General features: G+C 71.3%; 57 protein-coding genes (1 of these 57 running past the window's edge). 29 read left to right on the top strand and 28 right to left on the bottom strand.

Translation table 11 applies throughout. From position 1 onward, the window contains the following. Nucleotides 1-246 precede the first annotated feature (246 nt). From ACWDLG_RS06425 to ligD, 6 genes are all read left to right on the top strand, one after another. Nucleotides 247-1,194: a metal ABC transporter substrate-binding protein gene (locus tag ACWDLG_RS06425; protein ID WP_449917558.1), complete on the top strand. Its 948-nt coding sequence runs from the start codon at nt 247-249 to the stop codon at nt 1,192-1,194. Beyond that, nucleotides 1,182-1,964 carry a metal ABC transporter ATP-binding protein gene (locus ACWDLG_RS06430; RefSeq protein ID WP_449916634.1) on the top strand — a complete coding sequence of 261 codons (783 nt, stop codon included), beginning with the start codon at nt 1,182-1,184 and terminating at the stop codon, nt 1,962-1,964. Before ACWDLG_RS06425 ends, ACWDLG_RS06430 begins: the two co-directional genes overlap by 13 nt. Then, nucleotides 1,961-2,797: a metal ABC transporter permease gene (locus ACWDLG_RS06435; protein ID WP_449916636.1), complete on the top strand. Its 837-nt coding sequence runs from the start codon at nt 1,961-1,963 to the stop codon at nt 2,795-2,797. The genes ACWDLG_RS06430 and ACWDLG_RS06435 overlap by 4 nt, the downstream gene beginning before the upstream one ends. Then, nucleotides 2,794-3,183, top strand: coding sequence for a Fur family transcriptional regulator (locus tag ACWDLG_RS06440; protein WP_354906547.1), 390 nt, complete (start codon nt 2,794-2,796; stop codon nt 3,181-3,183). Before ACWDLG_RS06435 ends, ACWDLG_RS06440 begins: the two co-directional genes overlap by 4 nt. Before the next feature lie 117 nt (nt 3,184-3,300). Then, entirely contained in the window at nt 3,301-3,849 is a 549-nt protein-coding gene (locus ACWDLG_RS06445; protein ID WP_449916639.1) for a CGNR zinc finger domain-containing protein, read from the top strand. A gap of 7 nt (nt 3,850-3,856) precedes the next feature. After that, nucleotides 3,857-4,807, top strand: a complete 951-nt coding sequence (ligD, locus tag ACWDLG_RS06450; protein WP_449916642.1) for a non-homologous end-joining DNA ligase — start codon at nt 3,857-3,859, stop codon at nt 4,805-4,807. Between the two features lie 138 nt (nt 4,808-4,945). On the opposite strand, the gene ACWDLG_RS06455 is transcribed toward ligD, so the two are convergent. Continuing rightward, nucleotides 4,946-5,734 (bottom strand): isoprenyl transferase, encoded by a 789-nt coding sequence (locus tag ACWDLG_RS06455; protein ID WP_449916644.1) that lies wholly within the window; start codon nt 5,732-5,734, stop codon nt 4,946-4,948. Further along, on the bottom strand, nt 5,731-6,468 hold the full coding sequence (recO, locus tag ACWDLG_RS06460) for a DNA repair protein RecO (protein ID WP_354906551.1): 738 nt from the start codon (nt 6,466-6,468) through the stop codon (nt 5,731-5,733). The genes ACWDLG_RS06455 and recO overlap by 4 nt, the downstream gene beginning before the upstream one ends. Nucleotides 6,469-6,586: 118 nt before the next feature. Between recO and ACWDLG_RS06465 the strand changes: the two genes are divergently transcribed. The 6 genes from ACWDLG_RS06465 (at nt 6,587) to rocD (ending at nt 13,185) form a co-directional block, all read left to right on the top strand. Next, the gene (locus ACWDLG_RS06465; protein ID WP_449916647.1) at nt 6,587-8,098 is read left to right on the top strand and encodes a CDP-alcohol phosphatidyltransferase family protein; all 1,512 of its coding nucleotides are present in this window, start codon (nt 6,587-6,589) and stop codon (nt 8,096-8,098) included. Next, nucleotides 8,095-8,799 (top strand): DUF5941 domain-containing protein, encoded by a 705-nt coding sequence (locus tag ACWDLG_RS06470; protein ID WP_449916649.1) that lies wholly within the window; start codon nt 8,095-8,097, stop codon nt 8,797-8,799. The genes ACWDLG_RS06465 and ACWDLG_RS06470 overlap by 4 nt, the downstream gene beginning before the upstream one ends. 239 nt (nt 8,800-9,038) lie before the next feature. Further along, nucleotides 9,039-10,400, top strand: coding sequence for a glycoside hydrolase family 16 protein (locus ACWDLG_RS06475; protein ID WP_449916651.1), 1,362 nt, complete (start codon nt 9,039-9,041; stop codon nt 10,398-10,400). Between the two features lie 213 nt (nt 10,401-10,613). Then, nucleotides 10,614-11,126, top strand: coding sequence for an Lrp/AsnC family transcriptional regulator (locus tag ACWDLG_RS06480; RefSeq protein ID WP_449916654.1), 513 nt, complete (start codon nt 10,614-10,616; stop codon nt 11,124-11,126). A gap of 50 nt (nt 11,127-11,176) precedes the next feature. Beyond that, nucleotides 11,177-11,974: a dimethylargininase gene (gene ddaH / locus ACWDLG_RS06485; RefSeq protein ID WP_354906555.1), complete on the top strand. Its 798-nt coding sequence runs from the start codon at nt 11,177-11,179 to the stop codon at nt 11,972-11,974. Nucleotides 11,975-11,976: 2 nt separating this feature from the next. Continuing rightward, entirely contained in the window at nt 11,977-13,185 is a 1,209-nt protein-coding gene (gene rocD / locus ACWDLG_RS06490) for an ornithine--oxo-acid transaminase (RefSeq protein ID WP_354906556.1), read from the top strand. A 52-nt stretch (nt 13,186-13,237) separates the two neighbouring features. Here rocD and ACWDLG_RS06495 read toward each other — a convergent pair whose 3' ends face one another. The 4 genes from ACWDLG_RS06495 to ACWDLG_RS06510 form a co-directional block, all read right to left on the bottom strand. After that, nucleotides 13,238-14,503: a CU044_5270 family protein gene (locus ACWDLG_RS06495; protein WP_449916657.1), complete on the bottom strand. Its 1,266-nt coding sequence runs from the start codon at nt 14,501-14,503 to the stop codon at nt 13,238-13,240. Further along, on the bottom strand, nt 14,493-15,071 hold the full coding sequence (locus ACWDLG_RS06500) for an RNA polymerase sigma factor (RefSeq protein ID WP_449917561.1): 579 nt from the start codon (nt 15,069-15,071) through the stop codon (nt 14,493-14,495). The genes ACWDLG_RS06495 and ACWDLG_RS06500 overlap by 11 nt, the downstream gene beginning before the upstream one ends. Nucleotides 15,072-15,137: 66 nt before the next feature. Beyond that, complete coding sequence (locus tag ACWDLG_RS06505) at nt 15,138-15,839, bottom strand: class I SAM-dependent methyltransferase (protein ID WP_449916658.1); 702 nt, start codon at nt 15,837-15,839, stop codon at nt 15,138-15,140. Beyond that, nucleotides 15,829-17,340: an alkaline phosphatase D family protein gene (locus tag ACWDLG_RS06510; RefSeq protein ID WP_449916660.1), complete on the bottom strand. Its 1,512-nt coding sequence runs from the start codon at nt 17,338-17,340 to the stop codon at nt 15,829-15,831. Before ACWDLG_RS06510 ends, ACWDLG_RS06505 begins: the two co-directional genes overlap by 11 nt. 200 nt (nt 17,341-17,540) lie before the next feature. Between ACWDLG_RS06510 and ACWDLG_RS06515 the strand changes: the two genes are divergently transcribed. Both ACWDLG_RS06515 and ACWDLG_RS06520 read left to right on the top strand, forming a co-directional pair. Further along, nucleotides 17,541-18,818, top strand: coding sequence for a Glu/Leu/Phe/Val family dehydrogenase (locus ACWDLG_RS06515; protein ID WP_449916662.1), 1,278 nt, complete (start codon nt 17,541-17,543; stop codon nt 18,816-18,818). 59 nt (nt 18,819-18,877) lie between these two features. Further along, nucleotides 18,878-19,357 carry a cupin domain-containing protein gene (locus ACWDLG_RS06520; protein ID WP_354906561.1) on the top strand — a complete coding sequence of 160 codons (480 nt, stop codon included), beginning with the start codon at nt 18,878-18,880 and terminating at the stop codon, nt 19,355-19,357. A gap of 11 nt (nt 19,358-19,368) precedes the next feature. On the opposite strand, the gene ACWDLG_RS06525 is transcribed toward ACWDLG_RS06520, so the two are convergent. Further along, complete coding sequence (locus tag ACWDLG_RS06525; protein ID WP_354906562.1) at nt 19,369-19,740, bottom strand: VOC family protein; 372 nt, start codon at nt 19,738-19,740, stop codon at nt 19,369-19,371. Between the two features lie 164 nt (nt 19,741-19,904). Here ACWDLG_RS06525 and ACWDLG_RS06530 point away from each other — a divergent pair, with 164 nt between their 5' ends. Continuing rightward, entirely contained in the window at nt 19,905-20,804 is a 900-nt protein-coding gene (locus ACWDLG_RS06530; RefSeq protein ID WP_449916666.1) for a trypsin-like serine peptidase, read from the top strand. Between the two features lie 125 nt (nt 20,805-20,929). On the opposite strand, the gene ACWDLG_RS06535 is transcribed toward ACWDLG_RS06530, so the two are convergent. From ACWDLG_RS06535 to ACWDLG_RS06545, 3 genes are read right to left on the bottom strand one after another with little or no spacing between them, the layout of a single operon-like run. Continuing rightward, nucleotides 20,930-21,841 (bottom strand): Gfo/Idh/MocA family protein, encoded by a 912-nt coding sequence (locus ACWDLG_RS06535; protein WP_449916669.1) that lies wholly within the window; start codon nt 21,839-21,841, stop codon nt 20,930-20,932. Nucleotides 21,842-21,885: 44 nt separating this feature from the next. Next, a complete protein-coding gene (locus ACWDLG_RS06540) occupies nt 21,886-22,797 on the bottom strand; it encodes an NAD-dependent epimerase/dehydratase family protein (RefSeq protein WP_449916672.1) in 912 nt (303 codons plus the stop codon). A 48-nt stretch (nt 22,798-22,845) separates the two neighbouring features. After that, nucleotides 22,846-23,196, bottom strand: a complete 351-nt coding sequence (locus ACWDLG_RS06545; protein WP_354906566.1) for a YrdB family protein — start codon at nt 23,194-23,196, stop codon at nt 22,846-22,848. Between the two features lie 113 nt (nt 23,197-23,309). Here ACWDLG_RS06545 and ACWDLG_RS06550 point away from each other — a divergent pair, with 113 nt between their 5' ends. Then, nucleotides 23,310-24,008: a TetR/AcrR family transcriptional regulator gene (locus ACWDLG_RS06550; RefSeq protein WP_449916674.1), complete on the top strand. Its 699-nt coding sequence runs from the start codon at nt 23,310-23,312 to the stop codon at nt 24,006-24,008. Between the two features lie 74 nt (nt 24,009-24,082). Here ACWDLG_RS06550 and leuA read toward each other — a convergent pair whose 3' ends face one another. Both leuA and ddaH (ACWDLG_RS06560) read right to left on the bottom strand, forming a co-directional pair. Then, entirely contained in the window at nt 24,083-25,789 is a 1,707-nt protein-coding gene (gene leuA, locus ACWDLG_RS06555; RefSeq protein WP_449916676.1) for a 2-isopropylmalate synthase, read from the bottom strand. A 153-nt stretch (nt 25,790-25,942) separates the two neighbouring features. Beyond that, nucleotides 25,943-26,701, bottom strand: a complete 759-nt coding sequence (ddaH, locus tag ACWDLG_RS06560; RefSeq protein ID WP_449916679.1) for a dimethylargininase — start codon at nt 26,699-26,701, stop codon at nt 25,943-25,945. 38 nt (nt 26,702-26,739) lie between these two features. On the opposite strand from ddaH (ACWDLG_RS06560), the gene ACWDLG_RS06565 reads away from it, so the two are divergent. From ACWDLG_RS06565 to ACWDLG_RS06585, 5 genes are all read left to right on the top strand, one after another. After that, nucleotides 26,740-26,985, top strand: a complete 246-nt coding sequence (locus ACWDLG_RS06565) for a DUF2630 family protein (RefSeq protein ID WP_354906570.1) — start codon at nt 26,740-26,742, stop codon at nt 26,983-26,985. Between the two features lie 64 nt (nt 26,986-27,049). Next, a complete protein-coding gene (locus tag ACWDLG_RS06570; RefSeq protein ID WP_449916682.1) occupies nt 27,050-28,036 on the top strand; it encodes a GNAT family N-acetyltransferase in 987 nt (328 codons plus the stop codon). A gap of 143 nt (nt 28,037-28,179) precedes the next feature. Further along, nucleotides 28,180-29,493, top strand: coding sequence for an MFS transporter (locus ACWDLG_RS06575; protein WP_449916685.1), 1,314 nt, complete (start codon nt 28,180-28,182; stop codon nt 29,491-29,493). A 76-nt stretch (nt 29,494-29,569) separates the two neighbouring features. Next, complete coding sequence (locus tag ACWDLG_RS06580; RefSeq protein WP_354906573.1) at nt 29,570-30,232, top strand: response regulator transcription factor; 663 nt, start codon at nt 29,570-29,572, stop codon at nt 30,230-30,232. Further along, nucleotides 30,229-31,572: a sensor histidine kinase gene (locus tag ACWDLG_RS06585; protein WP_449916689.1), complete on the top strand. Its 1,344-nt coding sequence runs from the start codon at nt 30,229-30,231 to the stop codon at nt 31,570-31,572. Before ACWDLG_RS06580 ends, ACWDLG_RS06585 begins: the two co-directional genes overlap by 4 nt. On the opposite strand, the gene ACWDLG_RS06590 is transcribed toward ACWDLG_RS06585, so the two are convergent. Beyond that, on the bottom strand, nt 31,551-32,474 hold the full coding sequence (locus tag ACWDLG_RS06590; RefSeq protein WP_449916692.1) for a TAXI family TRAP transporter solute-binding subunit: 924 nt from the start codon (nt 32,472-32,474) through the stop codon (nt 31,551-31,553). The two genes, ACWDLG_RS06585 and ACWDLG_RS06590, sit on opposite strands and share 22 nt — an antisense overlap. Nucleotides 32,475-32,658: 184 nt before the next feature. On the opposite strand from ACWDLG_RS06590, the gene ACWDLG_RS06595 reads away from it, so the two are divergent. Further along, a complete protein-coding gene (locus ACWDLG_RS06595; RefSeq protein ID WP_449916695.1) occupies nt 32,659-34,188 on the top strand; it encodes an endonuclease/exonuclease/phosphatase family protein in 1,530 nt (509 codons plus the stop codon). 248 nt (nt 34,189-34,436) lie between these two features. Here the strand turns inward: ACWDLG_RS06595 and ACWDLG_RS06600 are convergent, their stop codons facing one another. Further along, nucleotides 34,437-34,916 carry a MarR family winged helix-turn-helix transcriptional regulator gene (locus ACWDLG_RS06600; protein WP_449916697.1) on the bottom strand — a complete coding sequence of 160 codons (480 nt, stop codon included), beginning with the start codon at nt 34,914-34,916 and terminating at the stop codon, nt 34,437-34,439. 100 nt (nt 34,917-35,016) lie between these two features. Here ACWDLG_RS06600 and ACWDLG_RS06605 point away from each other — a divergent pair, with 100 nt between their 5' ends. Continuing rightward, the gene (locus ACWDLG_RS06605) at nt 35,017-36,240 is read left to right on the top strand and encodes an MFS transporter (protein ID WP_449916700.1); all 1,224 of its coding nucleotides are present in this window, start codon (nt 35,017-35,019) and stop codon (nt 36,238-36,240) included. A 178-nt stretch (nt 36,241-36,418) separates the two neighbouring features. Here ACWDLG_RS06605 and ACWDLG_RS06610 read toward each other — a convergent pair whose 3' ends face one another. Further along, nucleotides 36,419-37,771: an erythromycin esterase family protein gene (locus ACWDLG_RS06610; protein ID WP_449916703.1), complete on the bottom strand. Its 1,353-nt coding sequence runs from the start codon at nt 37,769-37,771 to the stop codon at nt 36,419-36,421. A gap of 361 nt (nt 37,772-38,132) precedes the next feature. On the opposite strand from ACWDLG_RS06610, the gene ACWDLG_RS06615 reads away from it, so the two are divergent. Beyond that, entirely contained in the window at nt 38,133-38,591 is a 459-nt protein-coding gene (locus tag ACWDLG_RS06615) for a hypothetical protein (protein WP_354906580.1), read from the top strand. Between the two features lie 535 nt (nt 38,592-39,126). Here the strand turns inward: ACWDLG_RS06615 and era are convergent. From era to ACWDLG_RS06655, 8 genes are all read right to left on the bottom strand, one after another. Continuing rightward, complete coding sequence (gene era, locus ACWDLG_RS06620) at nt 39,127-40,029, bottom strand: GTPase Era (RefSeq protein ID WP_354906581.1); 903 nt, start codon at nt 40,027-40,029, stop codon at nt 39,127-39,129. 14 nt (nt 40,030-40,043) lie between these two features. Continuing rightward, nucleotides 40,044-40,526 carry an NUDIX domain-containing protein gene (locus ACWDLG_RS06625; protein ID WP_449916706.1) on the bottom strand — a complete coding sequence of 161 codons (483 nt, stop codon included), beginning with the start codon at nt 40,524-40,526 and terminating at the stop codon, nt 40,044-40,046. 1 nt (nt 40,527) lies between these two features. Continuing rightward, entirely contained in the window at nt 40,528-40,848 is a 321-nt protein-coding gene (locus ACWDLG_RS06630; RefSeq protein WP_449916709.1) for a cytidine deaminase, read from the bottom strand. Nucleotides 40,849-40,857: 9 nt separating this feature from the next. Then, the gene (locus ACWDLG_RS06635; RefSeq protein WP_449916712.1) at nt 40,858-41,511 is read right to left on the bottom strand and encodes a hypothetical protein; all 654 of its coding nucleotides are present in this window, start codon (nt 41,509-41,511) and stop codon (nt 40,858-40,860) included. Between the two features lie 463 nt (nt 41,512-41,974). Next, nucleotides 41,975-43,267 carry a hemolysin family protein gene (locus ACWDLG_RS06640; RefSeq protein WP_449916715.1) on the bottom strand — a complete coding sequence of 431 codons (1,293 nt, stop codon included), beginning with the start codon at nt 43,265-43,267 and terminating at the stop codon, nt 41,975-41,977. After that, nucleotides 43,264-43,740, bottom strand: coding sequence for an rRNA maturation RNase YbeY (gene ybeY / locus ACWDLG_RS06645; protein WP_354906586.1), 477 nt, complete (start codon nt 43,738-43,740; stop codon nt 43,264-43,266). The genes ACWDLG_RS06640 and ybeY overlap by 4 nt, the downstream gene beginning before the upstream one ends. After that, complete coding sequence (locus ACWDLG_RS06650; protein ID WP_354906587.1) at nt 43,737-44,771, bottom strand: PhoH family protein; 1,035 nt, start codon at nt 44,769-44,771, stop codon at nt 43,737-43,739. Before ACWDLG_RS06650 ends, ybeY begins: the two co-directional genes overlap by 4 nt. Nucleotides 44,772-44,861: 90 nt before the next feature. Beyond that, complete coding sequence (locus tag ACWDLG_RS06655; protein WP_449916719.1) at nt 44,862-45,206, bottom strand: histidine triad nucleotide-binding protein; 345 nt, start codon at nt 45,204-45,206, stop codon at nt 44,862-44,864. Between the two features lie 300 nt (nt 45,207-45,506). On the opposite strand from ACWDLG_RS06655, the gene ACWDLG_RS06660 reads away from it, so the two are divergent. Continuing rightward, on the top strand, nt 45,507-45,986 hold the full coding sequence (locus tag ACWDLG_RS06660; RefSeq protein WP_183660508.1) for a SigE family RNA polymerase sigma factor: 480 nt from the start codon (nt 45,507-45,509) through the stop codon (nt 45,984-45,986). Then, nucleotides 45,983-46,603, top strand: coding sequence for a hypothetical protein (locus ACWDLG_RS06665; protein ID WP_449916721.1), 621 nt, complete (start codon nt 45,983-45,985; stop codon nt 46,601-46,603). The genes ACWDLG_RS06660 and ACWDLG_RS06665 overlap by 4 nt, the downstream gene beginning before the upstream one ends. A gap of 2 nt (nt 46,604-46,605) precedes the next feature. Here the strand turns inward: ACWDLG_RS06665 and ACWDLG_RS06670 are convergent, their stop codons facing one another. The 3 genes from ACWDLG_RS06670 to hrcA all read right to left on the bottom strand — a co-directional run bounded on the left by ACWDLG_RS06670 (nt 46,606) and on the right by hrcA (nt 49,616). Then, a complete protein-coding gene (locus tag ACWDLG_RS06670; protein ID WP_449916723.1) occupies nt 46,606-47,337 on the bottom strand; it encodes a 16S rRNA (uracil(1498)-N(3))-methyltransferase in 732 nt (243 codons plus the stop codon). Nucleotides 47,338-47,463: 126 nt separating this feature from the next. Continuing rightward, entirely contained in the window at nt 47,464-48,600 is a 1,137-nt protein-coding gene (gene dnaJ / locus ACWDLG_RS06675) for a molecular chaperone DnaJ (RefSeq protein ID WP_449916724.1), read from the bottom strand. A gap of 11 nt (nt 48,601-48,611) precedes the next feature. Further along, nucleotides 48,612-49,616: a heat-inducible transcriptional repressor HrcA gene (hrcA, locus tag ACWDLG_RS06680; RefSeq protein WP_449916726.1), complete on the bottom strand. Its 1,005-nt coding sequence runs from the start codon at nt 49,614-49,616 to the stop codon at nt 48,612-48,614. Nucleotides 49,617-49,859: 243 nt separating this feature from the next. On the opposite strand from hrcA, the gene ACWDLG_RS06685 reads away from it, so the two are divergent. Together ACWDLG_RS06685 and ACWDLG_RS06690 are read left to right on the top strand one after the other, a co-directional pair. Continuing rightward, nucleotides 49,860-50,666: a DUF3097 domain-containing protein gene (locus ACWDLG_RS06685; protein ID WP_354906593.1), complete on the top strand. Its 807-nt coding sequence runs from the start codon at nt 49,860-49,862 to the stop codon at nt 50,664-50,666. Further along, entirely contained in the window at nt 50,663-51,499 is an 837-nt protein-coding gene (locus ACWDLG_RS06690; RefSeq protein WP_449916727.1) for a DUF4870 domain-containing protein, read from the top strand. The genes ACWDLG_RS06685 and ACWDLG_RS06690 overlap by 4 nt, the downstream gene beginning before the upstream one ends. Nucleotides 51,500-51,800: 301 nt before the next feature. Here the strand turns inward: ACWDLG_RS06690 and hemW are convergent, their stop codons facing one another. Continuing rightward, entirely contained in the window at nt 51,801-53,021 is a 1,221-nt protein-coding gene (hemW, locus tag ACWDLG_RS06695) for a radical SAM family heme chaperone HemW (RefSeq protein ID WP_449916730.1), read from the bottom strand. Between the two features lie 126 nt (nt 53,022-53,147). Between hemW and ACWDLG_RS06700 the strand changes: the two genes are divergently transcribed. Further along, a complete protein-coding gene (locus ACWDLG_RS06700; RefSeq protein WP_354906596.1) occupies nt 53,148-54,395 on the top strand; it encodes a glycoside hydrolase family 18 protein in 1,248 nt (415 codons plus the stop codon). Nucleotides 54,396-54,904: 509 nt separating this feature from the next. Here ACWDLG_RS06700 and ACWDLG_RS06705 read toward each other — a convergent pair. Continuing rightward, a protein-coding gene (locus ACWDLG_RS06705; RefSeq protein WP_354906597.1) for a hypothetical protein crosses the window boundary here: on the bottom strand, nt 54,905-55,133 show its 3' portion. It continues 80 nt past the right edge of the window; the window shows 229 of its 309 coding nt (coding positions 81-309); its start codon lies off the right edge, out of view — the gene reads right to left on this strand; the stop codon is at nt 54,905-54,907.

The raw sequence follows: 55,133 nt of genomic DNA on the forward strand, positions 1-55,133 counted from the left end.
GTCCAGGAGTGGGTCCGGGTCCGGGGGCCAGGGGTGGGAGTGGGTTCAGGTCCAGGTCCAGGAGTGGGTCCGGGTCCGGGGGCCAGGGGTGGGAGTGGGTTCAGGTCCAGGTCCAGGAGTGGGTCCGGGTCCGGGGGCCAGGGGTGGGAGGGAATGCCGGCCGGGGCGCACGGCCTCCTGCCGACGGCCGGCACCCTGAAGAGATTTTGACAACCATTTTCATTCTGGTTCATACTGGGTGGTGTGATGCCCCTTAAGACCCGTTTCCTCACCTTGATCTCCGGCGGGATGCTGCTGGCCGCCACCGCCGCCTGCGGAGCGGGCGCCGCCGAGACCGAGCCCGTGGCCGCCGTCGAGGCCGGCGACAAGGCGAAGGTCGTGGCCAGCTTCTACCCCCTGCAGTGGCTGACCGAGCAGGTCGCCGGTCCGGACGCGACCGTCGCGACGCTGACCGCGCCCGGGGTCGAGCCGCACGACCTGGAGCTGACGCCGCAGCAGGTCGCCGAGATCGGCGGGGCCACGCTCACCGCCTACGTCAAGGGGCTGCAGCCCGCGGTGGACGAGGCGGTCGAGCAGAACGGGGCCGGCAAGGAGTTCGACGCGGCCGCCGCCGTACGGACCCTGCCGGCGAAGGAGGAGGCGGCCGAGGGCGCCGAGGGGCACGACCACGAGCACGAGATCTCCTACGACCCGCACCTGTGGCTCGACCCCAGCACGTTCGCGGGCGTGGCGACCAAGCTCGGCGAGCGGCTGGCCGCCGCCGACCCCGCGCACGCGCAGGCCTTCAAGGACCGCGCGGCCAAGACGGCCGCCGCCCTCACCGCGCTCGACCAGGAGTTCGCCAAGGGCCTGTCGACCTGCTCGGCCAGGTCGATCGTGACCGCGCACGAGGCCTTCGGCTACCTGGCCGACCGCTACCAGCTCAAGCAGGTCGGCCTGACCCTCGACCCCGAGTCGGAGCCGTCCCCCGCCCGCATCGCGGAGGTGGCCAAGGTGGCCAAGGCCGAGAAGGTCACTACCATCTTCACCGAGGCCCTCGTCAGCCCCAAGGTCGCCGAGGTCCTCGCTCATGAGGTGGGGGCGAAGACCGCGGTGCTCGACCCCCTGGAGAGCGCGCCGTCCAGCGGCGACTACCTGACGGCCATGCGCCAGAACCTCTCGACCCTGCGAACCGCACTGGGATGCACAGCGTGACAGCAGTCTTCGACATGACCGGCGGCCAGGTGACCCTGGACCGCCGGTCCGTGCTTCGCGGCGTCGATCTGACCATCGGCTCCGGCGAGGTCGTCGCCATCATGGGAGCCAACGGATCGGGCAAGTCCACCCTGGTCAAGGCCCTGCTCGGGCTCATCCCCCTGTCCGGGGGCCAGACCCTCCTGTACGGCAGGCCGCCCGCGCGCTTCCGCGAGTGGTGGCGCGTCGGCTACGTCCCGCAGCGGCTGCAGGTGGGCGGCGGCGTGCCGGCCACGGTCCGCGAGGTCGTCGCCTCGGGCAGGATCGCCCGCCAGCGTCGCCTGCGCCCCACCGACGCGGCCGACAGGCTCGCCGTCGAGCGGGCGCTGGAGTCGGTGTCGCTGGCCGACCGGGCGGGCGACTCGGTCCAGCAGCTGTCCGGCGGCCAGCAGCAGCGGGTGCTCATCGCCCGCGCCCTGGCCGGCGAGCCCGACCTGTACGTCATGGACGAGCCCAACGCCGGCGTCGACGCCGAGAGCCAGCGGCTGCTCGCCGGCACCCTCACCACGCTGGTGGCCCGCGGCAAGACGATCGTGCTGGTCATGCACGAGCTCGGCCCGCTCGAGCCGCTCATCACCCGCGGCGTGGTGGTCCGCGACGGCGTGATCGCCCACGACGGCGTGCCGCCGCGGCCGGAGGGCGACTGCGCCAAGCCGGGGCACGAGCACGTCCACCCGCACGCCGAGGAGCCCGTCACAGGGCCGCTGGCGGGATGGCGGGCAGAGGCGTGATCGAGCTGCTCCAGCTTCCCTTCATGCAGCGGGCGGTGGCCGCCGCGCTGCTGGTCGGGCTGTGCGCGCCGCTGGTCGGCACCTTCATCGTGCAGCGCCGCCTGGCCCTGCTCGGCGACGGCATCGGCCACGTGGCGCTCACCGGCGTCGCGCTCGGCTTCCTCACCGGCACCGCGCCCGTGCTGACCGCCGTCGCGGTGTCGGTCGTCGGCGCGGTGGCCATCGAGTTGGTGCGGGCGCGCGGCCGTACCAGCGGTGACGTGGCGCTGGCGCTGCTGTTCTACGGCGGCATCGCGGGCGGGGTGATGCTGATCTCCATCGCGCCCGGCGGCAGCAACGCCAAGCTGACCTCGTACCTGTTCGGCGCCATCGCCAGCGTGACCGCCCAGGACCTGTGGGTGATCGGCGCGCTGGCCGTCGCCGTGATCGCGGTGGTGGCCGTCTTCGGCAGGGAGCTGTTCGTGCTCTGCCAGGACGAGGAGGTGGCCAAGGCCAGCGGGCTGCCGGTGCGGTTCCTGAGCCTGCTCATCGCCGTCACCGCCGCGCTCACCGTCGTGATCGCCATGCGTGTCGTGGGGCTGCTGCTGGTCAGCGCGCTCATGGTGATCCCCGTGGCCACGAGCCAGCAGTTCACCAGGGGCTTCCGGGCCACCATGCTGCTGTCGATGGCCTTCGGCGTCCTCGCGGCCGTCGGCGGGCTGCTGGGTTCCACCTTCTCCGCCAAGGTGCCGCCGGGCGCCGCCATCGTTCTTCTCGCTCTCGCCGGCTTCGTGCTGGCCCTGGTGGTCGGTAGATTCGTACGGCGAGGCCGAACCCAGGAGAGCAATCCATGACCACTCGTCGCGATGCCGTTCATGACACCCTTCGCAGGAGCGAAGGTTTCCGCAGCGCGCAGGACGTCTACGCCGAGATGCGCTCCGACGGCGCCAAGATCGGCCTGACCACGGTCTACCGGGCGCTCCAGGCCCTGGCCGACGGCGGCAAGGTCGACGTGCTGCGCACCGACGACGGTGAGTCGGTCTACCGCGCCTGCGCCAGCGGCGACCACCACCACCATCTGGTCTGCCGCCGCTGTGGCCGCACGGTCGAGGTGGCCGGGCCCGACGTCGAGCGCTGGGCCGAGTCCGTCGGCGCCGAACACGGGTTCACCGAGGTCACCCACACCGTCGAGGTCTTCGGCACCTGCGCCGCCTGCTCGGCCGCCGCGCGCGCCTCCTGACACCCGGACGTGCCAGAGGGCACGAAACGGGTATGTGCACCGCAGGAAGGCCCCCGGCACTCCGCGTGGGAGATACGCTGTGCCCCCACGCTGGAGTAGGCCACGACAGGAGCTGACATGCCGTTTGGCCATGACATGGTGTATTCGCTCGCCACGGCCGTCGACCTGGTGAACACCTCACCGTCGACGGGTGGCGATGAACGGCTCGGCGATCTCGACGACCTGGCCGAGTTCGTCAGGGTGCGCCAGGTCAGCGGCATCCAGACCCTGACCCCACGCGACCTGGGGCAGGTCAGGATGCTGCGCGAGGATCTTCACCGCGTCTTCACCGCACCCGATCAGGCCACCGCGCTGCGGCTGCTCAACACGCTGCTGACGGACACGCGCATCACCCCGAGGCTGACCGAGCACGACGGTCACCCGGTCCACATGCACTACTTCGCGCCCGACGCCTCGCTGGCCGAGCACCTGGCGGCCGACTGCGGGATCGCGCTCGCGCACCTGCTGGTCGAGGGCGAGTGGGAGCGGCTGCGCACCTGCTCGGCGCCCGACTGCGACCACGTCTTCGTGGACGAGTCGCGCAACAGGTCACGCGTCTACTGCGACAGCCGCACCTGTGGCAACCGCATGCATGTCGCCGCATACCGGGCGCGGCGGCGGGCATGATGATCCGGTGACCACCGACGAGGTCAGAGACCAGGTCCCGCTGACCAATCTCGACCAGCCGCTGTTCGACGACGCGGGCGTGACCAAGCGCGACCTGGTCGACTACCTCGACACGATGCGTGACCGCATCCTGCCGGCGCTGCGCGCGCGGCCCCTGTCGGTGGTGCGGGTACGCCAGGGCCAGGCGCCCTTCATGCAGAAGAACGTGCCGTCCTACGCGCCCGCCTGGATCCGTACGGTCACCCTGTGGGCCGAGACGTCCCGCAGGGAGGTCTCCTACGCCCTGTGCGACGACCGCAGGACCCTGCTGTGGTTCGCCAACCAGCGCGCGGTGGAGTACCACCCGACGCTGGTGACCGCCGCCGCCTGGGAGCATCCCACCCACCTGGTCCTCGACCTCGACCCGCCCGCCGGCGACGACTTCCCGATGGTGGTACGCGCCGCCGGGCTGATCCGCCAGGCGCTGGCCGACGCGGGCCTGGCGGGCGCCGTCAAGACCAGCGGCGCGAAGGGGCTGCACGTCTTCGTCCCGCTGCGGGAGGGCCTGGCGATGGCCGACGTCGCCGCCGCCACCAGGGCCCTGGCCGCGCGGGCCGAGCGGATCGACCCCGGCCTCGCCACCACTGCCTTCATCAGGGAGGACCGGGAGGGCAAGGTGTTCCTCGACTCGACCAGGGCGGGCGGGGCGACGGTGGTGGCCGCCTACAGCCCGCGCGTGCGCCCCGGCGCGCCCGTGTCGTTCCCCGTGGCGTGGGACGACCTCGACCGGGTCGCACCCGCCGACTTCACCGTCCGCACCGCCGCCGGGCTGGTGGGCACCGGCGACCCCTGGGCCGAGCTCATGCCGCTGCCGCAGGACCTGCCCGCCGACCTCGTCGAGGAGGGGCACACCATCCCCGTCGCCAGGGTGCAGGCCATGCACGAGGGCAAGCGCAGGGCCCGCGCCCGCCGGGGCTGACGGGCACCGCCTCAGCCCGCCTCAGCCCGGTGGCAGCCGAAGCCCGACAGCTCAGCCTCGGTGATGCGCGCGGGCAGGTCGAGCGGGTCGTGCTCGGGCACCTCGTCGACGCCGCGGAGCAGGCGCAGGTGCTCGACCCTAGCGCCTCGGCGGATCCACCTGGTTGGGGACGGCTCCGCCGTACCGCCGGTCGCGCTTGGCGTAGATCTCGCACGCCTCCCACAGGTCACGGCGGTCGAAGTCGGGCCAGAGCCGGTTGAGGAACACCATCTCGGCGTAGGCCGACTGCCACAGCAGGAAGTTGGAGAAGCGCTGCTCGCCCGAGGAGCGGACGAACAGGTCGACCTCGGGGATGTCCGGCTCGTCGAGGTAGCGGGCGAACACCTTCTCGCTCACCCGGCCCGGCTTGACCCGGCCCGCCGCGATGTCCTGGGCCAGCTTGACCGCGGCGTCGACGATCTCGGCCTGCCCGCCGTAGTTGACGCAGAACTGCAGCGTGAGCGTGCGGTTGTTCCTGGTCATCTCCTCGGCGTCCTGCAGTTCGGCGATGACGCTCTTCCACAGCCGGCCCGGCCGGCCGGCCCAGCGCACCCGCACGCCCATCGCGTGGAGCTCGTCGCGGCGGCGGCGGATCACGTCGCGGTTGAAGCCCATGAGGAAGCGGACCTCGTCGGGCGAGCGCTTCCAGTTCTCCGTGGAGAAGGCGTAGGCGCTGAGGTACGGGATGCCCAGCTCGAGCGCGCCCTCGATGACGTCGAACAGCGAGGCCTCGCCGGCCTTGTGCCCTTCCGTCCGCGGCAGGCCGCGCTGCTTGGCCCACCGGCCGTTGCCGTCCATGACGATGGCGACGTGCTTCGGCACCAGGTCCCGCGGGATCGGCGGGGGCACCGCACCCGACGGGTGCGGGGCAGGGGGACGGACGTTCACCGGGCTGGCTCCCTTTCTACGTGGCGGAGAGAACGAATGCCGTGTTCGAGATGCCACTGCAGGTAGGCGGCCACCAGCCCGCTGCACTCGGAGCGGTGGCGCGCCTCGGAGGCGTCGGCCGTGTCCCAGTCGCCGCGCAGCAGCGCCGTCATCAGGGTGAGGGTCTCTCCCGCGGGTACGGCGGCGCCGGCGGGACGGCATGACCCGCACACCGCGCCGCCGGCCACGATGGCGAACGCCCGCACCGACTCGCCGCCGCACCTGGCGCACTCCCGCAGCGCGGGCGCGTAACCGGCGACCGCGAGCGAGCGCAGGAAGTAGGCGTCGAGCACCAGCCTGGGCTCGTGGCTGCCGTCGGCCAGCGTGCGCAGCCCGCCGACCAGCAGCAGGAACTGCCTGAGCGCGGGCTCCTTCTCGCCCTGGGTGAGCCGGTCGGCCGTCTCCAGCATGGCGCTGCCTGCCGTGTAGCGAGGGTAGTCGTGGGCCAGCGCCTCGCCGTACGGATGGATGGTCTCCGCCTGCGTGATCACGTCGAGCGTGCGACCCACGTGCAGTTGGAGATCGACATGTGTGAAAGGCTCGAGGCGCGCGCCGAACCTGGAGGTGGTGCGGCGCACGCCCTTGGCGACGCCGCGCACCTTGCCCGTGCGCTTGGTGAGGAGGGTGACGATCCTGTCGGCTTCGCCCAGCTTCTGGGTCCGCAGGACGACGCCCTCGTCTCGGTAGAGACTCACTGGTCCAGTCTAGGGTGACCTTGGGGTGGACCGGCTTTACCCGAGTCTCACTAGACTTTGACACCTGCCCCTGTTTTACCTGTTGTTCTACCCCCCGCAACTGCCTCGAAAGGGTGACATGACCCGCGTGGTCCTGCTGGGCTCTTCGCCCGGCCCCGACACCGCTCCGACCGGCCTGAGGCTGGCCGCCCTCCCCGGCTCGCCCACCGTCGGCGAGCGACTGCGCGCCCAGGCGCTCTCGCTCGACCCGCAGCCGCTTCTCGTCCAGCGCGCCGATCTCGCCACCGCCCTGCGCGCCATCGCCCAGATCGCCGAGTCGGCCGAGGAGAACCTCCTCCTCCTGCCCGAGAACTCGGTCATCCACGACGAGCTGATCTACCAGATCACCAAGGCCAAGCGCGGCGCCATCACGCTCGTGGCCAAGGAGCCGCGCGCGGAGGACGAGAACGGCGAGCGGATCGCCTACGACGTGCCCATCGAGGAGGCGGCGCCCGAGATCGGCGGCAACAGCCTCGAAGGGCTCATGGTCCGCACCCGCGTGGGCAAGTCGCGCGTCATCTCGGTCGGCACCGCCCACCACGCCGTCACCCGGCCCAACGCGATCCTGCTCGGCCCGCTCCACCTCACCACGCGCAACCTGCCCGTGCTCGCCGAGGCCTGCCGCGAGCTGGCCGACCTGGCCCACCTGTTCGGCCCCGAGGACGACCTGGCCCAGCTGATCATCTTCGGCCTGGTCCGCAAGGGCGTCTCCGTCGGCATCCGCGGCCGCCGCGACCTGTTCTTCCGCCGCATCACCACCCAGGCCGAGGCCAACGAGGCCGCCACCGAGATGTCCGGCATGGACGAGGACCGTGCCAGGCTCAACAACGCGGTCAAGGGCGCCGACGGCTTCTTCACCACCTACTTCGTCAGCACCTACTCCCGCTTCATCGCCCGCTGGGCGGCGCGGCGCGGGCTGACGCCCAACCAGGTCACGCTGATCTCCATCTTCCTCGGCGTGGCCGCCGCTCTCTGCTTCGCCACCGGCCAGCGGCTCGGCATGGTCGCCGGCGGCGTGCTGATCTACTTCGCGTTCGTCTTCGACTGCGTCGACGGCCAGGTCGCCCGCTACGCCCGCAAGTTCGGCGTGCTCGGCGCCTGGCTCGACGCGACGTTCGACAGGTTCAAGGAGTACGTCGTCTTCGCCGGCCTGGCCGTCGGCTACGTCGTCGCAGGGCACGGCGACGACATCTGGATCCTGGCGCTGGCCGCGATCTCCCTGCAGTCGGTCAAGCACCTGCTCGACTTCTCCTTCGGCGCGGCCAACCGGCGCAAGGCGCCGTCCCCGCTGCCCACCACCCCGATGACCGCGCCCGACGACCGCGACCTGCGCAAGGCGCTGGAGCGGCGCAAGGTCGAGCGCAGCACCGGCATCCGCGGCGTGCTCAAGATGTGGACCAAGGCGGGCAAGTTCCGCTTCGTCTACTGGGCGCGCAAGATGGTCGTGTTCCCCATCGGCGAGCGGTTCGCGGCCATCGCGATCACCGCCGCCCTCTTCGACGCCCGGGTCACCTTCATCACCCTGCTGATCTGGGGAAGCGTCGCCTCCGCCTACACCGTCACTGGACGCGTCATGAGGTCCCTCGCATGATCACGCAGCCGCAGACCACCGCCACCTCCGCTCCCGACCCCGACGAGGAACGGCGCCGCATCCAGACCGCCAGGCTCCTGGCCTACCGCGATGACGGTCCGCTGGTCCACGCCCTCGCCTCGCGCCTGGGCAAGGGCCTGCCCCCGGTCCCCACGCTGCTGGTCGCGCTCCTGGCGACGATCGGCCTGGCCGTCGCGGGCCTGTCGCCGCTCGTCTCCGTCGCCGTCATGATCGTGCTCGTGCTGCCCACGGGGGCGCGCGACCACCTCGGCCGCCTCGACTGGCTCGTGCCGCCGCTGCTGCGCGGCACCGAGTTCCTCGTCGTCATCCTGGTCGGCCTGGCCTACGACGCGCCCAAGTGGCTGCTGTTCGTGCTGCTGTACGTGGTCGGCTACCACACCTACGACACCGTCTACCGCACCAGGCAGAGCATCTGGCCGCCCACGTGGGTCTTCATGGCCGGTCTCGGCTGGGAGGTCCGCCTGCTGATCATCGCGGTGGGCGCGGCTCTGGGCGTGCTGACCCCGGTGCTGTACGTGCTGACGGCCTACCTGTTCGTGCTGTTCGCGGTGGAGAGCGTGACGAGCTGGGTACGGCTCGACAAGGCCTCGGCGCAGGCCAGCGCCGACGCCGAGCAGGACCTGGAGGCCTCGCCCGAAGAGGTGCTGGAGCAGGCCACCGGCGAGGCCGAGAAGGCCTGACACCGGGGCTCCGGAGAGAGTCCCTGTCAGGTTTCCCAGTCCGGGGCCGTGTGAATGAACCGCGGCCCCGGCTGCGTGTACGGGGGTCCAGATCTCCTCGGCGAAGAGCGCTCTCCGAGCGCTAGCCCGCCCACCGACAGGGTGTCAATACGTGGTTGACAGCGCTGGAATACCATGGTCACATCAAGGCCAGAGAGCGCTCTCTCGTCCGTTGCCCCCTGCTCGCACGGAGAACCGCCATGCCCTCCACGTTCCTCACCCGCCTGGCCGCGACGGTGGCCGGGATCCTGGCGGCGGGCGCCCTCGTGGCCGCCGTGCCGCCGACCCCCACCGGCTGGAGCCTGGTGTGGGCCGACGACTTCGACGGCCCCGCCGGGTCCCCGCCGTCCTCCGGCAACTGGATCATCGACACCGGGCACTCCTACCCCGGCGGCCCCGCCAACTGGGGCACCGGGGAGATCCAGAACTACACCGCCGATCCGGCGAACGTCCGCCTCGACGGCGCGGGCAACCTGCGCATCACCCCGATCGGCAGCGGGCAGAACTGGACCTCGGCCCGCGTCGAGACCCGCCGCGCCGACTTCAAGCCCGCCGCCGGCCGCATCCTGCGGATCGAGGGCCGGATCCAGATGCCCGACGTCACGGGCGACGCCGCGCTCGGCTACTGGCCCGCCTTCTGGGCGCTCGGCTCGCCGTACCGGGGGAACTACTGGAACTGGCCGGGCATCGGCGAGTTCGACATCATGGAGAACGTCAACGGGATCAACGCGGTCTGGGGCGTGCTGCACTGCGGCGTCAACCCGGGCGGGCCCTGCAACGAGACCTCCGGGCTCGGCGCCAGCCGGGCGTGTCCCGGCTCCACCTGCCAGTCGGCCTTCCACACCTACCGCTTCGAGTGGGACCGCAGCGTCTCCCCCAACCAGCTGCGCTGGTACGTCGACGGCCAGCGGTTCCACAGCGTCAGCCAGGCCCAGTTCGACGCGGGCACCTGGAACGCCATGACCGGCCACGCCGGCTACTTCCTCCTGCTGAACGTGGCCATGGGCGGCGCCTTCCCGAACGCGCTGGCCGGGCCGACGCCCACCGCGGCGACCGTGTCGGGCCGGCCGATGGTCGTCGACTACGTGGCCGTCTGGCAGAGCGGCGGCGGCACCCAGCCCACCGACCCGCCCACCGAGCCGCCGGGCGGGGTCGACGCCCGCTCCACCATCCAGGCCGAGCGCTTCCAGGCCCAGTCGGGCACCATCGTCGAGGCGACCACCGACACGGGCGGCGGCCAGAACGTCGGCGCGATCGCCAACGGCGACTGGCTCCGCTTCGACGGCGTGAACTTCGGCAGCACGCCCGCCCGGCAGTTCGTCGCGCGCGTCGCCTCAGGCGCGGCGGGCGGGGTGAGCGGTCTGGTCCAGGTACGGCTCGGCAGCCCCACCGCGGCCCCCGTCGGCGACTTCGCGATCGCGAGCACCGGCGGCTGGCAGAGCTGGCGCACCGTTCCCGCCAACATCGCGCCGACCACCGGCACGCACACGGTCTACCTGACCTTCGCCAGCGGCCAGCCGGCCGACTTCGTCAACGTCAACTGGTTCACGTTCGCCACCTAGCGTCGCGGCGCCGCGCCGTCGTAGGCCACGGCGGGGGCGATGCGCGTGACCTCTCCTCGTTCGGCGGGCTGGTCCTTGAAGCGCATCAGGCCTCCAACGCGGTTCGCGTGGTTTCGACGCTGAACGCTGATCTCGCGCCTGTGCCGGAGACGCGGGCGTGCCCTGCCTGCGCCGAGCCGCTGGCTGTACAGGACAGGCTGTATACAGGGGGACGTGGAACTGGATCGGTTGGATCGGGACATCATCGGGGCGCTGGTCGACGATGCCCGAGCGACATATGCACAAATCGGACAGCGCATCGGTCTGTCGGCGTCGGCGGTGAAGCGCAGGGTGGACCGCCTGCGCGAGGCGGGCGCGATCACCGGGTTCAGCGCCCGCATCGCCCCGCAGGCGCTCGGCTGGACCACCGAGGCCTACGTTGAGCTGTTCTGCCAGGGCAAGACCTCCCCCGCCGCGATCGGCCTGGCGATCGCCCGCCACCCCGAGGTGGTCTCGGCCTGCACGATCACCGGCGAGGCCGACGCGCTGCTGCACATCAGGGCCACTGACGTGCGGCACGTGGAGCGGGTGATCGAGCGGATCGCGGCCGAGCCGTTCGTCGTGCGGACCAAGAGCTCGATCGTGCTGTCGCGGCTGGTGGACGAGGCGCAACGGATCGGCGCCGGAATGCCACAAGACGCAACAAACCCGCCCCAACACGCAATATCGGGCGCTTGGCCTGCGTAAACACTGTTCCTAGGCTGCTGCCGTCCCCCTCGACGAGTTGGAGCCGCAGCATGCCCAAGCACTTCCTGATGTGCCGACCTGACTTCTTCGCGGTGGAGTACGCGATCAATCCGTGGATGGATCCGGACGCGGGTGCCGACCGCGCCGTCGCCATCAGGCAATGGGAGGGGTTGAAGGCGGCCTACGAGGAGCTCGGTCACCGGGTCAGCCTGATCGACCCGATCGACGGCCTGCCCGACATGGTGTTCGCCGCCAACGGCGCGCTCGTGGCGGGCGGCAGGGTCTACGGTGCCCGCTTCGCCTTCCCGGAGCGGGCCGCCGAGGGCCCGGCCTACCTGAGCTGGTTCGCCGAGCGTGGCTACCCGACGTACGAGCCTGCCCACGTGAACGAGGGCGAGGGCGACTTCCTCGCCATGGACGAGGTGATCCTGGCGGGCACCGGCTTCCGCACCTCGCGCGAGGCGCACAGCGAGGCGCAGGAGTTCCTGGGCCGCCCCGTCGTCTCGCTCCAGCTGGTCGACCCGCGCTTCTACCACCTCGACACCGCGCTGTTCCCGCTGCACGGGCGGAATATCGCCTACTACCCCGGAGCGTTCTCCGAGGGGAGCCGGCGCGTCCTGCGGCGGATGTTCCCGGACGCGGTGATCGCGGGTGCCGACGACGCCGAGGTGCTCGGTCTCAACGCCGTCAGCGACGGCACCAACGTCGTGATCAACGTGGAGGCGCACGACCTCCAGCTGGACCTCAAGCGGCGTGGATACGAGGTGATCCCCGTCGACCTCAGCGAGCTGCGCAAGGCGGGCGGCGGTCCCAAGTGCTGCACACTGGAAATCAGGGGGGAGAACTGACAATGACCACCAGTGCGGAACACATCGAGGTAAGCGAGCGCCGTAGCGCGCACAACTACCACCCGCTGCCCGTCGTGATCCACGAGGCGCACGGCGCCTGGGTGACCGACGTCGAAGGCAAGCGATACCTGGACTTCCTGTCCGGCTATTCGAGCCTCAACTTCGGCCACGGCAACCCGAAGATCATCGAGGCGGCGCAGGAGCAGCTCAGGAACCTCACCCTGACCAGCAGGGCGTTCTACCACGACCAGTTCGCCACGTTCTGCGCCGGGCTCGGCGACCTGACCGGCAAGGACATGGTCCTGCCGATGAACACCGGCGCCGAGGCCGTCGAGACCGCGATCAAGGTGGCACGCAAGTGGGGCTACAAGGTCAAGGGGGTGGCGCGGGACCAGGCCAACATCATCGTGATGGAGGACAACTTCCACGGCCGCACCACCACGATCGTCAGCTTCTCCACCGACGACGACGCACACGCGGACTTCGGCCCGTACACCCCCGGCTTCAAGATCGTGAAGTACGGCTCGGCCGAGGCGATCCGCGAGGCGATCGACGCCCACACGGTGGCGGTGCTGGTCGAGCCGATCCAGGGCGAGGCGGGCGTGCTCGTGCCGCCGGACGGCTACCTGACCCAGGTACGCGAGCTGTGCACGGAGCACAACATCCTGATGATCGCCGACGAGATCCAGTCGGGTCTCGGCCGGACGGGCACCACCTTCGCCTGTGACCACGAGGGCGTCGTGCCCGACATCTACGTGCTCGGCAAGGCCCTCGGCGGCGGCGTGGTCCCCGTCTCGGCCATCGCGGCCGACGAGAACGTGCTCGGGGTCATCCAGCCCGGGCAGCACGGCTCCACGTTCGGCGGGAACCCGCTGGCCTGCGCGGTCGCCAACGCGGTGATCGAGCTGCTCAACACCGGCGAGTTCCAGGCCAGGGCGGCCAGGCTGGGCGAGATCCTGCACGGTCGCCTGCGCGAGCTGATCGGCAACGGCGTGGTGACCGTGCGCGGGCGCGGGCTGTGGGCGGGCGTCGACATCGACCCCTCGCTCGCCACGGGCCGCGCGGTGTCCAAGGCGCTGCTGGAGCGCGGCATTCTGGCCAAGGACACCCACGGCTCCACGATCAGGCTCGCCCCGCCGATCGTGATCTCCGAGGAGGACCTGCACCACGCCGTCGACCAGCTGGCCGACGCGATCGCCGCGCTCAGGTAGCCACCCCCGGTACGGCTCGCGCCCCGCGCGGCGCGAGCCGTACCGACGGTGGTCAGCGGTCGGCGCTCGGCATCATCGTCACGGTCACGGTCGGGACGGGTGCCTGCGGCGCCGACTCGGCGGGCACGTCCTGCGGCCTGGGCGGCGCGCCGCTGTCCTGGGCCGCGGAGGGCGCGTCCCGATCCGGTACGGGCGTCACGGTCACCGTCGGCTCACCGGGCGCGGGCGCCGTCGACTCGGCGGACCCGGGCAGTGTCGGCTCGGCGGAGACGGGCGCCGTCGGCTCGGCGGAGAATCGCGGGTCGGCCTTCGTCGTCGGCCGGCCCACGTCCTCGCAGCTGCTGTCGTGCGCGGCGGAGGCGCTCTCCGCCGGGAGCGCGTCGACGACGGAGACACTGGTCTGCGCGGTCAGCGCGAGCACCGAGCCGACCGGCGCCCCCGCGCTCTTCGCGTCCACGACCGTCCCGCGCTCCCCCATGAACATGAAGGTCGTGGGGTCGAAGACGAGCTGTTCGAGCATGCCGCCCTGCGCCTTGCTGCCGAGCGCGGTGCCCTTGCGGCCCGCGCCGTCCTCCACTCCCTCGGCGACCTCCACCCCGGGCAGCGCCTTGGCGGCGTTGAACAGCGCCTCGCGTTGCGGCCGTGGCAGATACGTCTCCCTGATCAGGTCGCCCACCACGCCGAAGGCGTTGTTGTTGGTCACCTTGCCGCGCTTCTCCAGGTAGGCGCGCATGCCGTCCGCGTCGGCCGGGAGCGTGGCGAGATAGGCGTGGTCGGAGCGGGCCTCCCCCATCCTGTCGGGGCAGTTGGCCAGCCGCATCCACTCCTTGCCCTGCTGCTTGCCGGCCTCCTCCGGCATCGGCCAGCCGGGGAACTGCTTGGGCTCCAGCCCTTCGATGGACAGCAGGCCGTCGGCGCTGGCGTCCGCCGAGCGCCACAGCCGGCGCTTGGTCCGGTAGAGGTAGCGGGTCTCCTGCTCGCCCATGGACATGGCGGTGTACATCGTCTCCGACTCCACCAGCACGAACTGCCCCGGCTTGGGCGCCGGCTCGTCGCTCACCCCCGCCAGGACCGGCGCCGCGGGACGGGCCACCGTGCCGTCCCGTCCGGTGGCGGACAGCGTGAACGCCACGCCGCCGACCAGCGCCACGGTCAGGCCGAAGGCCCCCGCCGCCTGCCAGCCGATGCGGGGCAACCGGAAGCGGTGCCGCGCGGTGGCCTCCTGCACCAGGCGGCGGCGGGCGGTCTCCCGCGCCTCCGAGGGGTACGGTGGGACGGCCGGCCGTCCCTCGGCGAAGATCCTGATCTCATCGTCCATGCTCGGGCTCCTCCTTGAAGGGATCGATGCCGCCAAGGGCCCTGCGCACCTTCGTCCTGAGCCGGTGCAGGCGTGAGCGGACGGTGCCGACGGGGATGTCGAGTGCGAGCGCCACATCCTCGTAGGTCAGATCCGCCCACGCCACCAGCAGCAGCAGGTCCCGTTCGGCCGCCGACAGGCGCGTGAGCGCCTTGGCGAGCCGGGGTTGAAGCTGCTCCGCGGTGACCCGGTCGGCGCTGCGCTCGTCGAAGGATCCCGGCCGGTCGGGCGAGAGGCGCGCCATGGCCTGCGTACGGCGGCGCTCGGCCCTGCGGTGCTGCGCCACGACCTTGGTCGCGATGCCGTACAGCCATGGCCTGGCGTCGGAACGCGAGCGGTCGTAGCGCGCCCTGCCGCGGAAGGCGGCCAGGAACACCTCGCCCACGGCGTCCTCGGCCAGTTCGGGGCCGAGCCGCCGCGCGGCGTACCTGAAGATCTCATCGGCGTGCCGGTCGAACAGCGTGGCGAACACCTCCGGTTCGCTCACCGACTGCCCGACCAACGTCGCGTCGTCCAACGCCTGCGCCATCACCACGGGAGGGATTCCTTTCTGCGGTCACCCTGTACTTGGCCGCAGCCGGGAGTCCGGTTCCCCCTACTTTGCGAGCCTCCATGCCAGCAGCCCCTCGGGCGCCTCGTCGAGCACGAAGCCCGCCTCGGTCAGCTCGGCGCGCAGGGTGGCGGCGGAGGGCCGGTAGGTGACGCTCTCGACGACGTCCTCGCTGATGACGGCGTCCCCGTGGACGATCCGGTAGGTGAAGCTCGCCTCGATCTTCTCGCCCTCGACGGCGTGCGTCCGCCCCCAGATCTCGTATGTGTGCCTGCCCACCGGGTAGGCGGCCATCCGGGAGGGCTCGCCGGGCACCGGCATGCGCCGCTCGGCGAAGTTGAAGACCAGCCGGCCGCCGGGCACCAGCCGGCGGGCGAGGGTCTCCCACAGCTTCGGCCGGTCGTCGATCGCGTAGAGCACGGCGATCATCACGACCATGTCCACCGGCTCGTCGAGGTCGACGTCGAGCGCGCCGTACGGCAGGACGGTCACCCTCTCCAGCAGGCCGGGACGGGCCGCGAGCCTGGACAGCAGCACCGACCGCATGCCGAGAGAGGGCTCCAGGGCGAAGATCTCGCCGTCGGTGGCGTCGGCGATGACCTCGGTGATGAGGCCGGTGCCCGCGCCGATCTCCAGCACCGACCCGCGCACCAGCGGGGGAAGCTTCTCCCTCACCTCAGGCACGTGCCCGTCCTCGTGCCACAAGTCATAGAAGGGGACAGCCGGGGCGTACTGGTCAAAGGTCATGGACTGTTTCTAGCGGCTGCAGCGACTCGCCGTACCAGACAACGGTGATCCGCTCGCCGAACTCCAGCGCCGCCAGCGCGTTCTGGAACACCGGCCCCTTGGTCACCCGCCAGCGGAACGGCGGGCGCGGAAGGCGGGCGAGCGAGGCGAGCAGGCCGCCGATCAGCGTGGCGACGCCGAACTGGGTGAAGATGTTGGCCAGGCGCAGCGCCTTGCTCAGCGGGTTGCGGATGGGCGAGCAGACGATCTGGTAGATCGGCCCGGGCGCCTGCGCCAGGTACGAGTAGTGCACGTCGCCCGACAGGATCAGCACCGGCTCGCCGAGCTTGACCAGCAGCCGCGCGAGGTCGTCGAAGGAGCGGCGGAAGGCGGCCCAGTGCTCCAGGTCGAAGGTCTGCCGGAACCACTCCGACAGCCGCGCGACGGTCTTGCCCCACTTGCCGTCGCACAGCGCCTCGTTCCAGTTCTGGACGTAGTGGACGCCCTCGGGCAGCAGGAACGGGATCGACGAGCCGATGATCAGCCGTCCTCGCGTGCGCGCGATCTGGTCCCGCAGCCATTCCCACTCGCCGGGGTCGAGCATCCGCCGGTCGCCGGGCGTCAGCTGGCGCGCGCACCTGGTGTCGACCACGATCAGCCGGGAGTGTCCGAGGTCGCGGGCGTAGCTCCACCTGTTGCTGCTCGGTTCGGCGTCGGCCTTGGCGGCGAAGTCGTCGAGCACGGCGGCGCCCTCGCCCCGCTTCAGCGCGGCCAGCACCGGGTCGCCCGCGCGCTCGTCCGGCGACATGTTGCCCAGGTGCTGGTAGATCCAGTAGGCGCCGAGCCCGGCGACCACGCGCCGGTGCCACCAGGGGGTGTGCGCCATCGCGGCGCGCCAGTCCTGGGAGGTGTTCCAGTCGTCGCGCAGGTCGTGGTCGTCGAAGATCATGGCGGTGGGCACCGTCGACAGCAGCCACCGGATGTCGGGGTCGTCGGTCCACGCCTGGCGGTAGAGCGCGGCGTACTCCTCGAAGTCGGCGATCTCCTGGGCCGGCTCCTCGCCGGGACTCCTGCGCGAGGCGATGAGCTCCAGCACGGCCGGTGCGGGCTTGTCGGCGTAGACCTGGTCGCCGATCATCAGCAGCAGCTCGGGCAGCGGCCTGTCGCTGCGCGCGTAGGCGCGCAGCACGTCCACGCCGTGGGTGGCGGTGTGCGCCGCGTCGTGCGGCACGCTGGTACGGCAGGAGCCGAACATCACCCGCGAGGGCCCTTCGGGCGGCATGAGTTCGATCCGGCTGGGCCGGTCGATCGGCCACACCTGCTCGCCGTTCACCTCGACGGTGTACTCGCCCTGGAAGCCCTCCAGGTCGACGATCGCGTAGTGGTGGCCGTGGACGGTGAAGGTGGGGGTGTCCCACCGCCCGCACACCGTGACCACGCCGGGCTGGTCGGTCTCCACCCAGATGGCGGCGTGCGTGGAGTCGACGTAGCGGAGCATCGGACCGACGAGCAGATCAGCCATTCGTCCCCTCGATGTGACGTTTCGGCGCGGTTCTCGCCTCAAGACTGCCAGAGTGGCATGTTCCCCTCGCGTCGATCTCCAGCTTGGATCTTCAGTATGGGGATCAGCCACGGGTTACGCTGATCATCACAGAACCGCCCATGGGTAAAGCAATGGCGCTCTTCCCGCTTTGGGCGTACATAACAGGAGGAATCCTTCCCATGACCGTCATGGTGCCGTCAAGGACGCCGGCCCTGATCACACCCGGGCGACAAGCCCTCGACTCCGCTCTCCACCAGCTCGACCAGGCGGCCGAGCACCTCGGCCTCGACCAGGGCCTGCGCACGATGCTCGCCACGCCGCGCCGCTCGCTGACCGTCTCCGTCCCGGTCCGCCGCGAGGACGGCACGATGGACGTCGTGCAGGGCTTCCGCGTCCAGCACAACGTCTCGCGCGGCCCCGCCAAGGGCGGCATCCGCTTCCACCCGGCCACCGACATCCACGAGGTCACCGCGCTGGCCATGTGGATGACCTGGAAGTGCGCGCTGGTGGGCATCCCGTACGGCGGCGCCAAGGGCGGCGTGTGCGTGGACCCGACCGCGCTCACCACCAGGGAGCTCGAGCGGCTGACCCGCCGCTACGTCAACGAGATCCTCCCGCTCATCGGCCCCGAGAAGGACATCCCCGCCCCGGACGTCGGCACCGACGAGCAGACCATGGCCTGGATCATGGACACCTACAGCGTCAACGCCGGGTACTCGGTGCCGGGCGTCGTCACGGGCAAGCCGATGACGCTGGGCGGGTCGCTCGGCCGTGCCGGGGCCACCTCCAGGGGCGTGCAGATCGCGACGCTGTCCGCGCTGGGCCGCTCCCCCGAAGGGGTGAGCGTCGCCGTGCAGGGCTTCGGCAAGGTGGGCGCGCTGGCCGCGCAGTACCTGTCCGACGCGGGCGCCAAGGTGGTCGCGGTCTCCGACGTCACCGGGGCGGTCCACAACGCCGCCGGGCTCGACATCGCCGGCCTGCGCGCATGGGTGGCCGAGTCCGGCGGCGTCGCCGGCTACCGGCACGCCGACGCGATGGACCACGCCGCGCTGCTGGAGCTGAACGTGGACGTCCTGGTTCCCGCCGCGCTGGAGGGCGCGATCACCGCCGAGAACGCGCCGCGGGTCAAGGCCCGGCTCATCGTCGAGGGTGCCAACGGCCCGACCACGCCCGAGGCGGACGAGATCCTGGCGGCGCAGGGCACCACGATCGTCCCCGACATCCTGGCCAACGCCGGCGGCGTGATCGTGTCGTACCTGGAGTGGGTGCAGAACATGCAGGCCTACTCGTGGAGCGCCGACGACGTCGAGATCAGGCTCCGCGACCTCATGGAAGGCGCCTTCGGCGAGGTCAGGTCGGTGGCGGAGGCGCGCGGGATCACCCTGCGCCAGGCGGCCCACGTGATCGGCGTGGGCAGGGTCGCCGAGGCCCACCAGATGCGCGGTCTCTACCCCTGACGCGTGTCCGGGCGGCGCGGGTGAAGATCCGCGCCGCCCGGGTCCTTAGGATGCGCGCTATGACATATCCCGACCCGATCTACTTCGACGACAAGGGCGAGAACAGCGCCGTCCACCGTCCCGCCGGATCCGCGCCCGACCTGGTCTACCCGACCGGCAACACCGTCGACTACCTGGCCACCGGTGCCTCCACCGGCGGCCTGTTCGGCCTCTACCGCTGGAACATGGGGCCCACGCCGAGCGGCCCCGGACCGCACTTCCACAAGACGATCACCGAGTCCTTCTTCGTCCTCGAAGGCACGATCAGCATCTACAACGGTGACCGCTGGCTCGAGACGAAGCCGGGCGACTGGGTCCACGTGCCCGCGGGCGGCGTGCACGGCTTCCGCAACGAGTCGGGCGAGCCCGCCTCCATGCTGCTGCACTTCTCGCCCGGCGCGCCTCGCGAGGGCTACTTCGAGGGCCTGCTCGACGTCGCCACCATGAGCGACGAGGAGAAGGCCGAGTTCTACCTCCGCCACGACAACTACTGGCTCTGAGCGGTTCAGGCTTACGCGTAGGGGGCGGTGATGACCTCCATGCGGTGGCCGTCGGGGTCGTCGAAGTAGACGCCGCGGCCGCCGTACAGGTGGTTGATCATCCCCGCCTTCGCGTGCCCTGGATCGGCCCAGAAGTCCAGGCCGCGCGCCTGGATGCGCCCGAAGATCTCGTCGAACTCGGCCTCGCTGACGATGAAGCAGTAGTGGTTCGGCCGGACGTCGGCCGAGTCCATGTAGTCGAGGGTGACGCCGTTGGCGGTCTCGACGGGCACGAACGGGCCCCACTGCGGGCCCGCCTTCAGTCCCAGGATCTCCGCGATGAAGGCGGCGGAGGCGTGCTTGTCCCTGCTCGGCACGATGGTGTGGTTCAGGTCGACAGCCATGACACCACCGCACCATTGTTCACCGCCCCTGGCAATTCCGGCACGCGCCGACACGTACACAGTCGCCAAGCCGGCCCACGACCCCGGCCCGCGACATGGCCCGCGACCGGGCCCATGACCTGGCAGAACGCCACCCTGCCCGATAGAGTGCGCAAGATCAAAACTTGGGGGGACGGGTGCTCAGGCTCGTGGTGGCGGCGGGGTTGCTCCTGCCGGTGGGCGCAGGTCCCACCGTGGACGCGCGCGACTCTGCCGGCGGGAGCGGCGCGGCGGTTCCCGCGATGTCAGCGCTGTCGGTGCCGGACCGGCGGGTTCTCACGCCGGGAGGCGACCGGCTCGGGCACGTGCCCGTGGCGCGGCCGTACACGGGCAGGTACCGGCTGGCGGGGCTGCTGGTGAGCCACGACCCCGTCAGCCGCAGGGAGCTGACCTGCGGCGCGGTCGTGCTCCGGTCGCACAGCCGCAGCCTGGTGCTGACCGCGGCCCACTGCCTGTACGGCGACGGCCACCGCTTCGACCGGATCGTCTTCATGCCCGCCTACAACCGCGACGGCTCGGGCCGTCCGGCGCTCGGCGTCTGGCCCGCCGTGCGCTTCTGGGTGCCCAAGCGATGGCGGGCCAGGCCGTACTCCACCGCCCAGCTGCCCTACGACGTCGGCGTGGTTGGCGTCGCCGCCGGGAACCGGCAACTGGAGGAGATCACCGGGCCGGGGCTGCGGCCGCGCCTCACCCGCAGGGGCGACTCGCTGTCGCACCTCGAACTGCTCGGCTACCCGATCGGCGGCTCCTACTCCGGCAGCGACCTCCACCGTTGCGTCGGCGACGCCGTCGAGGGCGGCGCGGCCGGGCCCGGGGTGCTGGTCACGCACAACTGCCACGCCGCGCCCGGCGACAGCGGAGGGCCCGCCGTGCTCGGCCGTGCGGTGGCCGGCGTGGTCTCCTCCTCCAGCCCGTTGCGGGACGCCGCCGGGTTCACGGTGATGACGCGGCTGACCCCGAGACCGTTCGGCAGGCTCCTCGCCGCCGCCGACCGCGCCATGGCCCCCCGGACGTTCACCCGCTGACAAGCCCCGCCTCGGACCGTCCCTCGGCCCCGCCGACCATCCATCTGCCGCCCCGAACCATCCATCGGCCCCGCCGGCCTTCGCCCGCCGAGGTGCCCGCTCCCCGCGGATCGTCCGCAGGTCCCTCAGGCGACGAGGGCCGCCTCGCGGTCGCAGGCGGCGACGATCTCCTCGCAGACCTCGTGCGTGACCAGCGCGTCCTGCGCGCTCAGCACCTCGCCCGCCCGCACCGCGGCGAGGAAGGCCATGCCGGCCTGCTCGACCCCGCGCTGCCGCGACACCGGCACCCAGTCGGGCCGCCGCACCAGCGTCTCCCCCGCGGGGCCGTGGTCGACGACGTCGCCCAGGTTCACCACGCGGCGCTTCACGCCCTCGCCCAGCACCTCCAGGCTCTCCTCCGAGGCCGCGCCGACCCTGTTCATGACGCCGTGCGCCATGAAGCCCTCGCCCGCCAGCTCCAGCACCAGGTGCTCGACCAGCCCGTCACGCATCCTGGTACGGATGCGTGTCTCCGTCACGGGCCCGGGAGCGAGGAAGCGGAGCGTGTCGACCACGTGGATGAAGTCGTCGAACACCGCCCTTCTCGGCGTGTCCGGCAGGGCGGGACGGTTCTTCTGCATGAGGACCAGATGGCGCGACAGGTCGAGCATGCCCGCGTAGCCGGGGGCGTAGCGGCGGTTGAAGCCCACCATGAGGGAGACGCGCCGGTCGGCGGCCAGCCGTACCAGGTGGCGGGTCTCGTCGAGGGTGTAGGCGACGGGCTTGTCCACGTAGACGTGCACCCCCGCCCTCAGCAGCGGCTCCACGATCGCCGGGTGGGCCTCGGTGGCCGCGTGCACGAACGCGGCGTCGACACCCGCCTCGACCACCTCCTCGACCGAGGTGGACCGCTCGGCCACGCGGTGCGCGGCGCCGAGCCGGCGCAGGGTCCGCTCGTTGCGGGTGCACAGGTGCAGGTCGAGGTCGGGCTGGGCGGCCAGCACGGGGAGGTAGGCCTTCTCCGCGATGTCACCCAGGCCGATCATGGCAATCTTCATGCACCGAGCGTAGTGCGCCCGCTTCGCGCCCGCCCGCTGCCCTCTCACACGCCCAGCGTCGCGCGGAGGGCGTCGTCGATCGGGGTGGGCTTGATCCCGAAGGTGTCGGTGAAGGCCGACGAGTCGATCTCGAACGGCGCCACGAACTGGTAGCGCGTGTGCCGCAGCTCGCCGATCAGCGGGTTGACCAGCCCGATCGCCCGCACCAGCGGCCACGGCAGCCGGCTCATCCGCGGCGCGGGCAGTCCCAGGACGGCCGCCATCCGGTCGCCGATCTCCCTGAACGTCAGCGGCTCGCTCGTCGGCACGTGCCAGGCCCTGCCCCAGGCCCGTTCGTCCGCGGCCGCGACGACGAGCGCCTCGGCCACGTCCGGCAGGTACGTCCAGCTGTGCGGAACGTCGGCCGGCCACACGAGCGGGATCGTCCTGCCCGCCCTGAGCGGCTTGATGAAGCGGTCACCCAGGAAGGACTGGTCCGTCGCCCCGGGTCCGAAGTAGTCGGACCCGCGCACCTCGGCCACCCTGACCCTGCCCGCCTCGTGCGCGGCCAGCATGTCGGCCCACATCGCGGCCCGCACCTGGGCCTTCGGGCTGTCGGAGGCCGGCGGCAGGTCCTCGGTCATCGGCCCCTGAACCGGGCCGTAGCTGTAGAGGTTGCCCAGCGCCACCAGCACCGCGCCGCTCTGCTCGGCCGCCGCCAGGAAGGACGCGGCCATCGGCGGCCAGTCGGTGAGCCAGCGGTGGTACGGCGGGTTGACGCAGTTGTAGACGGCGTCGGCACCCCTGGCGATCTCGACCAGCGCGGCGCTGTCGGCCACGTCGGCGGCCACTTTCCTGACTCCTTCGGGACCGCTGCCCGAGCGGGTGACGACCACGACCTCGTGGCCCTGCGCGATCAGCTTGCGAGCCACGTGCCGGCCGACCTGACCCGCGCCCACGACGACATGCTTACCCATGATCAACCTACCTTCAGAAGAGACGCGTACGAGTGTGGCCTGATCTCACTACTGGTGCCACAGCAGGCGGAGGACCCCGTTGACGACGAAGGCCGCACCCAGGACGACCGCCGGGGTGAGCGCCCCGGCAGCGTAGAGCGCGAGCGCCCCGCCGCCGAACCAGGCGACCTCGAACAGCCCGCGCGCGATCCCCGTGAGGGGGTAGGTGGCGTTGGCGCCACCGCCCGCCGCGAACAGGCCCCACAGCACGCCGAACAGGACAGGCGCGCCGAGGCCCAGCAGCAACCGCAGGGCCCAGGAGGATCCGGCGGTGAAGCCCCAGTAGCCGACCGCGCCGATGACGCCGAGCTCCAGGAAGAACATCAGAGCCAGGTTGGCTCCCTTGGCGATGGCGAGCATGCGAACCTCTTCGTGAGCGCCGTTCATTGACGAGAGCAATGCTCTCCCAAGAGAGCGGAAGAGTCAAGAGCAGTGCTCTCGTTTTTTGGCGGCGCTCTGGTAGCGTGCTTCGCATGACGACCGCAAGCCGTACCGCCAGAGAACGCGTCCGCGCGGAGCTGATCAGGGAGATCACCGACATCGCCCGCCGGCACCTGTCCACCGACGGCGCCGCGGGCCTGTCGTTGCGGGCCGTGGCGCGGGAGATGGGGATGGTCTCCTCGGCCATCTACCGCTATTTCCCGACGAAGGACGATCTGCTGACGGCGCTGATCATCGACGCCTACAACGCGGTCGGCGCGGCCGTCGAGCAGGCCGACGCCGGGTGCGCCCGGGACGACTTCCTCGGGCGCTGGCTGGCGATGTGCCGGGCGATCAGGGCGTGGGCGCTGGCGCACCCCCACGAGTACGCGCTGATCCACGGCACGCCGGTGCCCGGCTACCAGGCCCCGGCCGACACCGTCGATCCCGCGGCGCGTGACGGGATCATGTTCGCGAAAGTGCTGTCGGACGCCCACGCGGCGGGGGCGATCCAGGTGCCCGCCGACACGCCGGCCCCGGAGGAGTTCGCCGGCGACGCCGCCGCGCTCCGGGAGGCGATCTTCGTGGGGCTGCCGGACGAGGTGATCCTGCGCGGCATCCACGCCTGGACGTGGGTCTACGGGTCGGTCAGCTTCGAGCTGTTCGGCATGTACAACAGCGTCGTGACCGCGCCGGCGGCCACGTTCGAGCACGGCGCCCGCTCGATCGCGCACTACCTGGGCCTTCGCTGAAACGCGAGGCCCGGCCGGCCATGACGCCGACCGGGGGTACGGCGAGGCGTGCCGTACCCCCGGGGTGAGTCACGTCAGCGGGAGGCCCGGTTCACCGCCGAGATGATCGCCTTGAGCGAGGCCGTCGTGGTGTTGCCGTCGATGCCGGCTCCCCACAGCACCTGGCCGTTGACGTCGCACTCCAGGTACGAGGCGGCCTTGGCGTCGCTGCCGGCGCTCATCGCGTGCTCCACGTAGTCGAGCACGCGCACCTCGAACCCGAGCGCCGAGATCGCGTCGATGAACGCCGAGATGGGCCCGTTGCCGGTGCCCTCGACCTCACGGATCTCCCCGTCGATGCGCACGTCGGCGCTGATGCGGTCCTTCTCGTCGACGGTGGACTCGTGGCGGTGCGCCATCAGGCTGAGACGGCCCCAGCGGTTGGCCGGGTTCGGCAGGTACTCGTCGGTGAAGATGTCGAACATCTGGGCCGGCGAGATCTCGCCGCCCTCCTCGTCGGTGCGGGCCTGCACGACCTTGGAGAACTCGATCTGCAGCCGGCGCGGCAGGTCGAGCTGGTGGTCGGCCTTCATGATGTAGGCGACCCCGCCCTTGCCGGACTGGCTGTTGACCCTGATGACCGCCTCGTAGCTGCGGCCGATGTCCTTGGGGTCGATCGGCAGGTACGGCACCGCCCACCGGAAGGAGTCGACCGGCACCCCTGCGGCGGCCGCGTCGGCGGCCAGGTGCTCGAAGCCCTTCTTGATGGCGTCCTGGTGGGAGCCGGAGAAGGCGGTGTAGACCAGCTCGCCGCCCCACGGGTGGCGCGGGTGCACGGGCAGCTGGTTGCAGTACTCGGTGACCCGGCGGATCTCGTCGATGTCACTGAAGTCGATCTCGGGGTCGACGCCCTGCGAGAACAGGTTCATGCCCAGGGTGACCAGGCAGACGTTGCCGGTGCGCTCACCGTTGCCGAACAGGCAGCCCTCGATGCGGTCGGCTCCGGCCATGTAGCCCAGCTCGGCGGCGGCCACGGCGGTGCCGCGGTCGTTGTGCGGGTGCAGCGACAGGATGACGGAGTCGCGGTAGGCCAGGTTGCGGTGCATCCACTCGATCTGGTCGGCGTAGACGTTCGGGGTCGCCATCTCGACCGTCGCCGGCAGGTTGATGATCACCTTGCGGTCGGGGGTGGGCTGCCACACGTCGTTGACCGCGTTGCACACCTCGACCGCGTACTCCAGCTCGGTGCCGGTGAACGACTCCGGGGAGTACTGGTAGTGGACGTCCACGTCGGAGGCCTCGGCCAGCTTGCGCACCAGCTTGGCGCCCTCGACGGCGATCGCGGTGATGCCCTCCCTGTCCATGCCGAACACCACCCGCCGCTGCAGCGTGGAGGTGGAGTTGTACAGGTGGACGATGGCCTGCTTGGCGCCCCTGATGGCCTCGAAGGTCCGCTCGATCAGCTCCGGCCTGGCCTGCGTCAGCACCTGGATCACCACGTCGTCGGGGACGCGGCCCTCGTCGATGATCTGCCGGACGAAGTCGAAGTCGGTCTGCGAGGCGGACGGGAAGCCAACCTCGATCTCCTTGTAGCCCATCCGCACCAGCAGCTCGAACATCTTGAGCTTGCGGTGGGAGTCCATCGGGTCGATCAGCGCCTGGTTGCCGTCGCGCAGGTCGACGGCGCACCAGCGGGGCGCCTTGGTGATGACCCGGTCGGGCCAGGTGCGGTCGGGCAGCCGGATGGGCTCGAACGGCTGGTATCGCTGGAAGGGCATGGAACTGGGCTGCTGAGCGGTCATGTCATGATCCTCGTCGGTCGGAAGGAAACGGCCGACGCGCATGACTCGCTCCGCGACGAGGGAGCCGGCCTTCTAGAGGCCCCCGCCGCGGCGGCTAAGAAGCAGTCCACGCAACACGTCAAGCACGCTACCAGACGCTCAGGAACGCTTGTGTCAAGGTCTCGCATCGCGAGACACGAGCACGGACAGACAGGTCACGCAGCCTTCGAGCTTCTCGAACTCGGAGATGTCCACCTGGACCACCTCGAGCCCGCGCTTCTCGAGCGACGCGGCGGTGGCGGGCGCGGAGGCGGCCATCAGCACGCGGTCGCCGCCCAGCAGGACCAGGTGGGATCCGGCCTCCTCCTCGGGCACGAGCAGCCCGGGCAGATCGACGTGCCCGGGAACGCCGATGAGGGTCCCGTCGGGCAGCGCGGTGACGGCCGACTTCAGGTGCAGCACGCCGCGCATCTCGACGGGCACGACCTCCCGCTCGGGCAGGTGCGCGGCGAGCTGGGCGATGCCCTCGTCGTTGGTCCTGGCCGACCTGCCGACGTAGATCCGCGAGCCGACCTGCAGGACGTCGCCGCCGTCCAGGGTGCCGGGCCCCTCGATGCGCCTGATCTCCAGGTCCAGCGCCTGGACGGCCGCCGCCACCGTCTCCACCTCCGGCCGCCGCTCGGGCGCTCCGGGCCTGGTGAGCACGGCGGTGCCGGCGCTGACCACGACCGCGTCCTCGACGAAGACCCCGTCGGGAAGGTCGTCGGCCCGCTCGACGTGGCGGATCTCCCAGCCGTTGGCGCCGAGCGCCTCGACGTAGCGCTCGTGCTGGCGCGCCGCGAGGTCGGCGTCGACCGGCTCGCGCTCGATGTTGGTGACGATGCCCTCGGCCAGATGGGGGCCAGGCGTTCTGACCAGCGCAATACCCGACATGGGATGATTTCTACCACGCGGTGGTTAGAGTCTGATCCATGCAGGACAACGAGATTCTCAGCAGGATCAACGCCCTCGTGACCGAGGAGCACGAGCTGCGCGGCCGGCTCGCCTCCGGCGAGGTCACCACCGACGAGGAGAACGCCCGCGTCAAGGAGCTGGAGGCGGCGCTCGACCAGTGCTGGGATCTGCTGCGCCAGCGCAGGGCCCGCCGCGGCGTGGGCGATGACCCCGACTACGCCGCCCCCCGCCCGGCCGACGAGGTGGAGAACTACCAGCAGTGACCTGCGCCGCTCCCGGCCGGTAATTCGCTGGCGGTCCGCCGCGCTGGTGGGGTTGCCTGGCCTCATGGACATCCGGCGCATCGACCTCGACCCGCCCGGCGACCTGCTGACCGGGCTGCACGCGGCGTTCCTCGCCGCCGACGCCGACCATCCGGGACCGCGCATGTCGCTGCCCGGCTACACCGCCATGGTGTCACGCGGCTTCCCCGGCGACGTGATGGAGGCGTGGGCGGTGGTCGAGGACGGCAGGGTCGTGGCCGGCTACGGCCTGGGCCTGCCGATGACCGACAACACCCACCTGGGCGTGGTGCGCAGCCTCGTGGTGGTCCCCGAGCGCCGTCGCCGCGGCCTCGGCACCGCCCTGGTCGCCCACGCCGCCGGCCGGGCCCGTACGGCGGGCCGCCGCATGCTGCTGACCGAGGCCCCGGCGAAGGGCCCGGCCGACGGCTTCGCCCGCGCGACCGGCTTCACCCCGTCACTCGGGGAGGCGCGCAGGGCGCTCGACCTGCGCGCGGCCGACTGGGCCCGCGTCGAACGCATGCTGGCCGACGCCGAGCCGTACGCCGCCGGCTACCGTCTCGAGCGCTGGGCGGGCACGGCCGCGCCCGAGCTGCACGCGGACCTGGCGTTGCTGATGGAGGGCATGAACGACGCGCCCCACGGCGACGACGTCGAGGGCATGCGGTGGGACGCCGGGCGCATCGAGGCGATCGAGGCGACGAACGCCGAGTTCATGCAGCAGACCTACTCCATGATCGCCAGAAGGGCCGCCGACGGGGCCGTGGCCGGCTACACCCGCATCTACGTCGACCGCGCCGAGCCGGACGGCTGGGGCCGCCAGGCCGACACCGTGGTGCTGGGCGAGCACCGGGGGCACCGCCTCGGGCTGGTGCTGAAACTGGCCAACCTGCTGTGGTTCCGCGAGATGGAGCCGGACGTCGACCGCATCATCACGTGGAACGCCACCTCCAACGCGCACATGCTCGCGATCAACGAGGCGATGGGATTCGAGCTGGTCGACGAGTGGACCGAGTGGCAGCGGGAGGTCTGACGGCGCCAGGCCGAATAATTCATCCTACCTTCGGGTGATTTCCGTTGTGTTAAGCGGAGGTTAGATAAACCGTCATCCCCCTGGACGGAACAACCCTCTGTGGAGAGCCTACGACCTGCAACGACTCTCGCAGGAGGTCCCCCTTGACGACACACGCAGCCGCGCGCACCCCATGGAAGGCGGTGCTCGGCGGATCGGTTGGAAACCTGGTCGAGTGGTACGACTGGTTCGTCTACAGCAGTTTCGCCGTCTACTTCGCGAGCTCGTTCTTCCCGAAGGGCGACGCCACCGCCCAGCTGCTCAACACCGCCGGCATCTTCGCCGTCGGCTTCTTCATGCGGCCGATCGGCGGATGGCTGCTCGGCCGCTACGCCGACAGGAAGGGCCGCAAGGCAGCCCTCACCCTGACCGTCACGCTGATGTCGGCCAGCGCCCTGCTGATCGCCATCGCACCCACCTACGCCGCGGCCGGGTACTTCGGCGCGGCCGTCCTGCTGGTGGCTCGCCTCCTGCAGGGCATCTCGGTCGGCGGTGAGTACGCCGCCAGCGCCACCTACCTCACCGAGGCCACGCCGCCCGGCAAGCGCGGCTTCGCCTCGAGCTTCCAGTACGTCTCGATGACCGCGGGCCAGATCGTGGGCCTCGGCCTGCAGATCATCCTGCAGAACACGATGACCGAGGAGGCGCTGAAGTCGTGGGGCTGGCGCATCCCGTTCATCATCGGCGCGCTGGCCGCCGCCGTGGTGTTCTACCTGCGCCGCAACCTCATGGAGACCGAGGTCTACGACGAGCAGGAGAAGGGGGTCGAGCGCGAGCGCGGCACGCTGCGTCAGCTCTTCGCCCACAAGCGCGAGTTCCTGCTGGTCATCGCCCTCACCATGGGCGGCACGGTCGCGTACTACACCTACACGACCTACCTGACCAAGTACCTGTCCAACACCGCGGGCCTGGAGAAGACGACGGCGACGCTGGTCAGCTTCTGCGCGCTGTTCATCTTCATGTGCCTGCAGCCGCTGGCCGGCGCGCTGTCGGACCGGATCGGCCGCCGCCCGCTGCTGATCACCTTCGGTTTCGGCTCGATGCTGGGCACCGTCCCGCTCATGACCGCCCTGTCGGGTGTCAGCGGCTTCGGGGGCGCGCTGGTCCTCTCGCTGACCGGTCTGATCATCATCACCGGCTACACCTCGATCAACGCGGTGGTGAAGGCGGAACTGTTCCCGACGAACGTGCGGGCGCTCGGCGTGGCGCTGCCGTACGCGATCGCCAACGCGCTGTTCGGCGGCACGGCCGAGTACGTGGCGCTGTGGTTCAAGGACTCGGGCATCGAGTCCGGCTTCTACTGGTACGTCTCGGCCTGCGCCGCCGTCTCGCTGATCGTCTACTTCACGATGCGCGAGACCCGCGACGCGGCCCTGTCCTCCAGCGAGAAGGCCGAGCCGCAGCTGGCCCGCGTGTAGGACGCGCGGACGCGTGCGGCAGGCCGCCGCGAACCCGTGGTCCCCATCACGCGTTTGTTGTCACTACGCTCCTCACATGCGAGTTCTCCTGGTCGAAGACGACGACCGGCTCGCGGCCGCCCTGACCACGGCCCTGTCGCGACACGGTCACCAGATCGTGCGCGCGGGGCTGGCGGTCGACGCCCTCCGCCTGGCGGGGGGCGTCGACTTCGTCCTGCTCGACCTCGGCCTGCCCGACATGGACGGGCTGGAGGCGCTGCGCCGCGTCCGCCGGGTGTCCGCGGTGCCCGTCATCGTGGTCACCGCCCGCACTGAGGAGCGTGAGATCCTGCGCGGTCTGCGCTCCGGTGCCGACGACTACCTGGTCAAGCCGTTCCGTACGGCCGAGCTCATGGCCCGCATGGAAGCCGTCGTGCGCCGCGGCACCCGCCCCATGCCGGCCAGGGACCACGTGGTCATGGCCGGCGACGTGCGGATCGACCTGGAGACCCGCCAGGTGAGCGTCGCCGGCGAGCCGGTCACGCTGACCAGGCGGGAGTTCGACGTCCTCGCGCTGCTGGCCAGGGAGCCCGGCGTGGTGCGCAGCCGCGAGGAGATCCTCGACGAGGTGTGGGGCGACCCGCTCCTGTCGGCCTCCCGCTCGCTCGACGTCCACGTCGCGGGCCTGCGGTCGAAGACCGGCCGTCCCGGCCTGGTCGAGACGCTGCGCGGCACGGGCTACCGGCTGGGAGGGCAGTGAGACACCGGCTGGTCGTCACCTTCACCACGCTCATCGTGCTGATGATCGCGGCGCTGGCCGTACCCCTGGGGATGGCCTACGCCTCGCACCGCACCAACCGGCTGCTGCTCGACCGCCGCGCCGACGCCACCCGCTTCGCCGAGCTGGCCGACCAGGCCGCGCGCGAGAACGACAGGACGGCGCTGACGGCCGAGGTCATCCGCTACGCCGACCTGTACGGCGCCGCCGTCGTGGTCAAGGGCCGGGACGGCACGACCCTCGTCCAGGCCGGCGACATGCGCGCCGACACGGGCGCCGCGATCCGCCTGGCGCTGTCCGGGCAGACGACCGAGGACCTGCCGACGATCAGCCCGTTCGGGCCGGGCCACGTGCTCATCGCCGAACCCGCCGGCCGCGACGCGCAGCTGTCGGGCGTGGTGCTGCTGCAGGCGCCCACGACACAGGCGCGGGCGGACGTCTCCCTGGTGTGGGCGGGCCTCGCGCTGGGGGCGCTGGTGGCGCTCGGCTACTCGGTGCTGGCCGCCAGAGGGCTGGCCAGGTGGATCCTGCGGCCGGTCACCGAGCTCGACCGCACCACGCAGGCGATCGCCGAGGGCCACCTCGACGCGCGCGCCCATCCGGGTGTGGGGCCGACCGAGCTGCGGCGGCTGGAGGAACGGTTCAACGCGATGGCCGACGCGGTCTCCACGACGCTCGACCGGCAGCGGGCGTTCGTGGCCGACGCCTCCCACGAGCTGCGCACCCCGCTCACCGTGCTGTCGCTGCGCCTGGAGAACCTGGAGCCGCACCTGAAGTCCGAGGGCACGTCGGAGTTCGAGGAGGCGCTGGCCGAGGTCGACCGGCTGGCGGGCCTGGTGGAGGACCTGCTGGCGCTGGCCAGGGTCGAAGCGGGCGCGGTGGCCCAGCAGCTCGACTCGCTCACCCCGCTCGCCCCCCGGCTGGCGGGCTGGCGCGAGGTCTACACCGCGAAGGACCTCACCCTCGAGGTCGACCTCGAGCCTGACGCGACGGTGCCCGAGGCGGCCGCGCGGGTGGCCGACATCGCGCTGGACAACGCCCAGAAGTTCGTCCCGCCCGGCGGCACCGTCACCGTCACCCTGGCCGGCGGCGTGCTGCGGATCGCCGACGACGGCCCCGGCCTTCCTGAGGAGGAACGGGTGCAGGCCCTCGGCAGGTTCTGGCGGGCGGGCACGCACGCCAACGTGCCCGGCAGCGGGCTGGGGCTGGCCATCGCGGCCGAGCTGGCGAGGGCCTGCGGGGCGACGCTGGCGCTGGAGGCCAACCGGCCGCGGGGGCTGGTGGTGGAGCTGCGGCCGGCTCAGCCGTACACGGACCTGTAGTAGCGGGCCGCGCCCTCGTGCAGCGGCACGGCGCCGGTGCCGATCGCGTAGCGCCTGTCGAGCCGCCCGCCGGGCGCGTCGGGGGCTTCGAGCCGGTCGCGGCTGGCGAAGAGCGTCTCGGTGACGGCGAAGGCGACGTCGGCGCCGAGCCCGGCCCTGCACACCAGGTAGCTGGGGGTGCCGATGGTGGGCACCGGGGCCGGCTGGCCGTACTCGCCCGCCGGGACGATCGCGCTCTCGTAGAGCGGGCCGTACTGCCTGCGCAGCGGCCCGACCAGCCAGTCGAGGGGCAGCAGCCGGACCGGGAGGTCGCCGGCGGCCAGGGCCGGGGTGGGCACGCCGCCCGACCAGAAGAAGGCGTCGACGGCGCCGACGGCCAGCGCCCTGAGCGACTCGTCCAGGCCGAGCCTGGAGGTGCGGGCGCGTTCCTTGAGCGCGGCCTTCGCCAGCACGCGCTCGGCGGTGAACGCGGTGCCCGAGCCCTCCGCGCCGGTCGAGACCGCGCGGCCCGCCAGGTCCTGGATCCTGGTGACGGGCGAGTCCTCGCGGACCACCAGATGGACGTAGTTCATGTACATCCTGGCCAGCGCGAAGACGGGAGCGTGGCGCACCCGCACCGCCTCGTCGGCGCTGTCGGCCAGCGACAGGCCGAGGTCGGCTCTGCCGTCGGCGAGCATGGTGAGATTCTCGATGCTGGCGGCCGTCTTCAGCACGGTGACGCCGAAGCCGCGCCGCCCCAGCTCGGCGGCGAACCTGTCACCCAGCGCCTCGTACGGTCCCCCGGCGGGGCCGGTGGCGAAGCGCAGGCCGGCCACCTCGTCGCGGTCCGCCGAACAGCCCGCCGGCCAGCCGACCGCCAGTCCCGCCGCGACGGCGAGGAAGGCACGGCGGGTGACGGACATGCCCCCAAGGTATCCGGTCATGAGGCCGGCGGGCTCCGGACGCCCTTTGCGTTCCCGTGGCGCAGGGAGATCCTCCTAGGACGGCTTGTTCAGACAAGCTGTGCGCACTTGTCCAGCTAGTAGAAACGACGACTGGTCAATCTGTGTACATCTGGGCTTTACTCGCGTCATGGATGCTTCCTCCATGCGCAGGACTCTCTCCATCGCGGCCGCCCTCCTCGCCGCCGCCACCCTCACCGCCGCCGCCCCCGACGGCACCCTCACCCCCGTCTCCGCCTCGGTGAAGGCCGGCGACCCCGTCCAGCTCCGCTACTCCACCCCCGCACCCGACCCCAAGAACTGGATCGGCCTCTACAGCGACCCCGGCAACGGCCCCGTCGACCAGAAGTACGTCGGCGCCTCGCTGAAGTGGGTCTACATCCCGCAGGGCAGCGGCACCGCCAGCCTCGACACCGACGGCCTCGAACCCGGCAGCTACGTCGCCTACGCGCTGGCCAAGGACGGCTACCAGTGGCTAGCCGCCCCCGCCAAACTGAAGATCGTGAGCAACGAGGCTCTGCGCTTCGTCACCGGGACGATCCCGCTGCGCAACGCCCGCGCCAAGAGCCCCTACACCGCGACCGTGCGCGGCCTGGTCAGGGGCCAGGTCACCGGCTTCCGCAAGGTCAGCGGGCCCGAGTGGCTCGACGTCGCCCAGGACGGCACCATCACCGGCACCCCGCCCGCCGCCGCCTCGGCCAAGACCGTCACCGCCACCGTCGAGGCCGTCAACGACGGAGGCGAGAGCGCCACCGCCCAGGTCAGCGTGGACGTCAGGCCGCCCGGCGCGCCTCTCGTGCCCGAGCTGAAGGCGCTCAGCTGGAACCTCTGGCACGGCGGCAGCCAGGTGCGCGGCGGCCGGGAGAAGCAGCTGAAGTTCCTGCTCGACCACGACATCGACGTGGTGGGCGTGCAGGAGAGCTCGGGCACCTCCGCCAAGGACCTGGGCGAGGCGCTCGGCTGGGACCACTACCAGGCCGGTCCCGACGTCGGCTTCGTCAGCCGCTACCCGATCACCTCGCGCGGGCCGCTGCCCCAGCAGTCAGGGCTGCCCGCCGCCAATGTGAAGATCAAGGTCGACGACCGGCGTGGCACCGAGATGGCGCTGTGGAACGTCCACCTCGGCTACACCCCCTACGGGCCCTACGACGCCTGCTTCGGCAAGTACCCGGTCGAGCGGCTGATGGCCAGGGAGGCGGAGTCCGGCCGTACCAGGCAGATCGAGGGCGTCATCAAGGCGATGGAGGGCGACCTGGCCGCCTCGGAGCGCACCCCCGTGCTGCTCATGGGCGACTTCAACGCCCCCTCCCACCTCGACTGGACGCCCGAGGCGAACAAGTGCGGCTACGACGCGGTGGCGTGGCCCACCTCCGTCGTTCCCGAGCGGGCCGGGCTGAAGGACTCCTTCCGCGTCGCCAACCCCGACCCCGTCGCCGAGCCGGGCATCACCTGGTCGCCGATCTACACCACCTTCACCGGCGGCTACGGGCACGACTCCCACAAGGGCGAGCCGGAGCCGAAGGACCGCATCGACTTCATCCACTACAAGGGCGACCTGCGGGTCCAGAGCTCGGCCGCGGTCGTCGAGGGCGACCCGGCGCCGATTCCCGGTCACCGCGACAACCTCTGGACCTCTGACCACGCGGCGGTGCTGACGGTGTTCGGGGTCGAGTAGCCCGAACCGGGTCCGGCACGGTCGCGGGACGATCGGGAGCCCGCGCCTCTACGGCCCGACCCCGCGGCTTACCCCACACGAGCAGGAACGCCTGCTCATCCATGCCGCCGGGTCGCGCGCGGCAGGCGGGCCGGCAGGTGCCGGCCCGCCACGACGTCATGGACGGCACGCCGGGACAGCACGGCCGCCCCGACGGCGGGTGAGGTTGAACCCCGGCGGGGAGGGGCGCCCCGCCATCCCGTGTCGCGTCAGGCCCCCGGGCGCGCCTCGGCGGGCGCGGGAACCTGGGGCCGGGTGGAGTCGAGCGCGCGCAACGCCGCCACCAGGGGAGCCAGCTCCGGTTGCCGGTCGGCCTCGGCCAGCGCCTCGGCCAGCGCCGCGTCGTTGGTCGGCTGCGCCTTGGCCAGCAGGTCCAGCCCTGCGGGGGTGACGTCGGTGTAGATGCCCCGCCGGTCTGTCGCGCACAGGTAGCGCGACAGCAGCCCGCGGTCCTCGAGCCTGGTGACGAGTCTCGTCGTGGCGCTCTGGCTGAGCCCGATCGCGTCGGCGAGCTGGTTCATCATCAGGTGCCCGCCCTCGCCCGGGTGCTGCGCGCTGAGCAGCACCAGCGCGGAGTACTCCCGCACGCTGAGGTCGTGCGCGGTCTGCAGAGCGCGCTCGATGTGCGCGTCGATCCTGTTGTGCAGCGCGGACAGCGTGCACCAGCTGTGTGCCCGAAGGTTCGGCATGACTTCAGGTTACCTCCTCGTGCAATAGTCGGCGCTTGCATATATCCCGCGCATGCAATTATTGTGGACGCGTTCCATTCTTCTAGTCGAGGGATCTGTCATGCCCATCGCACTCCTGGCCCTGGCCATCGGCGCCTTCGGGATCGGGACGACCGAGTTCGTCATCATGGGGTTGCTGCCCCAGGTCGCCGCGGAGTACGGCGTCTCCATCCCCACGGCCGGATACCTGGCTTCGGGATACGCCATGGGAGTCCTCATCGGCGCGCCGATCATGACGATCCTGGGCACCCGCGTCCCCCGGAAGACCATGCTCACCGCCCTCATGGTCATCTTCGTGGTGGGCAACCTGCTCTCGGCGGTCGCGCCCGCCTTCGGCCTCATGCTCGCCGGCCGGATCGTCACCTCCCTGGCACACGGCGCCTTCTTCGGCATCGGGTCGGTGGTGGCCGCCAACCTCGTCGCCCCGCAGAAGCGGGCCAGCGCGATCGCGCTGATGTTCACCGGGCTCACCCTCGCCAACGTCGTCGGCGTCCCGCTCGGCACCTGGCTCGGCCAGCAGACCAGCTGGCGCCTCACGTTCGCCGCCGTGGCCGCCCTCGGCGTGCTCGCGGTGATCGGCGTCGCCACGCTCGTGCCCGCCGACGAGGCACCCACCGCCGCCAACAAGCGCATACACGGCGGGAAGGGACTGCTCCGCCGCGAGCTGGCCGCCTTCGGCGACGTGCAGGTACTGCTGGCCATGGCGATGACCGTCCTCGGCTTCGGCGGCGTCTTCGCCGCGATCACCTACATCGCGCCGATGATGACCGAGGCCGCGGGCTTCGCCGAGTCCGGAGTCACCTGGATGCTGGTGCTGCTCGGCATCGGCATGGTGATCGGCAACCTGATCGGCGGACGCCTGGCCGACCGCGCGCTGATGCCGCTCCTGTACGGCTCGCTCGCCGCCGTCGCGGTCGTGCTCGCGCTGTTCACCGTCGCCGCCTACTCCCAGCTCGCCTCGGCGGTCGCCGTCGTCCTGATCGGCCTGCTCGGCTTCGCCACGGTGCCGCCGCTGCAGAAGCGGGTGCTCGACCTGGCCTCGGGCGCGCCGACGCTCGCCTCCGCCGTCAACGTCGGCGCCTTCAACCTGGGCAACGCGCTGGCCGCGTGGCTGGGCGGTCTGGTCATCTCCGGCGGCTTCGGCATCACCGCCCCGAACTGGGTGGGCGCGCTGATGGCCGGCTCGGCGCTCGTGCTGGCCCTTGTCTCGGGACTGCTGGACCGCAGGCAGGCCAGGCGCCCGGCCCGCGCCACCGCCGAGGTCGCCGCGGCGGAGCGGGTCTGACCAGGATTCACCTGGTGAAGGTGACACCGTCCGCACGGACCTGCCACCCCGTGACGGCCCAGGACCCGGGATCGCCGCCGACCCTGGGCCCTCACACGTCCCGGACCGCCACGCGCCCCGGACCGTCGTCACACGCCCCGGGCCGTCACGGCCCGGGGCCGTCATACCTCCCGGGCCGTCACGGCTTCCGTTGGTCGGCCTCCCGTACGTCGTGGAGGTGGATCAGGACGTCGAAGGAGCGGGCGAGCGCGAGGTCGGCGAGCGGGTAGGGGTACTGCGTGCCGATGTTGCGCGTGGGCCGGACGACCTCCAGCCAGGTGCGCGCCGCGGCCGGGGCGGTACGGATGTCGAGGTAGTAGTCCTGGTGACGGACCTTATCGAGGGTGTACTCGTTCGTGCCGGGCCCGGCCGCGCCCACGGTGAACTTCTTCCAGTCGCCGCCGAGAGCGGCGTCCTTCGACAGGAAGGAGCCCCGGTCGAAGGTGAACCCGATGGGAAGGTACTTCTGGCCCAGCTTGTCCCGCAGGAACGACCCTTGCGTCTTGGGATACAGCGCGGGCTGGCCGGCCACGTAGCCGACGTGGTCGTTCTGCGCCGACAGCAGCATCTTGTCGCCGGTGCGCCGCTGCCACCAGGCGGTGTTGTCGGCCATCACCTGGTCGCGGTAGCGCTGCGCGACGGGAAGCCAGGCCTTGTCGGTGAGGTCGAAGGCGAGGAACGTGGCCGTCTGGGAGATGGACCGGGCGTTCTGGACCGTGAGCTCGAACTCGTCCTCGTCCGTGCCCTTCAGATTGCTGACCAGGTTCAGGGCCTGCCGTGCCTTGGCGGCGAGCCGCTGCCGTTCCGCGAGCGGCTTGCCCAGGTAGGCGAACACGTCGTCGATCGGGCGCAGACCGGCGTAGAGGTCCGTGACGTGCGGCAGCGACTCCGGGTGGGTCCGCCGCACGTAGCCGGTCACGCGCTCGAAGAAGTCGTCGCTCAGTGTGGGTGCGCCGATGTCGTTGCCGATGAAGTGGACCGTGCGGCCGGGGTGTCGGCGGTTGTGGTCCCGCATCCACTCGATGAGGCTCACGAACTCCTCCCTGTCCCACGGCGAGTTGGCCAGCGCCGCTGTCGCGATCTCGCGTGCGTCGCCCTTGCCGGTCTGGAGGTAGTCGTCGATCTGAAGTCCCGAGGACCAGCCCAGTTCCAGGGCGAAGGTGGTGAAGCCCTTCTCCTCGACGAGGTAGCGGAAGACCCGCTCCTTCATGGCGAAGAACTCGTGCGAACCGTGGGTCGCCTCGCCGAGGCCGACCACCTTGGCGTCGCCGATCATCGCTCCCAGCGCTCGCAGGTCGGCCGTCTTGCTCCCCGGCTCGGTCGAGCGCAGCGGGTGCGCCGCCCGCTCCAGCGCGCGGACCGGGTCCTGCTGCCCGCCGGTCGTGCCGGCCGAGGCCGCCTGGGCCGCCACGGGGGCGAGGACCGCTCCCATCGCGATCACCGCCGTCGCCCGCAACCCCCACCGGCCGATGCGCCTTCGGTCCCTGGCCATGCCTTACCCCTTACCGTTTACCTAGCGTCCTGCCACGTGAGACCGATCAGGCCTCACGGTGAAATCGATACGCCGACGAGAGTATGGCCGCGCGATCGCGCCCCCCATGACGCTGACCAGCATCTTCGCGGTACGGCGAGCAGGCGCGTCAGGGTGGGGCCGGCACTACCCGGAGGCCGCCACGAGCCGGCCCGGCGGCTGTGCTGACCTCATCGCGCGACCGGCCCAACCGCCCCCGGAGCGATCGGTAGGACGTCGCCCTCGGGACGGCGGGCGCGGGCAGGGCAGGAGTCGCGGGGTCATGGGCGGCCATGGCGTTGACAGCATCGGCCTCGCGGGCGTCGCGGCGTATCGTGAGGGCGTGGCCGACACTCTCGCACGCCCCAGCAAGCGCGGCGTCGCCGCCGCCGTCGTCCTCGCGGGGCTGCTCCTCGCCCTGTCAGCGCTGCTCCCGTGGGCGGGCATCGACGCCAGACTGGACGTGCTGGGGGCCGGCATCAGCCAGGAGATGCGCGGCGTCGACGACCCGTTCGGCGTCTACACGCTGGTCGCGGGCCTGGCCGCCGCCGCGTTCGGGCTGGCGGGCCTGCTGCGCGGCCGCCTGCTGACGGCGCTCGCCGCGCTGCCGGGGACGGCCGCGGCCGTGCTGCTGGTGGTGTACGTGGCCGACCCGCGCGGCATCGGCGACCGGGTGTCGGTGGATCTCGGGGTGCTGTCGATCGAGCCGGGCCTGCGGCCGGGCTGGTACGCCGCGCTGGCCGCCGCGCTCGCCGTCACCGCGCTCGCCCTCCTCGCCCTCCCCCGCCCTCGCCAGCGCTGACCGACCCGCTCCCCGCCCTCACCCACGCTGACCGACCCGTCCCCCCGCCTCGCCCGCGATGACCAACCCGATCCGCGCCGTCACTCACGCTGACCGACCCGACCCCCATCCCGTACGGCAAGCCGGGTCAAGCCCCCCGTGGTCACCGCTGACCGCCCGTCCATCACGCGTACTCCAGCAGGACTTCGGCGCGGCCGCGCAACGTCCACCCAGCAGGGAAACGGCACGCCGGGGTTTGCCACCCAGGAGCCCGACGGGGCGCCGTGACGGCGGGAACCGGAGTCCTGCCCGGTGAGCGCCCGCGACAGACGGCACCCCGCACGAACGGAGGCGCTGGGGCCGGCTTGCCGTAAACGAACGGCCCCGAACGCCACAAACGGACGACCCCGAAGCACCCACTCGAACGGGACGACCACCGACGGTCTGGACAAGACGCCCCGCGGACGCTCCCAACCGCACGGCCCACGGACGGCAGCGGAACGATCTGCCCGCACGAGACGTCGATCCCGGGACGGTTCGGGTGGAGGCGCGGGGATCAGTCGTAGAAGCCCAGGCGGCGCAGTTGTTTCGGGTCGCGCTGCCAGTCCTTGGCGACGCTGATGCGCAGGTCGAGGTAGACGCGGGTGCCGAGCAGCGCCTCGATCTGCTTGCGGGCCTTGGTGCCGACCTCGCGCAGCCGCTCGCCCTTGTGCCCGATGACGATCGCCTTCTGCGACGGACGTTCGACGAACATGTGCGCGTAGATGTCGAGCAGGTCGTCGCGCCCCTCTCGGGGCAGCATCTCGTCGACCACGACCGCGATCGAGTGGGGCAGCTCGTCGCGCACCCCTTCGAGCGCCGCCTCCCTGATCAGCTCGCCCACCAGCACCTGCTCGGGCTCGTCGGTGAGTTGCCCGCCCTCATACAGCGGCGGCGACTCGGGCAGCTCGGAGATGAGCACGTCGGCCAGCGCGTCGAGGTTGTCACCGCGGTTGGCCGACACCGGCACGACGTGCGCGAACTCGGCCAGCTGGGACACGGCCAGCAGTTGTTCGGCGATCTGCTCCCTGGACGCCAGGTCGCACTTGGTGACCACGGCGACGACGGGTGTGCGCTTGACCGCGCCCAGCTTCTCGGCGATGAAGCGGTCGCCCTTGCCGATCGGCTCGTTGGCGGGCACGCAGAAGCCGATGACGTCGACCTCGGTCAGGGTGGACAGCACCAGGCTGTCGAGCCGCTCGCCGAGCAGCGTGCGCGGGCGGTGCAGGCCCGGCGTGTCGACGATGATCAGCTGGGCGTCGGGGCGGTGCACGATGCCCCTGATGACGCGCCTGGTCGTCTGCGGCTTGGAGGAGGTGATCGCCACTTTGGTGCCGACCAGCGCGTTCATCAGCGTGGACTTGCCGACGTTGGGGCGGCCGACGAAGCAGGCGAACCCGGCGCGATGGTTACTGGTCACCTATGAATTCTCGCCTATGCCGACCAGCGCTCTCGCCACCAGGCGAAAGCCTGGGGCAGGACCCGCGGCGCCCAGGCGGGCATCGGCAGGCTCGTGAGCTCGCTCTCGGCGGCGAAGCGGGCGTCGGTGATCTCGTCGCCGTCGGGCGTGATCGTGCCGCCGACGATCGCGCAGCCGTAGACGGCGTTGACGTAGGCGACCTGGTGGCCGTTGGGGTAGGTGGTGCGGAACTCGGGCCCGCCGAACACCCCGATCAGCCCCCGCACCTCGATGTCGACGGCGAGTTCCTCGCGCAGCTCGCGCACCACGGTGTGCTCGGGACGCTCGTCGGGGTCGATGCCGCCGCCCGGCGGCGCCCAGCTGCCCTGCTCGCCGGTGTGGCGGGCCACCAGCAGCCGTCCTTCGTCGTCGAAGACGCAGCCGGTGGCCGCGGGCAGCATCAGCAGGCTGTTGCCGACCTGCTTGCGCAGGTCGGCGAGGAACGGCGACATGGCCATGTCAGGCCCTGAGCGTGCCGTCGGGGCCCGCCACGAACAGCGCCTTGGCGCCCAGCTCGCGGACCACCGCCTCGTCGTTCTCGCTCGCGCTCTCGGCCTCCGTGACCAGTGCCGCCGCCTCGAGCGACTGGGCGCCGCCGGAGACCGCCATGGCCACGGCCACCTGCACGGCCGACAGCGTCAGCGAGGCGAGGGCGACGTTGGTCGCGGCGTAGGTGCGGCCTGTCTCGTCGCGCACCGCCGCGCCCTCCCGCGCCGCGTTGCGCGCCCTGGTCGCGCGGGCCAGCGTGATGATCTTGGAGTCTTCGGCATCGAGAGTCACGAGCCAAGGTTAGCGAGCCAGCTCGGCGAACGTCTTGGCGAGCTGTTCGGTCCGCTGGAGGTCGACGGTGCCCAGGCCGGTGTGGACGAGCGACAGCAGCCTGTCGCCCAGGCGGACGAACACCACGTCGAGGGCGTAGGGGTAGCCGTTCAGCCGTCCGCGCAGCTGCCTGCCGACCGCCTCGTCGCCCAGCGGCGGAAGGGTGAGCGGGGACAGCCGCAGCCGGGTGGCCCGTCCCGGCTCGGTCACCTCCATCCGGGGGCAGCGGTCGAGGGTCCGGCCGAGCTCGTCCAGGTGCCACGCGGCCTGGGCGCCGCCGTAGACGGCCACCCCGACCGCGGCCAGTTCGCCGAGCACGTCGCCCTGGTAGCTGGCCGCCGCGTGCGCCTCCAGCGCCCGCGCGGGCGGGCGTCCCGCCGCCGTCTGGAACGCGGCCGCGCACTGGGCGCCCGTCTTGTGGAACGGCGAGCGCCACGCCGCGCCCGCCTTGGGGGAGAACCCGTCGGGCAGGACTGGCTGGCCGCGCAGGATGCCCCGCAGCCGGGCGCTCTCCTCTGTGGCTGCCGACTCGGCGTAGGGACGCCGTTCGGCGCACCCGGCCAGGCTGGTGACCAGCAGCCCGCAGGCCATGGCGGCGAGTGCCGCCCTCATGATCAGCGCCATGATCTCCCCCGATGATCGCTCACGCCGACGGCATATCTCCCCCGTCGACGAAAACGGCAATCCACCGGAGTCGCCAACTTCATTACCTGTGTTGAAAAGACCCTGGAAAACCTGTAAGGGTGCTCTCGCCCGGTTCAACCCGGGCGAGAGCACCCTTGACGAAGTGCAACGCCTGGCCGCGGCTAGCAAGCCGGGCGTCGCGTTCCCCCCGGAGCCCCCTCCGCGCCGCGAACCCCTTCCGGCGCCTCGGTGACTCCCTCCGACACCCACCGCACAGGGTGTCGAGAAACATCGTGCTCGGAGGGCCTTGCAAGATGCTTGTAGAACACTTGCGGCCTTGGCGAACCCTCTGATGTCTTGTACGGACTCGACGCTCAGCGCGGCCTTGCGCCGGGGTCCGCGCAGTGTGTCGGTCGAGCGCCTGGTCCGCGCTGTGTGTCAAGCGCCGGGTCCGCGCGGTGTGTCAGTCGTGTTCGGCGGCCGCGACGACGGCCTCGTCCTCGGGCGGCGCCACCCGCCGGACGACCACCGTGCTGATCCGGTTGCGCCGCCCCGCCAGGCTCTCGGCGGTCAGCCGCAGCCCGGCCACCACCGCCTGCGACCCCGCGATCGGCACCCGTCCCAGCGCGTGCGCCAGCAGCCCGCCCACCGTCTCGACGTCGTCGACGTCGATCTCGGCGTGGAACAGCTCGGCCAGCTCGTCGACCGGCATCCGCGCGGTCACCCGCAGGCCCCCGTCGGGCTGCGCCTCGACGCGGGGCGCCTCCTGGTCGTACTCGTCGGTGATCTCGCCGACGATCTCCTCGAGGATGTCCTCGATGGTGACGAGCCCGGCGGTGCCGCCGTACTCGTCGATGACGATGGCCAGGTGGATCTGGCGCGCCTGCATCTCGCGCAGGAGCTGGTCGATCGGCTTGCTCTCGGGCACGTACGTGGCCGGACGCATGATCGACTCGACCTTCGCGCCCGCGTCGCCGGACGACTCCTGCACCCGCCGCGCGATGTCCTTGAGGTAGGCGATGCCGATGACGTCGTCCTCGTTCTCGCCGACCACCGGCACCCGGGAGAAGCCGCTGCGCAGCGCGAGCGAGAGCGCCTGGTTGAGCGTCTTGCCGCGCTCGATGAAGACCATGTCGGTACGGGGCACCATGACCTCGCGCACCAGGGTGTCGCCGAGCTCGAACACCGAGTGGATCATCTCGCGCTCGTCCGGTTCGATCACCCTGCGCTCCTCGGCCAGGTCGACCAGGTCGCGCAGCTCGGCCTCCGAGGTGAACGGCCCGTCGCGGAAGCCCTTGCCGGGGGTCAGCGCGTTGCCCAGCAGGATCAGCAGCTTGGGCAGCGGCCCGAAGATCCTGGTCAGGCCGTAGACGAGGGGGGCGGCGGCCAGCGCGATCGGTTCGGCGTGCTGGCGGCCGAGGGTGCGCGGGGAGACGCCGACGATGACGTAGCTGACCACGATCATGACGGCGGCCGCGGCGGCATAGGCCCACCCCTGGTCGCCGAGCAGATCGATGAACAGCAACGTGGCGATCACCGTGGCGACCAGCTCGCAGCTCAGCCGGAGCAGCAGCAGGAGGTTGAGGTAGCGGGGCGGGTCGGCGACGATGGCCTGCAGCCGCTCGGCTCCTCTCCGCCCCTCACGCACGAACTCCTCGGCGCGCACCCGGGAAATGCGGGACAAGGCCGTTTCGGCACTGGCGATCAGACCTCCGATCACCACGAGACCGACGGCCGACAGCAGCCACGCGTTCACCGCTGGGTGCGCACCTCCCGCCACGACTCCAGGAGCTGGGCCTGCAGGCCGAACATCTCCTTGTGCTCCTCCGGTTCGGCGTGGTCGTAGCCGAGCAGGTGAAGGATGCCGTGGGTGAGCAGCAGGTCGAGCTCGTCGGCCGTGCTGTGGCCGGCGGTGGTGGCCTGCTTGGCCGCCACGTGCGGGCACAGCACCACGTCGCCGAGGAGCGCGGGATCGGGGCCGTTGTCGGCGTCGCCCCGCGCCCCGCCGCCGGGGCGCAGCTCGTCCATCGGGAAGGACAGCACGTCGGTGGGGCCGGGCTCGCCCATCCACTTCTCGTGCAGCTCGGCCATGACGCCCTCGTCGACCACGAGGATCGACAGCTCGGCGAGGGGGTTGACGCCCATCTCCTGCAGCACGTGCCCGGCGAGGGCGGCGAAACCCTGCTCGTCGACCTCGACGCCGGACTCGTTGTTGACCTCGATGCTCACGGTCGCTTCCCTCGTCGCTGCTGGTGGATCTGCTTCGGCTCCTGGAGCGCGTCGTAGCGCCCGTAGGCGTCGACGATGTCGCTGACCAGCTTGTGGCGCACCACGTCGGAGCTGCTCAGCCGCGCGAAGTGGATGTCGGGGATGCCGTCGAGGATCTCCTGCACCACGCGCAGACCGCTGACCGTGCCGGTGGGCAGGTCGACCTGGGTGACGTCACCGGTCACGACGATCTTGGAGTTGAAGCCCAGTCGCGTGAGGAACATCTTCATCTGCTCGGCCGAGGAGTTCTGCGCCTCGTCGAGGATGATGAAGGCGTCGTTGAGCGTGCGACCGCGCATGTACGCCAGCGGCGCGACCTCGATCGTGCCCGCGGCCATCAGCTTGGGGATGGACTCGGGGTCGACCATGTCGTGCAGCGCGTCGTAGAGCGGGCGCAGGTAGGGGTCGATCTTCTCGTAGAGCGTGCCGGGCAGGAAGCCGAGCCGCTCCCCCGCCTCGACGGCGGGCCTGGTCAGGATGATCCGGTTGACCTTCTTCTCCTGGAGCGCGCGTACGGCCTTCGCCATGGCGAGATAGGTCTTGCCGGTGCCGGCGGGGCCGATGCCGAACACGACCGTGTGCTTGTCGATCGCGTCGACGTAGCGCTTCTGGTTGACGGTCTTGGGCCGGATGGTGCGCCCGCGCGAGGAGAGGATGTCGAGGGACAACACCTCGGCGGGGCGCTCGGAGGTCATCTTCAGCATGGCGATGCTGCGCTCGACGGCGTCGGCGGTCAGCTCGCCGCCGCTGCGCAGCACCTCGACCAGCTCCTCGAACAGGCGCACGACGGCGCCGCTCTCGTCGGGGCTGCCGGTGACGGTGATCTCGTTGCCGCGCACGTGGATGTCGGCGCGGAACGCGCCCTCGATGACGCGCAGCAACTCGTCGCGGGAGCCAAGGAGGGTGACCATCGGATATTCGTCCGGAATCAGCACCTTTGCCTGAGTGCGCGAGGGTGGTGCTGTTCTACGGGATTCGTTTAGCTCAGACATGGGCAGGCCTGTCGGCCTGATGCCTCCCGGTCTCGGTAGGGTGTTCTCACTTCATGGTAGCCGGGCACCCCCACCCGGCTCGCGTCAATATCAGCCGGGCGGCCAGGACAGCGCGCGCCCGCCCAGAACGTGCGCGTGCACGTGGAAAACGGTCTGGCCCGCGCCCGGTCCGGTGTTGAAGACCACGCGATAGCCGCCCTCGGCCACACCCTCCTGCGTCGCCACGGCGTGCGCGCTCTTGAGCACGTCGTCGGCCAGGCCGTCGTCGGCCTGGGCCAGCGCGGCGGCGTCGGCGTGGTGAACCTTGGGGATCACCAGCACATGCATGGGCGCCTGCGGATTGATGTCGCGAAAGGCCAGCGTCCTGTCGGTCTCGTAAACGATCTCGGCAGGAATCTCCTTCGCCACGATCTTGCAGAAGAGACAGTCGGTCACGGTGGAACCCTATCGTCACTCGAGAGAAAGGAGGGGACCCGCTGTTGCCAATCGGTAATCCGTCATACCGTGCGTACAAAGATCCCCGCGGTTAGGGTGTGTGTGCGACAATCCACCGAAAACTAAGACGATTCAGGGTCGGGCGAGGCCACCTGGCGAGGACACGACTGGGTCATGCCCCCTAAGGAACCGCAAGAGCGTAAACCCCCCGGGAAGGCTGAGCGTCCCACTGATGTGACCACCGAAACCCTTCTGGCCGACAGGTCGTTAGGGGCGGTGCCGGTCGGGTGGGATGCCGACATGGCCGTGACCGCGCTCTACAGCGCCCACTTTCGGTCATTGGTGCGTCTCGCTGTGTTGCTGGTACGCGACATAGCAACCGCGGAGGAAGTCGTGCAGGACGCGTTCGTCGCCATCCATGGCGCCTGGCGCAGACTTCGCGACCCCGACAAAGCACTCGCCTACCTACGTCAGTCTGTCGTCAACCGGTCCCGTTCCGTGCTGCGTCACCGCGCGGTCGTCGAAAAGTACGCTCCCAAAGGCCTGCCCGACGCCCCGAGCGCCGAGAACGGCGCGATCGGCGAGCTTGAACGCTCGGCCGTCATCGAGGCACTGCGGGCCCTGCCCGCGCGACAGAGAGAGGCGCTCGTTCTTCGTTATTACGGTGACCTGTCCGAGGCCGAGATCGCCCATGCCATGGGCATCAGCAAGGGCGCCGTCAAGAGCCACACGGCTCGCGGCATGGCGGCCCTGCGTTCCGTTCTGGAGAAGATGTCATGACCCTGCCACCCGACGAGCACGGCGAGATCCTGCGCCGGGTGCTGCGCGCGGAGGCGGACGCGGTCGTGCCGTCTCCCGAGGGCTTGGAGATCATCCGCGCCCGCATCGAAAGGCGCGGGCTGCGGGGACTGTTCTGGTGGCGGGCGGGCGCCGCGGCGGCGGGCGCGGTTCTCGTGGCGGGGACGATCGTGATGGTCGTCCCCGACCTCCGCAACATGGTGATCGTCCCCGCGGTCCCCGTCGACAACGGCACCGAGCTGCCCCCCGACAACTCCTCGACCACCCGCCCGCCGGCCAAGCTGCCGCCGACGCGGCGCACCCAGCCCGCCGTCCCGCCGCCTCCCGTGACCCACTCACCGGCCACCGAGACCTCCGAGACGCACGCCCCGGTCAAGAAGACCCCGACGCCGACCCCCACCCCGACGCCGTGCGCCAAGGAAAGCGCGCAGCCGCGTGCGGAGGAGTGTCTCGACGCCACCCCGACGCCGACCCCGTCGGCCACGCCGTCAGAGACGACCCAGAACCCCGACAACCCCGACTGCAGCGCCGAGCAGTGCTCGCCCGAGGACCCCGCGCCCTCACCGAGCGAGATCGCCACCCCGCTGTCCAGCCCCTAGCATCACCAGCGCCCCGTACGCGCCTGCACGACGGCGGCCGCCGCGACCCCCGCCGTGGAGGTGCGCAGCACCGTCGGCCCGAGCAGCACCGGCACGGCCTTCGCCGCCGTGAACCTGTCGAGCTCGTCCTCTGAGATCCCGCCCTCGGGCCCCACCACGAGCACGATGTCGCCGGCCACCGGCAGTTCGACGCTCGCCAGCCCCTCCTCCGCCTCCTCGTGCAGCACCAGCGCCAGCGCGGCCCCGGCCAGCAGCTCGGCCACCTGGGCCGTCGAGTGCTGCGGCGTCACCTGGGCGGCGTGGAACCTGCGGGCCTGCTTGCCCGCCTCCCTGGCCGTCGCCTGCCACTTCGCCAGCGACTTGGCCGCCCGCTCGCCCTTCCACTGCGTGACGCTGCGCGCCGCCGACCAGGGGACTATCACGTCGACGCCCGCCTCGGTCATCATCTCCACCGCCAACTCGCCCCTGTCGCCCTTCGGCAGCCCCTGCACCACGACCAGCCGCGGCGACGGCGCGGGAACCTCGAAACGGCGCAGGACCTCCACCCGCAGGCCGTCCTTGAGCACCTCGACGGCCACACACTCGGCGACCGCGCCCGCCCCGTCGGTCAGGTCGATCCGCTCGCCCGCCCGGATACGCCGCACGGCTGCCGCGTGCCGCCCTTCGGGGCCGCCGAGAACGAACTGCGCGCGGCCGAGATCGGCCGCGTCGGCGAGGAACACGGGCACGGTCACAGGAGCCTCCCCTGGGCGGGCGACGTTACGGCGGCCGGCCGGAGTCCCGCTGGAGCAGCGTGATGGACGGGCCCCGGCCGCGTGACCGCGGTGGGGCCGAGCCGGCCTGCCGTACCGGACGGTGGACTAACGGCCGTTGAAGGCGTCTCTCAGCCGGGAGAAGAACCCCTGCTGGCCGGGGGCGAACTTGCCCGGCGGACGCTCCTCACCGCGCAGCTTGGACAGCTCGCGCAGCAGGTCCTCCTGCGCCTGGTCGAGGCGGGTGGGCGTCTCCACGTTGACGTGGATCAGCAGGTCGCCGCGGCCCGTCTCGTTCAGGCGCTGGACGCCCCTGCCGTACATGGTGATGACCTGGCCCGACTGGGTGCCCGGCCGGACGTCGATCTCCTCGGCGCCGTCGAGCGTCTCCACCGTCAGCGACGTGCCGAGGGCCGCAGCGGTCATCGGGATCTGCACGGTGCAGTGGAGGTCGTCGCCGCGCCGCTCGAAGATCTCGTGCGGCTTCTCGACGATCTCCAGGAACAGGTCTCCGGGAGGGCCGCCGCCGGGGCCGACCTCGCCCTCGCCGGCCAGCTGGATGTGGGTGCCGTCCTCGACGCCCGCGGGGATGCGCACCTTGATCGTACGGCGGGTGCGGACCCGGCCGTCGCCCGAGCACTCCTGGCAGGGGTGGCGGATGATCGAGCCGAAGCCGCCGCACTGGGGGCACGGCCGCGAGGTCATGACCTGGCCCAGGAACGACCTGGTGACCTGGGAGATCTCACCGCGCCCCTGACACATGTCACAGGTGTCGGGATGCGTGCCTGGAGCGGCGCCCGAACCGGAGCACACCTCGCACAGCACGGCCGTGTCGACGTTGAGCTCCCTGGTGGTGCCGAACGCCGCCTCGCGCAGGTCGAGCTCGACCCTGATGGTCGCGTTACGCCCTCTCCTGGCGCGCGAGCGGGGGCCTCGGGCGCCGCCCGCCGTGCCGAAGAAGGCGTCCATGATGTCGCTGAAGGGGAAGCCTGCGCCGAATCCGCCGGCTCCGGCACCCGCGCCCGCGCTCGCGAAGGGGTCGGCGCCCAGGTCGTACATCTGGCGCTTGTTGGGATCGGACAGGACCTCGTAGGCCTGCGTGATCTCCTTGAAGCGCTCCTGGGTCGCCGGATCGGGGTTCACATCGGGGTGCAGCTCGCGCGCCAGCCGACGATACGCCTTCTTGATCTCGTCCTGACTGGCGTCACGGCGCACCCCGAGGGTGCCGTAGTAGTCGTTTGCCACTTATCGACCTCTTATGATGCAGCCAGGATCTGGCTGACGTAGCGGGCCACCGCGCGTACAGCGCCCATCGTCACGGGGTAGTCCATCCGGGTGGGACCGAGCACGCCGAGGCGGGCCCCGGAACCGTACCCGGTGGCGACGAGGGAGGTGCCACGCAGTCCTGTGTAGGGGTTCTCCGAGCCGATCCTGACGGTGAGCGTGGTCGGCATGTCGGAAGTCTCGCCGAGCAGGCGCATGAGCACCACCTGCTCCTCCAGCGCCTCGAGCACGTCGCGCAGGCCCGTGGTGAAGTCGGCGCCCGCCAGGTTGGCCGCCCCGGCGAAGACGATCTTCTCGTCGTGGCGGTCGACCAGGGTCTCCAGCAGCACCGACAGGATCGTCGCCGCCGCCGGCCGGTCCTCGACCGCCAGCCGCTCGGGCAGGTCGGCGACCTGCTCGGGCACCTTGTTGAGCCCGCAGCCGTCGAGGCACGCGTTGAGCACCGCGCGCAGGTGCGCGACCCTCGACTCCTCGATCGGCTCGGGTAGCTCGATGACGCGCTGCTCGACCCGGCCGGTGTTCGTGATCAGCACGAACATCACCCGCCTGTCGGTCAGCGGGACCAGCTCCAGATGACGGACCGTCGACTGCGACAGCGTCGGGTACTGCACCACCGCCACCTGTCTGGTCAGCTGCGCCAGCAACCGGACCGTGCGGGTGACCACGTCGTCGAGGTCGACCGCACCGGCGAGGAACGTCTCGATCGCCCTGCGCTCGGCGGCCGAGAGCGGCTTGATCTGCGACAGCCTGTCCACGAAGAGCCGGTAGCCCTTGTCCGTCGGCACCCGTCCGGCGCTGGTGTGGGGCTGGGCGATGTAGCCCTGCTCCTCCAGCGCCGCCATGTCGTTCCTGACCGTGGCCGGGGAGACGTTCAGGTTGTGGCGCTCGGCCAGCGCCTTCGAGCCCACCGGTTCGTTGGTGGACACGTAGTCCTCGACAATGGCGCGGAGCACCGCAAGCTTCCGATCATCGAGCACGTGCTCACCTCCCTGCCTGTTGAGGAACGACAGGTCTAGCACTCTGTGTTCCCGAGTGCCAAGTGTACGGCTCTCGCCCACAAGGTGCGATAACACGCGGAGTCAAGCCGGCCGCAAGCCGTACGCCGACAATACTGTCCATGACCGACGTTCCACCGCCCCCCTGGCGGTACCCCGAAGAGGGGCCCTGGCGTCCTTCTCGTCGCGCGCCGCTGCGACACGGCGATTTGCTACGGTCCCCCCATGTACGAGCGTGACGTCCTTGCGGGGAACTGGCGGCGCCCCGGCAAGGGGAAGATCCCGGTCGTGCCGGCCGAACGCGACCTGGTCGTGGAGGACGCCGACAGCGGGTTCTGCGGCGCGGTGGTGGCCTGCGACAAGGAGGCGGTCACGCTCGAGGACCGCTTCGGCAAGCGCCGGCTGTTCCCGCTGGCGCCCGCCGCGTTCCTGCTGGAGGGCAGGCCCGTGACCCTGGTACGGCCCGCCGCCGCCCCCGCCGGTCCCCGGCGCAGCGCCTCCGGCTCGATCGCCGTCGAGGGGCTGCGGGCCAGGGTCGCGCGGGAGAGCCGCATCTACGTCGAGGGCGTGCACGACGCCGCGCTCGTGGAGAAGATCTGGGGCCACGACCTGCGGGTCGAAGGCGTGGTCGTGGAATACCTCGAGGGCGTGGACGACCTGCCCGCCATCGTGGCCGAGTTCGCGCCGGAACCGGGGCGCAGGCTCGGCGTGCTGGTCGACCACCTGGTTCCCGGCTCGAAGGAGAGCCGCATCGCCGCCCAGGTCACCTCCCCGCACGTGCTGGTCGTCGGGCACCCCTTCGTCGACATCTGGCAGGCGGTCAAGCCGTCCGTGCTGCGCATCCCCGCGTGGCCGGAGGTGCCGCGCGGACTACCGTGGAAGGAGGGCGTGATCGCCGCGCTGGGCTGGGGACTCGAACCGGCCGACGCGTGGCGCAGGATCCTCGGCGCCGTGTCCACCTATGCCGACCTCGAGCCGTCACTGCTCGGCCGGGTCGAAGAGCTGATCGACTTCGTGACGGAGACATCATGAGCGAGAACCATCCGCAGCCGGACGGCGACGCCACCAGACGCGTCGAACGTTCCGACCTGCCGGGCTCCGGCCCGCAGCCCGGCGGCCCGCCCTCGGAGGGTCACGGCCTTCCCCAGGGTCACGACCAGGCGGGCGGCCACGGCCAGCCCTCCGGCGGGTATGGCCAGCCCTCCGGCGGGCACGCCCAGCCGCCCGGCGCTTACGGCCAGCCTTCCGGTGGGTACGGCCCGCCGCCCGGCGGTTACGGCGCACCCCAGGGTCACGGCACCCCCTCAGGCGGTCACGACCCCTCCCAGGGTTACGGCTCCGCCCAGGGTTACGACCCCTCCCAGGGTTACGGCCCGCCCCAGGGTTACGGCCCGCCCCAGGGTTACGGCCCTTCGCCCGGCCACGGCCCGTCCCAGGGTTACGATCAGCCCTACGGCGCGCCCCAGGGCTACGGCCAGCCGCCCGGATACGGCCCTCCCGGCTACCCGCGCCCGCCGCACGTGCCCGGCCAGTTCGGCCCGCGGCCCGGCAGCGACGACACCAGCATGGCGATGCTCGCCCACCTGCTCGGCATCCTCACCGGCTTCGTCGGCCCGCTGATCCTCTACTTGGTCAAGCGTGACGAGTCCCCCTACGTCCGCGACCAGTCGGCGCAGGCGCTCAACTTCCAGATCACCGTGTTCATCGGGTACATCGTCTCCATCGTGCTGGCGTTCCTGCTGATCGGCTTCCTGCTGATGTTCGTGCTGTGGATCGCCTCGCTGATCTTCGCGATCATGGCGGCCATGGCGGCGAACCGGGGCGACAAGTACCGCTATCCCGTCAACATCAACTTCGTCAGCTGAGGGTGCGCCGGGCTCCTCGGCGACCGGGTGGGCAGGCGTCGGTGTCCGGTGGGGCCTTCTCGTCCTCACACGGGCTTCCGAGCCTGCTCCACGGGCCGGTCGCAACCGGCCCGAACCGGCGCGCGGTATCCGACCGGCATCAACCGCCCGGCACCACCCGCACCAGACCCACCTCGACCACCCGGCACCGCCCGCACCAGACCGGTCTCGACCACCCGCACCTGACCGACCGACCTGGACCGCGCAGACCCGGCCGTCCCCCGCCGGCACGATGGCGTGTGACGCGGGCTCGCCGCGCGGGTCACATGGTCAGGTCGCGGATCAGGGCGTCGGCCAGCAGCCGGCCCCGCAGGGTGAGCACCATGCGACCCGCCTTGAAGGGCTCGGTCTCCAGCAGCCCGTCGCCCATCGCCCTGGCCACGGCCGTACGGGTGTTCGCGGCCACGTCGGCCAGCGGATAGCCGGAGGCCAGCCGCAACTCCAGCATCAGCCGCTCCACCTCGCGGTCGTCAGCGCCGAGCACCTCCCGCGCGTGCGCCGGCGAGGTGCCCGCGGCCAGGCGCTGGGCGTAGGCGGCCGGGTGCTTGACGTTCCACCAGCGGGTGCCGCCCACGTGGCTGTGCGCGCCGGGCCCGACCGCCCACCAGTCGCCGCCGGTCCAGTAGAGCAGGTTGTGCCGGCACCGGCCCGCGTCGGAGGTGGCCCAGTTCGACACCTCGTACCAGGCGAAGCCCGCCTCCGACAGCATCTTGTCGGCGATGACGTAGCGGTCGGCGGCCACGTCGTCGTCGGGCATCGGCAGTTCGCCGCGCCTGATCCTGGCCGCCAGCCTGGTGCCCTCCTCGACGATGAGCGAGTAGGCCGACACGTGGTCGGGCTCGGCCTCGATCGCCGCCCGCAGCGAGGCCCGCCAGTCGTCGTCGCTCTCCCCGGGGGTGCTGTAGATCAGGTCGAGGTTCACGTGGTCGAACCCGGCCCGCTTCGCCTCCTGGACGGCCTGCGCCGCCCGTCCGGGGGTGTGGTGCCGGTCGAGGACCTTCAGCACGTGCTCCCTGGCGCTCTGCATGCCGAAGCTGACCCGGTTGAAGCCGCCCTCGCGCAGCCGTTCCAGGTAGGCGGGGTCGACGGACTCGGGGTTGGCCTCGGTCGTCACCTCGGCGCCGGCGGCCAGGCCGAACTCCTCGTCGATCGCGCGCAGGATCCTGGCCAGGTCCGCCGCGGGGAGCAGGGTGGGCGTGCCGCCGCCGAAGAAGACGGTCTCGACGGGCAGGTCGGCGTCGCCGAGGACGCGGCGGGCCAGCCGTACCTCCTCGATGGCGGTGTCGGCGTAGTCGCGGTGGGAGGCACCCGGGCCCAGTTCGGCGGCGGTGTAGGTGTTGAAGTCGCAGTAGCCGCAGCGCGTCACGCAGAAGGGGACGTGGACGTAGAAGCCGAAGGGGCGCTCGCCCAGGCCGTTCAGCGCGCTCGCGGGCAGTTCGCCTGACGCGGGCGCGGGGTCGCCGTCGGGAAGGGTGGATGGCACGCTTCCAGTCTGCCGTGCCCCGTGCACCACCCTGGCCCACCCCATTGACGCGCCGATCGCACCGGCCTACGATCCGGGTCAACTTAAAGGAAAGTTTCCTATAAGTTAGCCCGACTGGAGACGCCTGTGAAGAGAGTCCTCGTCGTCCTTTCCTCCTTAGTCCTGGGCCTCACGGCGGTGGCGCTGCCCGCCGAGGCCCGCGGCGGGTTCAAGCGGGTCGCCTACTTCATCCAGTGGGGCGTCTACGGCAGGAACTTCCACGTCAAGGACATGGACACCAGCGGCGCCGCCGCCAAGCTGACCCACATCAACTACGCCTTCGGCTTCGTCGGCGCGGACGGCACCTGCGTCTCGGCCGACCCCTGGGCCGACTGGCAGCGCCCCGTCCCCGCCGAGCAGAGCGTGGACGGCGTCGCCGACGCGCCCGGCCAGGCGCTCAACGGCAACCTCAACCAGCTGCGCAAGCTCAAGGCCAAGCACCCGAAGCTGCGCGTGCTCCTCTCCCTCGGCGGGTGGACGGGCTCCCGCTACTTCTCCGACGCCGTCCTCACCCCCGAGTCGCGCGCCAAGCTGGCCACCTCCTGCGTCGACATGTGGCTGAAGGGCGACCTGCCGGGCCTCGAACCGGGCGCGGGCGCCGGTGTGTTCGACGGTCTCGACCTCGACTGGGAGTGGCCGGGCTCCGAAGGCGCTCCGGGCAACGTGATCAGGCCCGAGGACAAGCGCAACTTCACGCTGTTCCTGGCCGAACTCAGGTCGCGGATGGCCGCGCACTCCCGCTCCGCCGAGCTCACCGCGTTCCTGCCGGCCTCGGCGGCGAAGATCGACGCCGGGTTCGAGGTGCGCAAGGTGTTCAGGCTGCTCGACTTCGCCACCGTCCAGGGGTACGACCTGCGCGGCTCGTGGGAGTCGCGGACCGGGCACAACGGCAACCTCCTCACCGACCGGCGCGACCCGAACCCCGTGCGGTACAGCGTCGACCAGACCGTGCGGGACTACCTGTCGCGCGGTGCGCCCGCCCGGAAGATCGTCGTCGGCGTGCCCGCCTACGGGCAGGGCTGGACCGGCGTCACCGCGGGCGGCGACGGCCTCTACCAGCCCGCCTCGGGACCCGCGCCCGGCAAGTGGGCGGCGGGCAGCGAGGACTACAAGGACCTCGCGAGCAAGCCCGGCAAGCGGTACCGGGACCTGCGCACCGGCACCGTGTGGCTGTACGACGGCAACGAGTTCTGGTCGTACGACGATCCCGCGGTGATGACGCAGAAGGCCGCCTACATCCGGCTCAAGGGGTTGGGCGGGTCGATGATGTGGTCCATCGACCAGGACGACGCCAAGGCTTCGCTCACCTCGGCGCTGTACCAGGTGCTCCGGTGACGTCGCCGACACGGTAGGCGCTTCGGAGGTTGTCTCGTGGGGACGGCGCAGGGGTTCGCACCGTCCCCACGACCCCGCTCCCCCGTTCCCCAGGACCAGCCCTTCCACCGACCGGGCCCCGCGCCTCTTCCCCGAGCGCACCCCCCACCCCGACCTCGCGACTCTTGCACTTCCCCCGACGGCCTCGCTCCCGTACGGCGGAAGCCCTCGCTTCCCGACCCGGCTCCCGTACGGCGGGAACCCTTGCCTCCCGGCCCGGCTCCCGTACGGCGGAAGCCCTCGCCTCCCGGCCCGGCTCCCGTACGGCGGAAGCCCTCGCCTCCCGGCCCGGCTCCCGTACGGCGGGAACCCTTGCCTCCCGACCCGGCTTCCTTCTCCCCTTCCCGCGTTCTCGCGCCAAGGAGGAGCGCCCTCGCACACGGTCGTACGGCGTTGCCGGGCGGAACCGGGAAGGAGTCAGAAGCCCCGCCGGCGTACGGCGTTGCCGGGTAGGAACCGGGGAGGCGAGGTCAGCAGGCCCGCCGGTGCAACGGCGACTCCTCGTCGAACCCGGCCAGCTGTAACAGGCTGTCCAGCGCGGCCTGCCGCATCTCCTCGACCGAGGACCCCTTCTCCCCGAAACACTCGGCCGCCACGTCGAGCACCGCCTCCACCACCGCCGAGTCGGGATACGGCACCTCGACGTGCACTCTTCCGTCGGAGCCCACCTCGCTCGGCGTGAAATGCAGCCGCAACAGC

This window comes from Nonomuraea sp. NPDC003727, from assembly GCF_053586935.1.

Bases quoted from the DNA above. Each gene is read 5' to 3' on its own strand.
- ACWDLG_RS06430 (WP_449916634.1), top strand. From the start codon at position 1,182: ATGCACAGCGTGACAGCAGTCTTCGACATGACCGGCGGCCAGGTGACC.
- ddaH (WP_354906555.1), top strand. From the start codon at position 11,177: ATGCCCAAGCACTTCCTGATGTGCCGACCTGACTTCTTCGCGGTGGAG.
- ACWDLG_RS06590 (WP_449916692.1), bottom strand. From the start codon at position 32,474: ATGTCCGTCACCCGCCGTGCCTTCCTCGCCGTCGCGGCGGGACTGGCG.
- ACWDLG_RS06660 (WP_183660508.1), top strand. From the start codon at position 45,507: ATGGCCGTGACCGCGCTCTACAGCGCCCACTTTCGGTCATTGGTGCGT.
- ACWDLG_RS06635 (WP_449916712.1), bottom strand. From the start codon at position 41,511: ATGGCGCTGATCATGAGGGCGGCACTCGCCGCCATGGCCTGCGGGCTG.
- ACWDLG_RS06685 (WP_354906593.1), top strand. From the start codon at position 49,860: ATGTACGAGCGTGACGTCCTTGCGGGGAACTGGCGGCGCCCCGGCAAG.
- ACWDLG_RS06600 (WP_449916697.1), bottom strand. From the start codon at position 34,916: ATGCCGAACCTTCGGGCACACAGCTGGTGCACGCTGTCCGCGCTGCAC.
- ACWDLG_RS06470 (WP_449916649.1), top strand. From the start codon at position 8,095: ATGATCACGCAGCCGCAGACCACCGCCACCTCCGCTCCCGACCCCGAC.
- ddaH (WP_449916679.1), bottom strand. From the start codon at position 26,701: ATGTCGGGTATTGCGCTGGTCAGAACGCCTGGCCCCCATCTGGCCGAG.
- ACWDLG_RS06550 (WP_449916674.1), top strand. From the start codon at position 23,310: ATGACGACCGCAAGCCGTACCGCCAGAGAACGCGTCCGCGCGGAGCTG.
- ACWDLG_RS06445 (WP_449916639.1), top strand. From the start codon at position 3,301: ATGCCGTTTGGCCATGACATGGTGTATTCGCTCGCCACGGCCGTCGAC.
- ACWDLG_RS06565 (WP_354906570.1), top strand. From the start codon at position 26,740: ATGCAGGACAACGAGATTCTCAGCAGGATCAACGCCCTCGTGACCGAG.
- ACWDLG_RS06595 (WP_449916695.1), top strand. From the start codon at position 32,659: ATGCGCAGGACTCTCTCCATCGCGGCCGCCCTCCTCGCCGCCGCCACC.
- ACWDLG_RS06475 (WP_449916651.1), top strand. From the start codon at position 9,039: ATGCCCTCCACGTTCCTCACCCGCCTGGCCGCGACGGTGGCCGGGATC.
- ACWDLG_RS06510 (WP_449916660.1), bottom strand. From the start codon at position 17,340: ATGGCTGATCTGCTCGTCGGTCCGATGCTCCGCTACGTCGACTCCACG.
- ACWDLG_RS06465 (WP_449916647.1), top strand. From the start codon at position 6,587: ATGACCCGCGTGGTCCTGCTGGGCTCTTCGCCCGGCCCCGACACCGCT.
- ACWDLG_RS06515 (WP_449916662.1), top strand. From the start codon at position 17,541: ATGACCGTCATGGTGCCGTCAAGGACGCCGGCCCTGATCACACCCGGG.
- ACWDLG_RS06525 (WP_354906562.1), bottom strand. From the start codon at position 19,740: ATGGCTGTCGACCTGAACCACACCATCGTGCCGAGCAGGGACAAGCAC.
- ACWDLG_RS06665 (WP_449916721.1), top strand. From the start codon at position 45,983: ATGACCCTGCCACCCGACGAGCACGGCGAGATCCTGCGCCGGGTGCTG.
- ACWDLG_RS06605 (WP_449916700.1), top strand. From the start codon at position 35,017: ATGCCCATCGCACTCCTGGCCCTGGCCATCGGCGCCTTCGGGATCGGG.
- ACWDLG_RS06545 (WP_354906566.1), bottom strand. From the start codon at position 23,196: ATGCTCGCCATCGCCAAGGGAGCCAACCTGGCTCTGATGTTCTTCCTG.
- ACWDLG_RS06500 (WP_449917561.1), bottom strand. From the start codon at position 15,071: ATGGCGCAGGCGTTGGACGACGCGACGTTGGTCGGGCAGTCGGTGAGC.
- ACWDLG_RS06495 (WP_449916657.1), bottom strand. From the start codon at position 14,503: ATGGACGATGAGATCAGGATCTTCGCCGAGGGACGGCCGGCCGTCCCA.
- ACWDLG_RS06625 (WP_449916706.1), bottom strand. From the start codon at position 40,526: ATGGCCATGTCGCCGTTCCTCGCCGACCTGCGCAAGCAGGTCGGCAAC.
- ACWDLG_RS06440 (WP_354906547.1), top strand. From the start codon at position 2,794: ATGACCACTCGTCGCGATGCCGTTCATGACACCCTTCGCAGGAGCGAA.
- ACWDLG_RS06425 (WP_449917558.1), top strand. From the start codon at position 247: ATGCCCCTTAAGACCCGTTTCCTCACCTTGATCTCCGGCGGGATGCTG.
- ACWDLG_RS06610 (WP_449916703.1), bottom strand. From the start codon at position 37,771: ATGGCCAGGGACCGAAGGCGCATCGGCCGGTGGGGGTTGCGGGCGACG.
- ACWDLG_RS06690 (WP_449916727.1), top strand. From the start codon at position 50,663: ATGAGCGAGAACCATCCGCAGCCGGACGGCGACGCCACCAGACGCGTC.
- ACWDLG_RS06505 (WP_449916658.1), bottom strand. From the start codon at position 15,839: ATGACCTTTGACCAGTACGCCCCGGCTGTCCCCTTCTATGACTTGTGG.
- rocD (WP_354906556.1), top strand. From the start codon at position 11,977: ATGACCACCAGTGCGGAACACATCGAGGTAAGCGAGCGCCGTAGCGCG.
- leuA (WP_449916676.1), bottom strand. From the start codon at position 25,789: ATGACCGCTCAGCAGCCCAGTTCCATGCCCTTCCAGCGATACCAGCCG.
- ACWDLG_RS06570 (WP_449916682.1), top strand. From the start codon at position 27,050: ATGGACATCCGGCGCATCGACCTCGACCCGCCCGGCGACCTGCTGACC.
- ACWDLG_RS06540 (WP_449916672.1), bottom strand. From the start codon at position 22,797: ATGGGTAAGCATGTCGTCGTGGGCGCGGGTCAGGTCGGCCGGCACGTG.
- ACWDLG_RS06520 (WP_354906561.1), top strand. From the start codon at position 18,878: ATGACATATCCCGACCCGATCTACTTCGACGACAAGGGCGAGAACAGC.
- ACWDLG_RS06650 (WP_354906587.1), bottom strand. From the start codon at position 44,771: ATGTCTGAGCTAAACGAATCCCGTAGAACAGCACCACCCTCGCGCACT.
- ACWDLG_RS06535 (WP_449916669.1), bottom strand. From the start codon at position 21,841: ATGAAGATTGCCATGATCGGCCTGGGTGACATCGCGGAGAAGGCCTAC.
- ACWDLG_RS06580 (WP_354906573.1), top strand. From the start codon at position 29,570: ATGCGAGTTCTCCTGGTCGAAGACGACGACCGGCTCGCGGCCGCCCTG.